At 72.5% G+C, this 57,033-nt stretch carries 51 protein-coding genes and 2 pseudogenes (2 of these 53 cut by a window edge); 19 read left to right on the top strand and 34 right to left on the bottom strand.

The genetic code is table 11. The annotated features are described in order from the left end of the window. Positions 1-573, top strand: the 3' portion of a protein-coding gene (locus H300_RS0101280) for a hypothetical protein (RefSeq protein WP_028425953.1). 333 nt of this gene lie to the left of the window's left edge; 573 of the gene's 906 nt are visible here — the last part of the coding sequence; its start codon lies off the left edge, out of view; its stop codon occupies positions 571-573. A 46-nt stretch (positions 574-619) separates the two neighbouring features. Continuing rightward, the gene (locus tag H300_RS0101275; RefSeq protein ID WP_028425952.1) at positions 620-1,084 is read left to right on the top strand and encodes a PPOX class F420-dependent oxidoreductase; all 465 of its coding nucleotides are present in this window, start codon (positions 620-622) and stop codon (positions 1,082-1,084) included. A 33-nt stretch (positions 1,085-1,117) separates the two neighbouring features. Here H300_RS0101275 and H300_RS0101270 read toward each other — a convergent pair whose 3' ends face one another. The 8 genes from H300_RS0101270 to H300_RS0101235 form a co-directional block, all read right to left on the bottom strand. Beyond that, positions 1,118-1,945 (bottom strand): carbohydrate ABC transporter permease, encoded by an 828-nt coding sequence (locus H300_RS0101270; RefSeq protein ID WP_028425951.1) that lies wholly within the window; start codon positions 1,943-1,945, stop codon positions 1,118-1,120. Then, positions 1,942-2,931, bottom strand: coding sequence for a carbohydrate ABC transporter permease (locus H300_RS0101265; protein WP_028425950.1), 990 nt, complete (start codon positions 2,929-2,931; stop codon positions 1,942-1,944). The genes H300_RS0101270 and H300_RS0101265 overlap by 4 nt, the downstream gene beginning before the upstream one ends. Next, positions 2,921-4,180: a sugar ABC transporter substrate-binding protein gene (locus tag H300_RS0101260; protein ID WP_028425949.1), complete on the bottom strand. Its 1,260-nt coding sequence runs from the start codon at positions 4,178-4,180 to the stop codon at positions 2,921-2,923. The genes H300_RS0101265 and H300_RS0101260 overlap by 11 nt, the downstream gene beginning before the upstream one ends. Before the next feature lie 129 nt (positions 4,181-4,309). Then, the gene (locus H300_RS24415) at positions 4,310-4,795 is read right to left on the bottom strand and encodes a hypothetical protein (protein WP_051269273.1); all 486 of its coding nucleotides are present in this window, start codon (positions 4,793-4,795) and stop codon (positions 4,310-4,312) included. A gap of 258 nt (positions 4,796-5,053) precedes the next feature. Further along, a complete protein-coding gene (locus tag H300_RS0101250) occupies positions 5,054-6,532 on the bottom strand; it encodes a glutamate synthase subunit beta (protein ID WP_028425948.1) in 1,479 nt (492 codons plus the stop codon). Continuing rightward, positions 6,525-11,111, bottom strand: coding sequence for a glutamate synthase large subunit (gene gltB / locus H300_RS0101245; RefSeq protein ID WP_028425947.1), 4,587 nt, complete (start codon positions 11,109-11,111; stop codon positions 6,525-6,527). The genes H300_RS0101250 and gltB overlap by 8 nt, the downstream gene beginning before the upstream one ends. 507 nt (positions 11,112-11,618) lie before the next feature. Next, positions 11,619-12,632, bottom strand: a complete 1,014-nt coding sequence (lgt, locus tag H300_RS24410) for a prolipoprotein diacylglyceryl transferase (RefSeq protein WP_051269270.1) — start codon at positions 12,630-12,632, stop codon at positions 11,619-11,621. A 49-nt stretch (positions 12,633-12,681) separates the two neighbouring features. Next, complete coding sequence (locus H300_RS0101235; RefSeq protein WP_028425946.1) at positions 12,682-13,431, bottom strand: thioredoxin domain-containing protein; 750 nt, start codon at positions 13,429-13,431, stop codon at positions 12,682-12,684. A gap of 294 nt (positions 13,432-13,725) precedes the next feature. Here H300_RS0101235 and H300_RS24405 point away from each other — a divergent pair, with 294 nt between their 5' ends. The 6 genes from H300_RS24405 (at position 13,726) to H300_RS0101205 (ending at position 19,812) form a co-directional block, all read left to right on the top strand. After that, positions 13,726-14,154, top strand: coding sequence for a DUF485 domain-containing protein (locus tag H300_RS24405; protein ID WP_078515622.1), 429 nt, complete (start codon positions 13,726-13,728; stop codon positions 14,152-14,154). Then, a complete protein-coding gene (locus tag H300_RS0101225; RefSeq protein WP_028425945.1) occupies positions 14,151-15,836 on the top strand; it encodes a sodium/solute symporter in 1,686 nt (561 codons plus the stop codon). The genes H300_RS24405 and H300_RS0101225 overlap by 4 nt, the downstream gene beginning before the upstream one ends. Positions 15,837-16,125: 289 nt before the next feature. Continuing rightward, positions 16,126-17,241, top strand: a complete 1,116-nt coding sequence (locus H300_RS0101220) for a sensor histidine kinase (protein WP_486583432.1) — start codon at positions 16,126-16,128, stop codon at positions 17,239-17,241. Then, positions 17,238-18,008: a LytR/AlgR family response regulator transcription factor gene (locus H300_RS0101215; protein ID WP_199779110.1), complete on the top strand. Its 771-nt coding sequence runs from the start codon at positions 17,238-17,240 to the stop codon at positions 18,006-18,008. Before H300_RS0101220 ends, H300_RS0101215 begins: the two co-directional genes overlap by 4 nt. A 20-nt stretch (positions 18,009-18,028) precedes the next feature. After that, positions 18,029-18,355 carry a hypothetical protein gene (locus H300_RS24400; RefSeq protein WP_486583430.1) on the top strand — a complete coding sequence of 109 codons (327 nt, stop codon included), beginning with the start codon at positions 18,029-18,031 and terminating at the stop codon, positions 18,353-18,355. Beyond that, a complete protein-coding gene (locus tag H300_RS0101205; RefSeq protein WP_028425942.1) occupies positions 18,352-19,812 on the top strand; it encodes a sodium/solute symporter in 1,461 nt (486 codons plus the stop codon). The genes H300_RS24400 and H300_RS0101205 overlap by 4 nt, the downstream gene beginning before the upstream one ends. 21 nt (positions 19,813-19,833) lie before the next feature. Here the strand turns inward: H300_RS0101205 and trpA are convergent, their stop codons facing one another. From trpA to hisI, 8 genes and pseudogenes are all read right to left on the bottom strand, one after another. After that, positions 19,834-20,685, bottom strand: coding sequence for a tryptophan synthase subunit alpha (trpA, locus tag H300_RS0101200; RefSeq protein ID WP_051269268.1), 852 nt, complete (start codon positions 20,683-20,685; stop codon positions 19,834-19,836). Continuing rightward, on the bottom strand, positions 20,682-21,920 hold the full coding sequence (gene trpB, locus H300_RS0101195) for a tryptophan synthase subunit beta (RefSeq protein WP_028425940.1): 1,239 nt from the start codon (positions 21,918-21,920) through the stop codon (positions 20,682-20,684). Before trpB ends, trpA begins: the two co-directional genes overlap by 4 nt. A 304-nt stretch (positions 21,921-22,224) precedes the next feature. Further along, positions 22,225-22,299 carry a hypothetical protein gene (locus tag H300_RS32055; protein WP_486583465.1) on the bottom strand — a complete coding sequence of 25 codons (75 nt, stop codon included), beginning with the start codon at positions 22,297-22,299 and terminating at the stop codon, positions 22,225-22,227. 139 nt (positions 22,300-22,438) lie between these two features. Continuing rightward, positions 22,439-23,245 (bottom strand): indole-3-glycerol phosphate synthase TrpC, encoded by an 807-nt coding sequence (trpC, locus tag H300_RS0101190; protein ID WP_028425939.1) that lies wholly within the window; start codon positions 23,243-23,245, stop codon positions 22,439-22,441. A 177-nt stretch (positions 23,246-23,422) separates the two neighbouring features. After that, positions 23,423-23,665: an HGxxPAAW family protein gene (locus H300_RS24395; RefSeq protein WP_037978797.1), complete on the bottom strand. Its 243-nt coding sequence runs from the start codon at positions 23,663-23,665 to the stop codon at positions 23,423-23,425. Between the two features lie 193 nt (positions 23,666-23,858). After that, positions 23,859-24,479: pseudogene (locus H300_RS24390) on the bottom strand (TIGR02234 family membrane protein); the annotation flags it as partial. Next, a complete protein-coding gene (locus H300_RS0101175) occupies positions 24,476-26,017 on the bottom strand; it encodes an anthranilate synthase component I (protein ID WP_028425938.1) in 1,542 nt (513 codons plus the stop codon). The gene H300_RS0101175 and the pseudogene H300_RS24390, both read right to left, overlap by 4 nt. Beyond that, positions 26,014-26,406, bottom strand: a complete 393-nt coding sequence (hisI, locus tag H300_RS24385; protein ID WP_051269266.1) for a phosphoribosyl-AMP cyclohydrolase — start codon at positions 26,404-26,406, stop codon at positions 26,014-26,016. The genes H300_RS0101175 and hisI overlap by 4 nt, the downstream gene beginning before the upstream one ends. Before the next feature lie 151 nt (positions 26,407-26,557). On the opposite strand from hisI, the gene H300_RS31345 reads away from it, so the two are divergent. Further along, positions 26,558-27,409 (top strand): hypothetical protein, encoded by an 852-nt coding sequence (locus H300_RS31345; RefSeq protein ID WP_028425937.1) that lies wholly within the window; start codon positions 26,558-26,560, stop codon positions 27,407-27,409. Between the two features lie 47 nt (positions 27,410-27,456). Then, a complete protein-coding gene (locus H300_RS0101160; protein ID WP_028425936.1) occupies positions 27,457-28,089 on the top strand; it encodes a TIGR03085 family metal-binding protein in 633 nt (210 codons plus the stop codon). A gap of 122 nt (positions 28,090-28,211) precedes the next feature. On the opposite strand, the gene hisF is transcribed toward H300_RS0101160, so the two are convergent. From hisF to hisD, 8 genes are all read right to left on the bottom strand, one after another. Continuing rightward, the gene (gene hisF, locus H300_RS0101155) at positions 28,212-28,982 is read right to left on the bottom strand and encodes an imidazole glycerol phosphate synthase subunit HisF (RefSeq protein ID WP_028425935.1); all 771 of its coding nucleotides are present in this window, start codon (positions 28,980-28,982) and stop codon (positions 28,212-28,214) included. Continuing rightward, a complete protein-coding gene (locus H300_RS24380) occupies positions 28,979-29,410 on the bottom strand; it encodes a RidA family protein (RefSeq protein ID WP_051269264.1) in 432 nt (143 codons plus the stop codon). The genes hisF and H300_RS24380 overlap by 4 nt, the downstream gene beginning before the upstream one ends. After that, positions 29,407-30,123 carry a bifunctional 1-(5-phosphoribosyl)-5-((5-phosphoribosylamino)methylideneamino)imidazole-4-carboxamide isomerase/phosphoribosylanthranilate isomerase PriA gene (priA, locus tag H300_RS0101145; RefSeq protein ID WP_028425934.1) on the bottom strand — a complete coding sequence of 239 codons (717 nt, stop codon included), beginning with the start codon at positions 30,121-30,123 and terminating at the stop codon, positions 29,407-29,409. The genes H300_RS24380 and priA overlap by 4 nt, the downstream gene beginning before the upstream one ends. Before the next feature lie 89 nt (positions 30,124-30,212). After that, positions 30,213-30,857 (bottom strand): imidazole glycerol phosphate synthase subunit HisH, encoded by a 645-nt coding sequence (gene hisH / locus H300_RS0101140; protein ID WP_028425933.1) that lies wholly within the window; start codon positions 30,855-30,857, stop codon positions 30,213-30,215. Beyond that, entirely contained in the window at positions 30,854-31,018 is a 165-nt protein-coding gene (locus tag H300_RS31710) for a hypothetical protein (RefSeq protein WP_028425932.1), read from the bottom strand. The genes hisH and H300_RS31710 overlap by 4 nt, the downstream gene beginning before the upstream one ends. A gap of 37 nt (positions 31,019-31,055) precedes the next feature. Further along, positions 31,056-31,649 carry an imidazoleglycerol-phosphate dehydratase HisB gene (gene hisB / locus H300_RS0101130; protein ID WP_028425931.1) on the bottom strand — a complete coding sequence of 198 codons (594 nt, stop codon included), beginning with the start codon at positions 31,647-31,649 and terminating at the stop codon, positions 31,056-31,058. Beyond that, positions 31,646-32,779, bottom strand: a complete 1,134-nt coding sequence (locus H300_RS0101125; protein WP_028425930.1) for a histidinol-phosphate transaminase — start codon at positions 32,777-32,779, stop codon at positions 31,646-31,648. The genes hisB and H300_RS0101125 overlap by 4 nt, the downstream gene beginning before the upstream one ends. Next, a complete protein-coding gene (gene hisD, locus H300_RS0101120) occupies positions 32,776-34,095 on the bottom strand; it encodes a histidinol dehydrogenase (protein ID WP_028425929.1) in 1,320 nt (439 codons plus the stop codon). Before hisD ends, H300_RS0101125 begins: the two co-directional genes overlap by 4 nt. A gap of 189 nt (positions 34,096-34,284) precedes the next feature. On the opposite strand from hisD, the gene H300_RS0101115 reads away from it, so the two are divergent. The 3 genes from H300_RS0101115 (at position 34,285) to ybaK (ending at position 37,320) form a co-directional block, all read left to right on the top strand. Continuing rightward, a complete protein-coding gene (locus tag H300_RS0101115) occupies positions 34,285-35,913 on the top strand; it encodes a hypothetical protein (RefSeq protein ID WP_028425928.1) in 1,629 nt (542 codons plus the stop codon). Between the two features lie 137 nt (positions 35,914-36,050). After that, entirely contained in the window at positions 36,051-36,800 is a 750-nt protein-coding gene (locus tag H300_RS0101110) for an LON peptidase substrate-binding domain-containing protein (RefSeq protein WP_028425927.1), read from the top strand. A gap of 13 nt (positions 36,801-36,813) precedes the next feature. Further along, positions 36,814-37,320 (top strand): Cys-tRNA(Pro) deacylase, encoded by a 507-nt coding sequence (gene ybaK / locus H300_RS0101105; RefSeq protein WP_028425926.1) that lies wholly within the window; start codon positions 36,814-36,816, stop codon positions 37,318-37,320. 193 nt (positions 37,321-37,513) lie between these two features. Here the strand turns inward: ybaK and H300_RS24375 are convergent, their stop codons facing one another. The 5 genes from H300_RS24375 to dnaE form a co-directional block, all read right to left on the bottom strand. Beyond that, a complete protein-coding gene (locus H300_RS24375; RefSeq protein WP_078515620.1) occupies positions 37,514-38,179 on the bottom strand; it encodes a hypothetical protein in 666 nt (221 codons plus the stop codon). A gap of 77 nt (positions 38,180-38,256) precedes the next feature. Next, the gene (locus tag H300_RS0101095) at positions 38,257-39,048 is read right to left on the bottom strand and encodes an ABC transporter permease (RefSeq protein ID WP_028425925.1); all 792 of its coding nucleotides are present in this window, start codon (positions 39,046-39,048) and stop codon (positions 38,257-38,259) included. 32 nt (positions 39,049-39,080) lie between these two features. Further along, a complete protein-coding gene (locus H300_RS0101090; protein ID WP_028425924.1) occupies positions 39,081-40,103 on the bottom strand; it encodes an ABC transporter ATP-binding protein in 1,023 nt (340 codons plus the stop codon). A gap of 80 nt (positions 40,104-40,183) precedes the next feature. Then, entirely contained in the window at positions 40,184-41,467 is a 1,284-nt protein-coding gene (locus tag H300_RS0101085; RefSeq protein ID WP_028425923.1) for an NYN domain-containing protein, read from the bottom strand. 539 nt (positions 41,468-42,006) lie between these two features. Then, a complete protein-coding gene (dnaE, locus tag H300_RS0101080) occupies positions 42,007-45,549 on the bottom strand; it encodes a DNA polymerase III subunit alpha (RefSeq protein ID WP_028425922.1) in 3,543 nt (1,180 codons plus the stop codon). A 235-nt stretch (positions 45,550-45,784) separates the two neighbouring features. On the opposite strand from dnaE, the gene H300_RS0101075 reads away from it, so the two are divergent. Together H300_RS0101075 and H300_RS0101070 are read left to right on the top strand one after the other, a co-directional pair. Then, positions 45,785-46,471 (top strand): hypothetical protein, encoded by a 687-nt coding sequence (locus H300_RS0101075; protein WP_028425921.1) that lies wholly within the window; start codon positions 45,785-45,787, stop codon positions 46,469-46,471. Between the two features lie 39 nt (positions 46,472-46,510). Beyond that, positions 46,511-47,338 carry a thioredoxin domain-containing protein gene (locus H300_RS0101070; protein WP_028425920.1) on the top strand — a complete coding sequence of 276 codons (828 nt, stop codon included), beginning with the start codon at positions 46,511-46,513 and terminating at the stop codon, positions 47,336-47,338. Positions 47,339-47,411: 73 nt separating this feature from the next. On the opposite strand, the gene H300_RS0101065 is transcribed toward H300_RS0101070, so the two are convergent. Next, positions 47,412-48,536: a CopD family protein gene (locus tag H300_RS0101065; RefSeq protein WP_486583425.1), complete on the bottom strand. Its 1,125-nt coding sequence runs from the start codon at positions 48,534-48,536 to the stop codon at positions 47,412-47,414. A 200-nt stretch (positions 48,537-48,736) separates the two neighbouring features. On the opposite strand from H300_RS0101065, the pseudogene H300_RS32050 reads away from it, so the two are divergent. After that, positions 48,737-48,979 (top strand): annotated as a pseudogene (locus tag H300_RS32050) (serine/threonine-protein kinase); the annotation flags it as partial. A 160-nt stretch (positions 48,980-49,139) separates the two neighbouring features. Here H300_RS32050 and H300_RS0101060 read toward each other — a convergent pair. Continuing rightward, positions 49,140-49,715 carry a dienelactone hydrolase family protein gene (locus tag H300_RS0101060; protein WP_037978795.1) on the bottom strand — a complete coding sequence of 192 codons (576 nt, stop codon included), beginning with the start codon at positions 49,713-49,715 and terminating at the stop codon, positions 49,140-49,142. 113 nt (positions 49,716-49,828) lie between these two features. On the opposite strand from H300_RS0101060, the gene H300_RS24370 reads away from it, so the two are divergent. Next, on the top strand, positions 49,829-50,887 hold the full coding sequence (locus H300_RS24370) for a mechanosensitive ion channel domain-containing protein (RefSeq protein ID WP_037978794.1): 1,059 nt from the start codon (positions 49,829-49,831) through the stop codon (positions 50,885-50,887). A gap of 53 nt (positions 50,888-50,940) precedes the next feature. Here the strand turns inward: H300_RS24370 and H300_RS0101050 are convergent, their stop codons facing one another. Continuing rightward, positions 50,941-51,888, bottom strand: a complete 948-nt coding sequence (locus H300_RS0101050) for an RluA family pseudouridine synthase (RefSeq protein ID WP_028425917.1) — start codon at positions 51,886-51,888, stop codon at positions 50,941-50,943. Between the two features lie 176 nt (positions 51,889-52,064). Here H300_RS0101050 and H300_RS24365 point away from each other — a divergent pair, with 176 nt between their 5' ends. Further along, positions 52,065-53,318 (top strand): metallopeptidase domain-containing protein, encoded by a 1,254-nt coding sequence (locus H300_RS24365; RefSeq protein WP_158678302.1) that lies wholly within the window; start codon positions 52,065-52,067, stop codon positions 53,316-53,318. A gap of 10 nt (positions 53,319-53,328) precedes the next feature. Here H300_RS24365 and lspA read toward each other — a convergent pair whose 3' ends face one another. Both lspA and H300_RS29060 read right to left on the bottom strand, forming a co-directional pair. Beyond that, complete coding sequence (gene lspA / locus H300_RS24360; RefSeq protein ID WP_078515650.1) at positions 53,329-53,889, bottom strand: signal peptidase II; 561 nt, start codon at positions 53,887-53,889, stop codon at positions 53,329-53,331. Positions 53,890-53,950: 61 nt separating this feature from the next. Continuing rightward, entirely contained in the window at positions 53,951-54,496 is a 546-nt protein-coding gene (locus H300_RS29060; protein ID WP_078515618.1) for a TraR/DksA family transcriptional regulator, read from the bottom strand. A gap of 671 nt (positions 54,497-55,167) precedes the next feature. On the opposite strand from H300_RS29060, the gene ileS reads away from it, so the two are divergent. Beyond that, positions 55,168-57,033 carry the 5' portion of an isoleucine--tRNA ligase gene (gene ileS, locus H300_RS0101030; protein WP_028425916.1) on the top strand. It continues 1,278 nt past the right edge of the window, so only the first 1,866 of its 3,144 coding nucleotides appear in the window; it begins with the start codon at positions 55,168-55,170; its stop codon lies off the right edge, out of view.

Genomic DNA, 57,033 nt, shown 5'->3' with positions numbered 1-57,033 from the left:
GGGGCGGCACTCGCCCACGAGGTGACGCACGTCCAGTTGCACCGGTGGGATCTGCGGTTCGGGGACGAGGGCGCGAACGAGATCCTGACCGACACGGCGGCGGCCTATCTGGGCAGCGGCTGGCTGCTGCTGGACGCGTTCCGGCAGGACCCGCTGACCTCGCAGAAGCTGGGTTATCTCACGCCGGAGGAGTTCGGTTACGTGCTGGCCAAGCGGGCGGAGGTGTTCGGCGAGGATCCCGAGGCATGGTTCACCAGCCCGCAGGCCCGGGAGGCGTACCGCGCGGGGCGGGCGCTGGCGCGGAGGGACGGGAGACAGCCGCCGCTGCTGTCCGCGGGGCGCTTGGACCGGGCCCGATACGTACGCGACCGGGAGCTGGCGAGGGTGCGCGGAGCAGGGGCCGCGGCTGCGCCGGGCGGTGGGTCCTACGCGTTCGAGGGGCCGGTGGGCTCCCGGCCGTCCCGGGTGTCGTTCGCTTGCCCGGTCTGCTTCCAGCGGCTCGCGCTGCCGGTGCGCGGCCGGGTGCGGGCCCGCTGCGGGCTGTGCCGGACGGTGCTGGAGTGCGACACGTGAGGGGTGCGCCGTCCTGCAGCGGCCCCGACGGCCTACGCTCGGCGGCATGAGCCCCAGCATCGCCACGAACACCCGGGTCGGTCTCGACGAGTTGCTGGACTTCGTCCGGCCGCGGCACCGCGCCCTGCTCCTGACCCGCAGGTCGGACGGTTCCCCGCAGGCTTCACCGCTGACGTGCGGCGTGGACGGCGCCGGGCGGATCGTGGTCTCGACGTACCCGGAGCGGGCGAAGACCCGCAACGCCCGGCGCGACTCGCAGGTGAGCGTGGTGGTGCTGTCGGGCGAGTGGGACGGCCCGTGGGTGCAGGTGGACGGCGACGCCGAGGTGGTCGACGCGCCGGATTCGGTGGAGCCGCTGGTGGAGTACTACCGGGTGATCTCCGGTGAGCACCCGGACTGGGACGGATACCGGGCGGCGATGGTGAGGCAGGGGAAGTCGGTCATCCGGGTGACTCCGCGGCGCTGGGGGCCGGTGGCGACCGGCGGCTTCCCCGCCTCGGTGGCGGGCTGACCGCGAAACAGCCCACCGGCTGACGGCGGCGGCTCAGCCCTTCACCGCTCCCGCCGCGAGGCCGGAGGACATCCGGCGCTGGACCAGGACGAAGAACACCAGGACCGGCAGGGTGATGAGGGTGGAGCCGGCCATGATCGGCCCCCAGTCGTTGGTGTGCTGTCCGAAGAAGCGGTGCAGCCCGACGGCGGCGGTGAAGCGGCTCTCGTCCTGGAGGAACGTGAAGGCGAAGATGAACTCGTTCCAGGCGACGATGAACGAGAAGACGCTGGTGGCCACGAGGCCGGGGGCGACGAGCGGCAGCAGGACGGAGCGGAACATCCGGGGCCAGCCGCAGCCGTCGAGGTAGGCGGCCTCCTCCACCTCGCGGGGAACGGCGGCGACGAAGCCGCGCAGCATCCAGATCGCGAACGGCAGCGAGAAGGCCAGGTAGACCACGGTCAGGCCGAGCAGACTGTTGAGCATGTCGAGGTGCCGCATCTGGACGAAGAGCGGGATGACGAGGGCCTCCAGCGGGACCATCTGCACGATGAGCACCATCACCAGCACCGCGGTGCGGAGCCGGAAGGTGAACCGGGCGACGGCCACGGCGGCCAGCAGCGAGAGCAGCGCGGTGAGCAGCACGGTGCCGAGGCCGAGAAGAGCGGAGTTGACGAGGTAGCGGCCGAAGCCGCCCTCGTCGAGGACGAACCGGAAGTGGTCGAGAGTGAGGGCCTCCGGGACGAGGTCGGCGCCGCGGGCGCCGGCGCGCGGGTCGAGCGCAGTGGTGACCATCCAGGAGACGGGCAGGAGGGTGAAGGCGAGCAGGGCGGCCACGGCGAGGCCGGTGCCGGCTCGTGCAGCAGGGGTGGGGACAGTCACAGCTCCTCGCTCTCCTTGAAGAGGGTGCGCAGGTGGACGAGGGTGATCCCGAGCAGCAGCACGGTGAGGAGGACGGCGATGGCGGCGCCGGTCCCGTACTGGCGCTGGGCGAAGGACTCGACGTAACTCCACACGCCGAGGTTGAGCACCTCGGGGTTCGCGCCGTTGCCGCCGGGCATCAGGTAGAGCTGGACGAAGACCTTGAAGTCCCAGATGGTGCTGAGGGTGATCACCACGGTGAAGACCGGCCGGAGGCAGGGCACGGTGACAGCCCAGAAGCGCTGCCAGGCGTTCGCGCCGTCCACGACGGCGGCTTCGTGGAGTTCGCGGGGCACGGTCAGCAGGCCGGCGAGGACGGTGACGGCGACGAACGGGAAGCTGTGGTGGACGACGTTGAGGGTGGCGATGGCGTAGAAGCCCAGACGGCCGGTGAACCAGTTGGTGTCGGCCGGGTCGACGAGACCGGCTGCGCCAAGCGCTTGGACGGCGGCGCCGCCCAGCGGGTCGAAGAGCCAGATCCAGACATAGGTACCGGTGACGGCGGGCATGGCCCAGGCCGTCATGACGGCGCCGGCGCACAGGCCGCGTGCCACGGGTCCGAGCCGGTGGAGCAGCAGGGCGACGAGGGTGCCGAGGACGACGGTGAGGGTGACGCAGGCGAGGGCGAACAGGACGGTGTTGGGGAGGACGGTGGTCCACAGGTAGGGCCGGCCGAGGATGTCCCGGTAGTTGGCCAGACCGTTGTAGTCGGTCCCGCCGCTGACGATCTCGCGCAGGCCGTAGTCCTGGAAGGACATCCACACCACGCGGGCCAGGGGCCACAGCAGCAGGGCGGCGACGGTGAGCAGCGCGGGCGCGAGGAGCAGCCAGGGACGTGCGGCGCGGCGGCGCAGGGCGCGGCGGCGGGCGGGACCGGGTGCGATGGCCGGGGGTGCGGGGCGCGGCCGGTGGGGGCGGCCCGCCGGGGGGCGGGTGTCAGTTGCCAAAGGACTCGTCCATGTCGGCGGCGGCCAGGTCGGCGGCGCGTCGGGGGTCGGCTCTGCCGGTGAGGACGGACTGCACCATCCGGGCGAGGGTCTTCTTGCCCTGGATCTCGCCGTAGGCGGGGGTGGTGGGGACGGTGCGGCCGGCTTCGGCGAGCTGCCGGGCGAAGGGGGCGACGAGGGGGTCGCCCTGCTGCCGGACCTTCTCGACGAGGGAGCGATGCCCGGCGAAGTAGCCGGACTGGCGGGCCCATTGCCCGGCGTTCTCGGCGGAGCTCATGAGGGCGACGAACGTCCAGGCCAGGTCCTGTTTGCCGCTGTCCTCGAAGATGCCGAGGTGCGAGCCGCCGAGGAACGAGGGGCTGGTGCCGCCGTCGGGGCCGGGGATGGGGGCGGCGGCGAGCCGGCCCTCCAGTTCGGGGTGGTCGGCGAGGATGGCGGCGGGGGTCCAGTTGCCGCAGACGGCCATGGCCACCCGGCCGTCGGCGAAGTTGTCGACGAGGTCCGCCTCGTCCCAGGTGGTGGCGGCTTTCGGGGAGGTGCCGTGCTCGGTGGCGAGTGAGGTGTAGAACGTCAGGCCGCGGAGTGCGGCAGGGCTGTTGACGGCGGATTTCCAGGTGCCGTCGCGCTCGACCGCGAGGTCACCGCCGGCGCCCCAGATGAACGCGTCGAGGGCGTACTCGTTGTCGCCGACGACGGGGAAGGGGATCGTGCCGGGTTCCTTGCGCTTGAGCGCGGTGGCGGTGTCGCGGAGTTCGTCCCAACTGGTGGGGGCGGTGAGGCCGTGCTCGTCGAAGAGGTCCTTGCGGTAGAGCAGGGCGCGCACTCCGGCGTACCAGGGCATCCCGTAGAGCTCGCCGTCCAGGGTGCCGGCCTGCCGGAGTCCTTCGACGAGGTCGCCGTCGAGGCCGGCGTCGCGGACCCGGTCGCCGAGAGGGGCGAGAGCGCCCGCCTCGGCGAACTCGGTGGTCCAGGTGGTGCCGATCTCGGCGACGTCCGGGGTGGTGCCGCCGGCCATGGCCTTGGTGAACTTGTCGTGGGCGTCGGGCCAGGGCACGTACTGGACCGTGAGGGCGGCGTCGGTGCGCTTCTCGAACTCCGCTCCCAGCTCGTCGAAGAAGGGATCGGAGTCCGGGTTGGTGCCCTCCATGATCCACACGGTGAGCGTGTCCTCGTCGGCGGCGGTTCCGCTGCCGCAGGCGGCGAGGCCGAGGGACAGGACCGCTCCGACGGCGATGGCGCGCTTCCGCATGGCCGCACTCCTCATGGACGACGCACGGTGCCCGGCCGGGCACCGGAGGTGACGATGTCCACCTTGCGTCATCGGGGTACGGGGATCACGGATCGGCGCCGCCGATCGGCCGATCAATGACGGATCGGGCTACTTCCCGATCAGCTGCTCCCCGGTCGCGGCGTCCACGACGACCCGGTCGCCGAGTTCCGCGTCCAGTTCGATCTCGGCCTTGTCGAGGACGAGTTCGTCGGTGCAGAAGTCGACGTCCTCGTTCTCGGCCCAGCCGGAGACGATGACCAGGTCGTCGGTCTCCTCCAGGTGGGTGCCGTAGTCCTCGATGCAGGCGCCGTGGCCGACGGTGACGGTGAGGGTCCGGGCGTCGTCGCCGGCCTGTTCGGCGTCCTCCAGCGGCAGCATGACGTTCGGACGGCCCTCGACGGGCTGCACCTCGGGCCATTCCTCCGCGAGGGCGGCGGCCCGCTTCTCGAACGTGGACTGCTCCTGCGTGGGGGTCGGTGTGGGCTGCGGCCGGGGTGAGCCGTCGCCGGTGACGGTCTGCTCGCCGCAGCCGCCGAGGGCGAGGACGGCAGTCACTGCCGCGAGCGCGGTCGGGACGGTGTGGTGTCGTCGCATCGTTGCCTCCTGTCGGGGGTGCCGATGGGACGTGCCGGGGCGGCTCCCGGTTCCGGGCGCCGCCCCGGAGCGGGCCGGCGGGGCCGGAGCGTCCCGCGAGGGCGGCGTGCCCGGCGGGCGGGAGGCGGTGCTACGCCGTGGGGACGGACCGCGGCGCCCGCCCCCGGTCGGGGATGAGGGCGAGCGCCACGGCGGTGTCCGCACCCCGTTGTGCGGCACATCGGGGGCCGACCGGTCCGCGCGGGACCGGCCGGGCGGTCAGACGGTCAGCGACCGGTCGGTGGGCTTGATCGGCGCGTGGAGCGCGCTGACGCCGGTGAGGTAGCGGTCCACGCCGCGGGCGGCCGAGCGTCCCTCGGCGATGGCCCAGACGATCAGCGACTGGCCGCGGCCCGCGTCGCCCGCGACGAACACGCCGTCGACGCTGGTGGCGTAGTCGGCGTTCCTGGCGACGTTGCCGCGCTCGTCGAGGTCCACCCCGAACTGCTCGACGAGGCCGTTCTCGCGGTCGATGCCGGTGAAGCCCATGGCCAGGGTGACCAGTTGGGCGGGGATGCGCCGCTCGGTGCCGGGCTTCTGCCGGAGCTTGCCCTCGACGAACTCCACCTCGGCGAGGTGCAGTGCCGCGACGTCGCCGACGGTCTGCCCCTCGGCCGGTTCGAGTCCTTCGAAGTGGGTGGTCGAGACGGAGTAGACCCGCTCGCCGCCCTCCTCGTGCGCGGAGGTGACCTTGTAGAGCATCGGGAAGGTCGGCCAGGGCTGCTGGGGGCTGCGCTCCTCGTCCGGCCGCGGCATGATCTCCAGTTGGGTGACGGAGCGCGCGCCCTGGCGGTGCGCGGTGCCGACGCAGTCGGCCCCGGTGTCGCCGCCGCCGATGACGACGACGTCCTTGCCCTCGGCGGTGATCGGGGGTGCGACGAAGTCGCCCTCCTGCACCTTGTTGGCGAGCGGCAGGTACTCCATGGCCTGGTGGATGCCGTTGAGTTCCCGGCCGGGAACGGGCAGATCGCGGGCCGTGGTGGAGCCGGCGGCGATCACCACGGCGTCGTAGCGGCGGCGCAGGTCGCCGGCGTCCAGGTCCTGGCCGATCTCGACTCCGGTGCGGAACTTGGTGCCTTCCGCGCGCATCTGCTCGACGCGGCGGTTGATGTGGCGCTTCTCCATCTTGAACTCGGGGATGCCGTAGCGCAGGAGCCCGCCGATCCGGTCGGCGCGCTCGAAGACCGCCACGGTGTGCCCGGCACGGGTGAGCTGCTGGGCGGCGGCGAGACCGGCCGGCCCGGAGCCGATCACGGCGACGGTCTTGCCGGAGAGCCGCTCGGGGGGCTGCGGGGTGACGTCGCCGTTGTCCCACGCCTTGTCGATGATGGTGACCTCGACGTTCTTGATGGTCACCGCGGGCTGGTTGATGCCCAGCACGCACGCCGACTCGCAGGGAGCCGGGCACAGCCGCCCGGTGAACTCCGGGAAGTTGTTGGTGGCGTGCAACCGCTCGATGGCGGCGGACCAGTCGTCGCGGTAGGCGTAGTCGTTCCACTCCGGGATGAGGTTCCCGAGCGGGCAGCCGTTGTGGCAGAACGGGATGCCGCAGTCCATGCAGCGCCCGGCCTGCTTGCTGATGATCGGCAGCAGGGAGCCGGGGGCGTAGACCTCGTTCCAGTCCTTGACCCGCTCCTCGACCGGGCGGGTCGGCGCGACCTCGCGGTCGGTGTTCAGGAAGCCCTTGGGGTCAGCCACGGGTCGCCGCCTCCATCATCTTCTCGTGGGTCTCGGTCTCGCTGAGTCCCGCTCGCTCGGCGGCGTCCTTGGCGGCGAGCACGGCCTTGTAGGTGGCGGGCAGCACCTTGCTGAAGTGGGGCAGGGCGCTGTCCCAGTCGGCGAGGAGCGCCTCGGCGACGGTGGACCCGGTCTCCTCGTGGTGGCGTTGCACGACGTCGTGCAGCCACCGCCGGTCGTCGTCGTCCAGCGGTTCGACGGCGGAGGACAGCTCGGGGTTGACGTGGTCCGGGTCGAGGTCGATGACGTAGGCGGAGCCGCCGGACATGCCGGCGGCGAAGTTCCGCCCGGTCTCCCCCAGCACGACGGCCCGGCCGCCCGTCATGTACTCGCAGCCGTGGTCGCCCACGCCCTCCGAGACCACGGTGGCCCCGGAGTTGCGGACGCAGAACCGCTCGCCGACCCGGCCGCGAAGGAACATCTCGCCGCCAGTGGCGCCGTAGGCGAGGGTGTTGCCCGCGATGGTCGAGAACTCCGCGAGGTGCTCGGCGGCGCGGTCCGGCCGGACGACGACACGTCCGCCGGAAAGGCCCTTGCCGACGTAGTCGTTGGCGTCGCCCTCCAGCCGCAGTGTCACGCCGCGCGGGAGGAAGGCGCCGAAGGACTGGCCGGCGGAACCGGTGAAGGTGAGGTCGATGGTGTTCTCCGGCAGCCCGGCGCCGCCGAACTTCTTCGTCACCTCGTGGCCGAGCATGGTGCCGACGGTCCGGTTGATGTTGCGGATCGCGACCTGGGCACGCACCGGCCTGGCGTCCTCGACGCTGTCCGCGGCGAGGGCGTCGGCGGCCAGTTTGATCAACTGGTTGTCGAGTGCCTTCGCCAGCCCGTGGTCCTGCTCGTTGACCTGGTGGCGGACGGCACCCTCGGGCAGCTCCGGCACGTGCAGCAGCGGCGCCAGGTCCAGGCCCTGCGCCTTCCAGTGGTCGACGGCGCGGCTGGTGTCCAGCAGTTCGGCGTGGCCGACGGCCTCGTCGAGTGTGCGGAAGCCGAGCTGGGCGAGGAGCTCCCTGACCTCCTCCGCGATGAACTCGAAGAAGTTCACCACGAACTCGGCCTTGCCGTCGTACCGCCCGCGGAGCACCGGGTTCTGCGTGGCGATGCCGACCGGGCAGGTGTCCAGGTGGCAGACGCGCATCATCACGCAGCCGGAGACGACCAGCGGCGCGGTGGCGAAGCCGAACTCCTCGGCGCCCAGCAGCGCGGCGACGAGGACGTCTCGGCCGGTCTTGAGCTGGCCGTCGGTCTGCACCACGATGCGGTCCCGCAGCCCGTTGAGCAGCAGGGTCTGCTGGGTCTCGGCGAGGCCGAGCTCCCAGGGGCCGCCGGCGTGCTTGAGCGAGGTCAGCGGGGAGGCGCCGGTGCCGCCGTCGTGGCCGGAGATCAGCACCACGTCGGCGTGCGCCTTCGAGACGCCGGCGGCGACGGTGCCGACGCCGACCTCGGAGACCAGCTTGACGTGGATCCGCGCCCGGGGATTGGCGTTCTTCAGGTCGTGGATGAGCTGGGCGAGGTCCTCGATGGAGTAGATGTCGTGGTGCGGAGGGGGCGAGATCAGCCCGACGCCCGGTGTGGAGTGCCGGGTCCGCGCCACCCAGGGGTAGACCTTGTGCCCGGGCAGCTGGCCGCCCTCGCCGGGCTTGGCGCCCTGGGCCATCTTGATCTGGATGTCGTCGGAGTTGACGAGGTACTCGCTGGTGACGCCGAAGCGGCCGGAGGCGACCTGCTTGATGGACGACCGGCGGGCCGGGTCGTAGAGGCGCTCGGGGTCCTCGCCGCCCTCACCGGTGTTGGACTTGCCGCCCAACTGGTTCATCGCGATCGCAAGGGTCTCGTGCGCCTCCCGGGAGATCGAGCCGTAGCTCATCGCCCCGGTGGAGAACCGCTTGACGATCTCCGAGACCGGTTCCACCTCCTCCAGGGGGATCGGCTCGCGGTCGCCCTCCTTGAGGCGAAAGAGGCCGCGCAGCGTCATCAGCCGCTCGGACTGCTCGTCCACCCGGCTGGTGTACTGCTTGAAGACGTCGTAGCGGCGCTCGCGGGTGGAGTGCTGGAGCCGGAAGACGGTGTCCGGGTCGAACAGGTGCGGTTCGCCCTCGCGCCGCCACTGGTACTCGCCGCCGATCTCCAGGTCCCGGTGCGCGGAGGCGATCCCGGAGGCCGGGTAGGCCTTGGCGTGCCGGGCGGCGACCTCCTTGGCGACGATGTGCAGGTCGACGCCGCCGATCTTGGTGGTCGTGCCGTGGAAGTAGGTGTCCACGAAGGACTCGTCCAGGCCGACGGCCTCGAAGACCTGGGCGCCACGGTAGGAGGCCACGGTGGAGATGCCCATTTTGGACATCACCTTGAGCACGCCCTTGCCGAGTGCCTTGATCAGGTTCTTGATCGCGGCGTCCGGGTCGGCGTCGCCGGGCAGGAAGGTCCCGGCCCGGACCAGGTCCTCGACGGACTCCATCGCCAGGTAGGGGTTCACCGCGGCGGCGCCGTAGCTGATCAGCAGGGCGACGTGGTGCACCTCGCGGACGTCGCCGGCCTCGACGAGGAGGCCGACCTGGGCGCGCTGCTTGGTGCGGATCAGGTGGTGGTGCACCGCCGAGGTCAGCAGCAGCGAGGGGATCGGGGCGTGCTCGGCGTCCGAGTGCCGGTCGGACAGCACGATGATCCGGGCTCCGCCGGCGATGGCGGCGTCCGTCTCCTCGCGGATCTCCGCGATCCGGGCCGCCAGTTCGTCGCCGCCGCCATTGACCCGGTAGAGGCCGGAGAGGGTGGCGGCGGTCATCCCGGGGCGGTCGCCGTCGGCGTTCACGTGGATGAGCTTGGCGAGCTCGTCGTTGTCGATCACCGGGAACGGCAGCGTCACGCTGCGGCAGGAGGCCGGTCCGGGCTGGAGCAGGTTGCCCTGCGGTCCGAGCGCGGAGTGCAGGGAGGTGACGAGCTCCTCCCGGATGGCGTCCAGCGGCGGGTTGGTGACCTGCGCGAACAGCTGGGTGAAGTAGTCGAACAGCAGCCGCGGCCGGTCGGAGAGCGCGGCGATGGGCGAGTCGGTGCCCATCGAGCCGATCGGCTCGGCACCCGTCCTGGCCATCGGGGCGAGCAGGACGCGCAGCTCCTCCTCGGTGTAGCCGAAGGTCTGCTGGCGGCGGGTGACCGAAGCGTGGGTGTGCACGATGTGCTCGCGCTCGGGCAGGTCGGCCAGCTTGGTGAAGCCGGCCGTCAGCCACTCCTGGTAGGGCTGCTCCGCGGCGAGCTGCGACTTGATCTCGTCGTCCTCGACGATGCGGTGCTCGGCGGTGTCGACGAGGAACATCCGGCCCGGCTGGAGGCGGCCCTTGCGGACCACCTTGGCAGGGTCGATGTCGAGCACGCCGACCTCGGAGCCCAGCACGACCAGGCCGTCGTCGGTCACCCAGTAGCGGCCGGGACGCAGGCCGTTGCGGTCGAGGACCGCGCCGACCTGGGTGCCGTCGGTGAAGGTGACGCAGGCGGGGCCGTCCCAGGGCTCCATCATCGTGGAGTGGAACTGGTAGAAGGCCCGCCGGGCAGGGTCCATCGAGTCGTGGTTCTCCCACGCCTCGGGGACCATCATCAGCACCGAGTGCGGCAGCGAGCGGCCGCCGAGGTGGAGGAGTTCCAGCACCTCGTCGAAGGTCGCGGAGTCGGAGGCACCGGGTGTGCACACCGGGAAGATCCGCTCCAGCTCCTTGTCGCCGAAGAGGTCGCTGGCGAGCTGCGACTCCCGGGCCCGCATCCAGTTGCGGTTGCCCTGGACGGTGTTGATCTCGCCGTTGTGCGCAACGAACCGGAACGGGTGCGCCAGCGGCCAGCTGGGGAAGGTGTTGGTGGAGAAACGGGAGTGCACCAGGGCGATCGCGCTGGCGAACCGCCGGTCCGAGAGATCCGGAAAGAAGGGCTCGAGCTGGCCCGTGGTGAGCATGCCCTTGTAGACCAGGGTACGGCCGGAGAGCGAGGGGAAGTAGACGCCGGCCTCGCGCTCGGCCCGCTTGCGCAGCACGAACGCCATGCGATCCAGCTCGATGCCGGTGCGCGCCTCGGCGCCGGGTTCCGGCTCGTCGGCCACGAACAGCTGCCGGAAGGACGGCATGGTCGCGCGGGCGCCGCTGCCGAGCAGGTCGGGGGCGACCGGGACCTCGCGCCAGCCGAGGACCCGCAGGCCCTCCTCGGCCGCGATCGTCTCGACGTGGGCCACGGCCTCGTTCAGGGAGCCCTGCGCCCCGTCGGCGGGGAGGAAGGCGATACCGACTGCGTAGTCAGCTGCCTTCGGGAGTTCGAAGGCGACCGAGTCCCGCAGGAACGCGTCCGGGACCTGCAGCAGGATGCCCGCGCCGTCGCCGGAGTCGGGCTCCGAGCCGGTGGCGCCGCGGTGCTCCAGGTTGCGCAGTACGGTCAGCGACTGCTCGACGAGGAGGTGGCTCGCCTCGCCGGTGAGGGTGGCCACAAAACCGACACCGCAGGCGTCGTGCTCGTTGCGGGGGTCGTACAACCCCTGTTTGGCAGGGTGGGCCGCCAGAGACGCTGCACGCATCGGCTCTCCCGTCGTCGTCATGGCAAAGGTGCTGGCTGCCGAGGGACGACGTTGGCCCTCTGCGGAACAAATTTTCGTGCAGGTTACATGATGGTCAGCGTCCCGGGAACTGGATACTTGAGTCCATCATGCGGACGCCGTGTGCCGGTCTCGGCAGCGCGTCGGGCCGTACCGGGCACGGGGGTGGGGGCTGCGACCGGAAGGTGGGGTGGCTCGGTGAAACCGCGGGCTTCGTTGCCCAGCGCTTTCGGCTTCTGCCCCGCGGCAATCGAACTGAAACCGCCTGGTAACAGTTTTCACCCAACGCGTTCAGCCGGTAGCAGGCTTGCGCACGTGCCGCACGGGACGGCGGGGGCCGTGTCCGGCACCCCGCGGCGGGGGCGTGCGGCGGACCGGGGCCGCCGCGGTGCCTCCCGCCGGAACGCCCGGCGAACGCGCCGACGGCCGCCGAACGGAGCGCGGCGGCCGTCGGGCCGGAAACGGTGCGGCAGGGGGCGGACGACGCTCTCAGGTCTGCGAGGGCCTGCCGGCATCCGGGGACGCAGACTCCCCACCGGTGGGGGAGCCCGCGTCGGGGTGTGGCTCCGGGGCTGCGCCGGCGCCGGTCTTCGTACCGCGCCCGGCCGTGCGGTCCGCGGCCCCGGTCCCGCTGTCGGGGGCGGGGGGGTCGGAGGCGTCGGCGGGTGCGTCCTTGTCCGAACCCTCGTCCTCGGCACCCGGCTCGACGACCTCCTCGCGCCCGGGAACCCTGCGGGCGGAGAGCACCAGGTACACCAGGGCGGCCAGGAAGACCGCGACCGCGGTCCAGTTGTTCAGCCGCAGCCCGAGGAACTCGTGGGCCTCGTCGATGCGCAGGTACTCGATCCAGAACCGCCCCGCCGTGTACGCCGCGACGTAGAGGGCGAACGCCCGGCCGTGGCCGAGCCGGAAGCGGCGGTCCGCCCAGATGACCAGGGCCGCGACCCCCAGGCACCAGAGCGACTCGTAGAGGAAGGTCGGGTGGAAGGTGCCGTCGTTGATGCCGTTGTCGATCTCCAGCGCCCACGGCACGTCGGTGGCGCGGCCGTACAGCTCCTGGTTGAACCAGTTGCCCCAGCGGCCGAGGGCCTGGGCCACGGCGATGCCGGGAGCGATCGCGTCGGCGTAGGCGGGCAGCGGGACGCCGCGCAGGCGGCAGGCGATCCAGGCGCCGACCGCGCCGAACGCGATCGCCCCCCAGATGCCGAGGCCGCCCTCCCAGATCTTGAAGGCGTCGACCCAGTTCCGACCCTCGCCGAAGTAGAGCTGGTAGTCGGTGACGACGTGGTAGATCCGGCCGCCGATCAGGCCGAAGGGCACCGCCCAGGTGGCGATGTCGGCGACGGTCCCGGCCTGGCCGCCCCGGGCCATCCAGCGCCGGTTACCGATCCAGACGGCGGCGAAGACACCGAGGATGATGCAGAAGGCGTAGCCGCGCAGCGGGATCGGACCGAGCATGATCTCGCCGGACGACGGGCTTGGAATGAAGGCAAGGGAGTCCATGGCGAGTCAGACGCTACCCTGCCGGGCCCGGCTCCCGGCACCCGCGTCGTCACTTGGCGGCGGCGTCCTCGACCATTTCCCGGAGTTTCTCCGGTGTGAGCGGGTTGTTCGGGTCCCCGTAGAGGTTCTCGCCGTCCAGCAGCACGGTCGGGGTGGCGTTCAGCCCGGAGCCGAGGAAGTCCTCGTTGGCCCGCGCGACCCAGTCGTCGTGCGTGCCCTCGCGCACGCATCCGCGGAACGCGGCGCTGTCGAGTCCGGGGACCTCGCCGGCCAGCTCGATCAGGTGGCCCTTGTCCGCGAACGGGTCCGACGACTCCTCCGGCTGGTTGCGGAAGAGCAGGTCGTGGTACTCCGTGAAGCTGCCGGCGTCGCGGGCGCAGGCGGCGGCGTTCGCGGCGTTCTGCGAGCCGTTGCCCCCCAGGTTGCCGTCGATGATCGAGACCAGGTGGTAGTCCGTGCGGAGCGTGCCGTCGGCGCGCAGTTCCTCGATGGTCTCCGCGAAGCCCCGCTCGAAGTGGCCGCATCCCGGACAGCGGAAGTCCTCGTAGATCGAGAGGGTGACGGGGGCGCGGCCCTTCCCCTCCGAGATCGGCTCGGCCGCCGGGCCGGAGGCCGGGGCGGGCTCCTTGCCACTCTGACTCACCGCCACCCCGACGGCACCGACGGTGGCGACGACGGCGACGGCCACCAGGCCGGCCTTCAGGGCGCGCTTGCGCTTCTCGGCCGCCTTCTCCCGCTCACGCTGCCGTGCCAGCCGCTCACGGGCCGACGGCCTTCCCTCGCTGTTCCTCTGACTCATCACACCCGGGGCCAACGAGCCGGCGGGGGGCGGCGTCCCGTCCGGCGCCGCAATCCATCCCAAAGAGGCTGAGCGACGGCAAGGGTTGACGAACGGTGCTGGCCACCGCGCAGGTCCTACCGTCCGGCGCGCAAACGAACCGGCCACCGCACGGAGAACTGCCGTTCGCCGCGCACTCCGCACGTTCGCCGCACGTCGGGGACGGTTGCTTTCCCGCAGGTGTGACGCTGCTTACTTTGCGACCCAGTCCCAAGCACCGACGGGGGAGCACGTTCCCCCGATCAGGAGGCGTCAATGTCGACAGAACTCCCACCGCAGTCACGCTCCCCCGAGGAGGCTGTGGACCGCCGCTCAGCGGACATGCACACCGATCCGCGCTTCCTGGAACTCAAACGCCGCCTGGTCGTCTTCGCGTTCCCGATGAGCCTGGCCTTCCTCGTCTGGTACCTCCTCTACGTGCTGATGTCCGCCTACGCCCGCGACGCCATGGCCACCGTGCTGTTCGGCCAGGTCAACGTGGCGCTGGTGTTCGGCCTGCTGCAGTTCGTCAGCACCTTCGCCATCGCCGTCCTCTACTCCCGGTACGCCAACCGGCGCCTGGACCCGCTCGCAGAGGAACTCTGCACGGAGCTGACCCGACCCGCTCCGGCGGCGGCCGCCGCGACGGCCGCCGGCCCGGTGACGGGGCCCGACAGCACCGACTCCCGGAGGGCCACCTCATGACGACGACGTTCCTCGCGCAGGAGGCCGGCTCCAGCGGCCGCACCCTCACTGTGCTGCTCTTCCTCGCCATGATCGCGGTGACGCTCGGCGTCACCGTGTGGGCGAGCAGACAGACCAAATCCGCTGCCGACTTCCACTCGGGCGGCCGCGAGTTCACCGGGATGCAGAACGGCTTCGCGATCGGCAGCGACTACATGTCGGCCGCGTCCTTCCTCGGTATCGCCGGCATGATCGCCCTCTTCGGCTACGACGGCTTCCTCTACTCGATCGGGTTCCTCGTCGCCTGGCTGGTGGCACTGCTGCTCGTCGCGGAGCTGCTACGCAACTCCGGCCGGTTCACGATGGCCGACGTGCTCTCGTACCGCATGCGGCAGCGTCCGGTGCGGACCGCGGCCGCCGTGTCCACCATCACCGTCTCGATCTTCTACCTGCTCGCGCAGATGGTCGGCGCCGGCGCGCTGATCGCGCTGCTGCTGGGCATCAAGCCCGGGGAGACCTACCTCGGCATGAGCGCCGAGGCCGCGAAGATCGTGGGCATCGTCATCGTCGGCATCCTGATGATCGTCTACGTGACCTTCGGCGGGATGAAGGGCACCACCTGGGTGCAGATCATCAAGGCCGGCATGCTGATGGGCGGGGCGTTCCTGCTCACGGTGCTGGTGCTGGCGGTGTACAACTTCGACGTCGGCTCCCTGATGGGCGACGCAGCCAGTGCCAGCGGCGCCGGCCAGGCCTTCCTCGAACCGGGGCTGAACTTCGGCAAGGAAGTGCCCGGTGACGCCTGGCAGACGCTGTGGAACAAGCTCGACCTGATCAGCCTCGGCCTCGCACTGGTGCTGGGCACCGCGGGCCTGCCGCACATCCTGATCCGCTTCTACACGGTGCCGAACTCCAAGGCGGCCAGGAAGTCCGTCAACTGGGGCATCGGCCTGATCGGCACCTTCTACCTGATGACCCTGGTGCTGGGCTTCGGCGCCGCGGCGATGGTGGGCCGGGAGGCGATCACCGAGCAGAACGCCGCCGGCAACACGGCGGCGCCGCAGCTGGCGGAGGCCGTCGGCGCGCACTTCGGCGGCTCGGCCTTCGCCGCGATCATGCTGGCCATCATCGCGGCCGTCGCCTTCGCGGCGATCCTCTCGACGGTGGCCGGTCTGACCATCGCCTCCTCGTCCTCGCTTGCGCACGACTTCTTCAACAGCGTGCTGCGCAAGGGGAAGGCGTCGGAGCAGGAGGAGATCAAGGTCGCCAAGCTGTCCGCCTTCGGCGTCGGCGCGGCCGCCATCGTGCTGGCGATCTTCGCGCAGAGCCTGAACGTGGCCTTCCTGGTCGCCCTGGCCTTCGCGATCGCGGCCTCGGCCAACCTGCCGACCCTGCTGCTCAGCCTGTTCTGGAAGCGGTTCAACACCCGGGGCGCGGTGACCGGCATCTACGGCGGCCTGATCGGCGCGGTGGGCCTGGTGATCTTCTCGCCGGTGGTCTCCGGTTCGGAGACGGCGCTGATCAGCGGAGTCGACTTCGCCTGGTTCCCGCTCGCCAACCCCGGGCTGGTCTCCATCCCGCTCGGCCTGCTCTGCGCCGTCGTCGGCGCCCTGAGTTCCTCGGAGAACGACCCCGAGCGGTTCGCCACCCTCCAGGTCAGGGCACTGACCGGCGCCGGCGCGGAAGGGGCTGCCAAGCACTGACCGCGCCGCGGCGGTCCGACCGCCGCGCGCGCACGGACCGGGGATTCGTACCGCGGGCCCCCGGTGCCCCCCCACGCTCCCTTTCCGCCCCGTTCCCCGAGACCGCGTACCGGTCCCCCACCCGGGCGCCCCGGGGCCGGCCACCGCTCCCTCGCGGCCGGCCCGGGGCCGGGCCGCGCCCTGCCCGCGCGGCCCGGCCCTCCTTCACCCGGAGGCCGTCCGTCCCGGCCGCCGCGGACCGGACCGACGGAACGGCTCCCGTTCGGCGGGCCTGCGCTACGGTCGCCTCGTGGAGAGCTCCCCCGATGCGCAGCGGACACCGCCGGCCCCGCGCAAGCGCTGGTCGCTGCGGTCCGTGACGGGCCGCAGGCGCCCGCCGCGGTTCGAGCCCGCCGCCGTCCCCGTGCTGCGGGAGGCACGGCTGCTGAGTGACGAGCTGCGCACCGGCCTGCGGGGCAGCGGGGACACCGCCGCCCGCCGCATCCGTCGGCTGCTGGGGGCGGACGCGGTGATCCTCGCGGACCTCGACGGTCCGGTCGGCCGGCACGGGACGATGCCCCCGGGCAGCGACCCGGCGGCCCTGCTGTCCCAGATCTACGAGCGGGGCGCCGCCCGGCGGCAGCCGCCGCTGTGCGCGGTGCCGCTGATCGTGGCGGACGAGCTGGCGGGCTGCCTGGTCGCGGCCGGCGAGGTCGCCGTGGAGGACCTGGCGGAGGTGGCGGGGCTGATCGCCGAGTTCCTGGACCACGCCGAGCTGCGCACCGCCCGCACCCGGATCGCGGCGGCCGACCTGCGGACCCTGCGGGCGCAGATATCCCCGCACTTCCTGCACAACGCACTGGCCGTGATCGCCGCGCACATCCGCACCGACCCGGCTCGGGCCCGGGGTCTGCTGACGGACTTCGCCGACTACCTGCGCTACAGCTTCTCCACCAAGGGCGACTACGCGACCGTCGCTGCCGAGCTCCAGGCCACCCAGACCTACCTGGAACTCCAGCGGGCGCGCTTCGACGACCGGCTGGACATCACGGTGCGGATGGCACCGGAGATCCTCCCGGTCGCCATCCCCTTCCTGGTGGTGCAGCCCCTCGTGGAGAATGCCGTCCGGCACGGGCTGGAGAAGAAGACGGAGAACGGGCACATCAGCGTCTCCGGTTTCGGCGAGGGGCCGCTGTGCGTGATCGAGATCGAGGACGACGGTGTCGGCATGGACCCGGAACTGGCGCGCGCCGTGCTCGCCGGTTCGGGGCCACCGGCGAAGGGCGTGGGTCTCGCCAACGTGGACCAGCGGCTGCGCGCCGTGTACGGGCCGGAGCACGGCCTGCTGATCGAGACCGCCCCGGGCAGCGGCACCAAGGTCGTCATCCGGGTGCCCCGATTCATGCGAGGAGTGGTTGCCGAGTGACGCCTACCGGGCAGACGCTGCAGGTCCTCGTGGTGGAGGACGAGCCGCACACCCGCGCGGAACTCACCGAGTTCCTCGGCGACATCCCGGAGATCTCCGAGGTCCGGTCGGCCGAGAGCGGGGAGGCCGCCGTCAAGCTGCTCGGGAACACCTGGTTCGACGCGGTGTTCCTGGACATCTCGATGCCGGGACTGAACGGGATGGACGTGGCGCGCGTGATCAGCATGCTGTCCGTGCCGCCCGCCATCGTGTTCGTCACGGCCTCCGAGTCGCACGCCATCGAGGCCTTCGGTATCGGCGCGGTGGACTACCTGCTCAAACCGATCCGGCCGGAGCGGCTCGCCGAGTCGGTGTCCCGGATCGCCGGGCTGCGGCGCTCGGGCGGCGGGTCCGGACCGGCCGACGAGCTGGCCGTGGTGCAGATCGAGCACAGCCGACGCACGGTGTTCGTCCGCCGCGACGACATCCAGTTCGCCGAGGCGCACGGCGACTACGTGCGGCTGCACACGGCCGAGGACACCCACCTGATCCGGTTGTCGCTGTCGTATCTGGAGGACGTCTGGGCGCCGGCCGGGTTCGTGCGGGTGCACCGCGGATACCTCGTCGCCGTCGGCTGGGTGCACGACCTGCGGGTGACGAGTTCGGCCGGGCTCGTGGCGTGCACACCGGCGGGTGACGTACCCGTCAGCCGGCGGCACGCCCGGGGGCTGAAGGAGCAGTTGATCGAGGCCGCCCGCAGCGGCAGACTCGGCCGGGCCGCCAGATGAGCGGCACCCGGCGGGAGAAGGTGACGAGCCCGCAGACCAGGATCGCGCTGGCGCGCCGGCACCGGCCGCACCCGCGTCCGCTGCCCCTGCCGGGGCCGGCCGATCCCGAACGGGCCCGCCGGGTCTTCGTCGCGCAGCGCCGGACGGCGCTGCGGACCATGGCGATGCTGGCGGCGGTGCTGTTCGGCACCAGCGGGACCATCGCCCTCTTCCCGGTCCTGGACCGGATGACGGTGGCGGGAGTGCCGGTGTCCTGGCTGGTGCTGGCGACGTCGACGTACCCCCTGCTGCTGCTGATCGCCGCCGTGCACGTGCGCGCCGCCGAGCGGACGGACGACCGGGCGTGACGGGCCTGCTGGCGATCGGCTTCCTGCTCGCCGCGAGTCTGGCCATCGGCCTGTACGGGGTGCGGGCGGCCCGCACCACGCCCGACTTCCTGGTGGCCTCGCGCCGGGTGGCGCCGGGCTGGAACGCGATGGCCATCGCGGGCGAGTACGTGTCGGCGGCCTCGGTGATCGGGCTGGCCGGGCTGCTGCTGAAGAACGGCATCGGCACGCTGTGGTTCGCGGTCGGGTTCACGGCGGGCTACGTCGCGGTGGCCGCCCTGGTGGCCGGCCCGATGCGCCGCTCGGGCGCGTTCACGGTGCCGGACTTCGCCGAGTACCGGCTGGGCTCGGTGGCGATCCGAAAGCTGTGCGGGCTGATCGTGCTGGTGATCATGTGGCTGTACCTGGTGCCGCAGTTCAAGGGCGCGGGGGTGGTGCTGCAACTGGTCAGCGGCACCCCGTACTGGGTGGGGGTGGTGCTGGCCGGGCTGGTGGTCAGCGGGTCGATAGCAGTCGGCGGCATGCGCTCGGCCACCTATGTGCAAGCGTTCCACTACCTGGTGAAGCTGGCCTTCGTCGCGGTGCCCGCGGTCTACCTGGTCGTGCACGTCGGGGCGGAGACCCGGGCGCAGGCGCTGACACCGGTCACCGTTCCGGACAGCTGGAGCCGCCCGCTGCTGGACATCGACGACGCCGGGTACCCGCTGCTCGCGACCTGGTCGGTGCTCATGGCCACGACGCTCGGGGCGATCGGGCTGCCGCACGTCATCATGCGTTTCCACACCAGCACCAGTGCCCGCAACGCGCGCCGGGTGGCGGTCCTGGTGATCGCGCTGCTGGGCGTGTTCTATCTCTTCCCCGCGGTGTACGGGCTGCTGGGACGAGTGCTGACCCCGCACCTGGTCCACAACAACGCGACGGACACCGTGACGGTCGTCCTGCCGGGACACGTGGTTCCGGGCGCGCTGGGCAGCGTGCTGACGGCGCTGGTGGCCGCGGGGGCGTTCGCGGCGTTCCTGTCCACCTCGTCGGGGCTGCTTCTGGCGCTGGCCGGGGGTCTCTCGCACGACCTGTTCGGCAGCGGGCTGAGCAGTCTGCGGGCCGCGGTGGCGGCGGGCGCGTTCGTGGCGGTGCTGCTGTCGCTGCCGGCCGCGCACCTGGACATCAACGTCCTGGTGGGCTGGGCGTTCGCGGTGGCCGCCTCGACGTTCTGCCCGCTGCTGGTACTCGGCATCTGGTGGTCCCGGCTCACGGTGGCGGGTGCGGCGAGCGGGCTCGGGGTCGGGGTGGTCTCGGCGACCGGCGCCGCGGTGCTGTCCGCCACCGGGTCGTGGAGTTCGGGGCTGGTCACGGTGCTGCTGGCGCAGCCGGCCTCGTGGACGGTGCCGCTGGCCTTCCTCACGATGGTCGCGGTGTCCTGGTTCGGCCGACCGCCGGAGGGGGCGGAGCGCGCGGTCCTGCGGCTGCACGCTCCGTGAGCCCCTCCGGCGGCTTCCGGCTCAGGCCCGGGTGACGCCCGCGGCCAGCTCCGCGGCGAGGCCCCGGACCGCCTCCAGCCCGGCGCCGAGGTCCTCGCCGTGCTCCAGCAGCAGTTTGACGAAGGCCGAGCCCACGATCACGCCGTCGGCGAAGGCGGCCACCTCCGCGGCCTGGGTCGCGTCGGAGACGCCCAGGCCGACGCAGACCGGCAGCCCGGTGGTGCCGCGGGTGCGCTCGACCAGGTCCTTGGCCTGCTCCCCCACCGAGGTGCGAGTGCCGGTCACCCCCATCAGCGAGGCGGCGTAGACGAATCCGCTGCCGGCTGCGGTGATGGTGCGCAGCCGGTCCTCGCGGCTGCTGGGCGCAACCACGAAGACGGTGGCGAGCCGGTGCCGTTCGGCGGCCTCGCGCCAGGCCGCGGACTCCTCCACGGGCAGGTCCGGCAGGATGCAGCCGGCTCCGCCCGCCGCGGCGAGGTCGGCGGCGAACCGCTCCGGCCCGTAGCGGTCGACCGGGTTCCAGTAGGTCATCACCAGGACCGGCGCGCCGGTGGCGGCGTGGGCCTCGCGCACGGTGCGCAGCACGTCGGCGATGCGGACCCCGCCGCGGAGCGCGATGTCGTCGGCGGTCTGGATGACCGGTCCGTCCAGCACCGGGTCGCTGTGCGGCAGTCCGACCTCGACGACGTCGCAGCCGCTCTCCAGCAGGGCGGTGCAGGCGCTGATGCCGCCGTCGACGGTGGGGAACCCGGCCGGCAGGTAGCCGATCAGGGCGGCCCGGTTCTGCGCGCGGATGCGGGCGAGCACCGAGGTCAGCAGGTCGAGGTTCCCGGCGCCAGTGGACGGTGCGGTGTGCGCTGCGGTCTCCGTCATCGCTGTGACTCCTCGTCGTAGAGCCCGAAGTACCGAGCCGCGGTGTCCATGTCCTTGTCGCCCCGGCCGGAGAGGTTCACCAGGACGGTGCCCTCGGGGCCCAGCTCGCGGCCGAGGTCGAGGGCGCCGGCGAGGGCGTGCGCGCTCTCGATGGCCGGGATGATGCCCTCGGTTCGGGAGAGCAGGCGCAGTGCCTGCATGGCGGCGTCGTCGGTGACCGGCCGGTACTCGGCACGGCCGGCGTCCTTGAGGTAGGCGTGTTCGGGTCCGATGCCGGGGTAGTCGAGGCCGGCCGAGATGGAGTAGGGCTCGGTGATCTGGCCCTCGTCGTCCTGGAGGACGTAGGAGCGGGAGCCGTGCAGGATGCCGGGTTCGCCGAGGGTCAGGGTGGCCGCGTGCTCGGCGGTCCCGACGCCGTGGCCCGCCGCCTCCAGTCCGACGAGCCTGACGTCCGCGTCGGGCAGGAAGGCGTGGAAGAGGCCGATGGCGTTCGAGCCACCGCCGACGCAGGCCGCGACGGCGTCCGGCAGCCGGCCGGTCCGTTCCAGGATCTGGCGGCGTGCCTCGACCCCGATCACCCGGTGGAAGTCGCGGACCATCGCCGGGAAGGGGTGCGGCCCCGCGACGGTGCCGAAGAGGTAGTGGGTGCGGTCGACATTGGCGACCCAGTCGCGGAACGCCTCGTTGATGGCGTCCTTGAGGGTGCGGCTGCCGGAGGACACCGGGACGACCTCGGCGCCCAGCATCCGCATCCGGGCGACGTTGAGCGCCTGCCGCTGAGTGTCGATCTCGCCCATGTAGACCGTGCATTCCAGGCCGAAGAGCGCACAGGCGGTGGCGGTGGCCACGCCGTGCTGGCCCGCGCCGGTCTCGGCGATGACCCGGGTCTTGCCCATCCGCCGGGTGAGCAGGGCCTGGCCCAGCACGTTGTTGATCTTGTGGCTGCCGGTGTGGTTCAGGTCCTCCCGCTTGAGGAAGATCCGGGCACCGTCGGCCTCCCGGGCGAAGCGGGGCACCTCGGTGAGCGGGCTGGGGCGGCCGGTGTAGTCGACGAGCAGGTCGTTGAGTTCCGCGCCGAAGGCGGGGTCCGCCTTGGCCTTGTCGTACTCGGCGGCGACCTCCTCCACGGCGGCGACGAGCGCCTCCGGGATGAAGCGGCCCCCGAAGGCTCCGAAGTAGCCCTCGGCGCTGGGGACGAGTCCCTCGGGGTCGGGGATGAAGAAGTCGGCGGTCACCGTTGGCTCCTTGCCGGGGCACTGCCCCGAGAGTGGTGGGATGGGCGGTCGTCGGGAGTGCCGCACGGCGGTGTCGGGCCGGTGGCGGCGCTCGGCGCGAGGGGATCGGGCCGGCGGGCCGGGAGCCCGTGCCGTCACCGGTGCCCCGCCGGTACGGGCAGCGGTGGGGCGCGCCTCGGCGGCGCGGCCGGGACATCGCCCCCGCCGCGAGGGACGGTTTCCAGCCGGTGAGAGCGTCACGGGCGCACCCCGGCCTCCTTCGGCGTCCTGCGGTGCGGTGCGGCGTGAGCGGGCAGCGGCCTGCTCAGCCGCGCCATCGACGACCGTTGATCTGTCCCGGCTCCGCCCCGATGTGGTAGCGCACCCGCCGGCCGCGCACCCGCCGGGCCGGGGCGCGGCAGCCGCGCGGGCGGCAGCCGCGGGCGAGGCGGGCGAAGGCGGGGATCACGAGGTGCTCGGCTTCCGGGGGTCGGGGCGGTCGCGGACGGGACCGCGGCGTGCGGGGAGGGGTGCGCGGGTCAGCGCCCGTGCCGCAGGGCCGGGTGGGCGCCGGCCGCGACGAGGTCGGCGACCGCGCTCCTGGGGTCCTTGCCGGTCACCAGCGACTCGCCGACGAGCACCGCGTCGGCGCCCTCGTTGGCGTAGGCGATGAGGTCGTGCGGACCGCGCACCCCGGACTCGGCGATCTTGACGATGCCGTCCGGGATCTGCGGGGCGACCCGGGCGAAGTTGCCCCGGTCGACCTCCAGTGTCTTGAGGTTGCGGGCGTTGATGCCGATGATCCTCGCCCCCGCGTCGACCGCGCGGGCGGTCTCCTCCTCGTCGTGGGCCTCCACGATCGGGGTGAGCCCGAGCGACTCGGCCCGCTCGACCAGCGAGACCAGCGCTGACTGCTCCAGCGCGGCCACGATGAGCAGCACCAGGTCGGCGCCGTACGCTCTCGCCTCCCACAGCTGGTAGGCGGTGACGACGAAGTCCTTGCGCAGGACGGGGATGTCCACCTTGCCGCGGACGGCTTCCAGGTCCGCGAGCGAACCGCCGAAGCGGCGCTGCTCGGTCAGCACGGAGATGACCGAGGCGCCGCCGGCCTCGTAGTCGGCAGCCAGGGCGGCAGGGTCGGCGATGGCGGCCAGCGCCCCCTTGGAGGGGCTGGACCGCTTGACCTCGCAGATGACCTTGATGCTGTCGCCCTTGAGGGCGGCCACGCCGTCCTTCGGCTGCGGGGTCTGCGCGACGCGCTCCTTGAGGCCGTCGAGACCGACCCGCTCCTGCCGCTCGGCGAGGTCGGCGCGGACTCCGTCGATGATCTCGTCGAGCACACTCACGCGAGCGGCCCCCTTTCTGCCGGGTGCGGATGGTCGTCGGGGCGGCGGACCGCGCCCTGCGAGCGATGGTATCCGGCCAGACACGGAGGACTCGCATCCGGTTGCCCCGGGTCTCACAATTCGGTCATTTACTGCCCGACGTGCGCAGCCCCGGCCGACCGTCCTCCCCGGGACCGGTCAGGCCGTGGCGCCCGCGTGCGGGGGAACGGGTTCGGCCTGCTGCTCCTCCTTGGGCGTGCCCAGGCCCATGGAGCGCATGACCATGCCGACCACGCCGCCGAGGACGACCACGACGAGGCCTGCCACGACGCCCAGCGGCTGCGCCATCACCATGAAGACCGCGCCCACCATGAAGCCGATGAACGCGATGAAGACGCCGGTCCAGGCCGCCGGGGTGTGTCCGTGGCTGCTTTCCGCCATGACTGAGCTCCTCGTGTATCCGATCGGGTCGTCTCACCGACCACGGTTTCCGCCGGACATTCTCTCAGGCGGGTCCGCGGCCCCCGCCGTCGGCTTCGCTCTCGCCGGACGCGTCCCGCTCTCCGGGGCTCCCCGGGCCGGTGGCGTCGGGGCCGGTGGGGCCCGCTCCTGCGGCGTCGGGGCCGGTGGCGTCGGCACGGGTGGGGTCCTCGCCGCGGTCGAGGGCCTTCCACATCTCCTCCGGGCGCTCCGGGTCCGCCGGACGGGCCGGACGGCGCACGGGGACGCCGGGACGCTCGTAGCGCCCGCCCATCGCGGGCCAGCCGCGGCCGTACCGCAGAGCGAGCGCACCCGCCGCCAGCAGCAGCAGCCCGCCGAACGCCGCCACCCAGGGCCAGGCGCTGTGCGTCACCTGGGCCACGCCGCTGCCCGTCAGACCGGTCGCCTCGGCGGCCTCCTCGCGCAGGGCGGAGGTGTTCGCCGCCCCGGCCAGCGAGGCGGCGAGCGTACCTGCCCCGCTGAGGGCCAGCAGGGCGGCGACCAGGTGGCGCGTCCGGCGGCGCACGGCGAACACCGCGACCATGGCGGCGAGACCGACCAGGGCCAGGGCACTGGGCAGACCGGTGACGTCGCTGCCGCTGACCGAAACCTCCAGGGTGCCGCTCCCGAGGGACGCGACGCCCTCCGCCCAGGTCTGGCCTGCGGCGACGAGGGCGAGCGCGGCACCCAGCGCACCGCTGACCAGGGCGGTGACGAGAGCGCGACGGGAGGCTCGGAAGGCTGCTGCGGTGCGATCGGACGGTAGGGGGGTCACCCTTCCACGCTACCGCCGAGCCGCTCCGCACCGCGTACCGCCCTGAGCACCGCCGCGGCCTTGTTGCGGCACTCGGTGTCCTCCGCCGCCGGGTCGGAGTCCGCCACCACCCCGGCACCGGCCTGCACGTAGGCGGTGCCGTCCCGCAGTACCGCGGTGCGGATCGCGATGGCGGTGTCGGAGTCACCGGCGAAGTCCAGGTAGCCGACGCACCCGCCGTACAGACCGCGCCGGGTGGGCTCCAGCTCCTCGATGATCTGCAGCGCCCGCGGCTTCGGCGCGCCGGAGAGCGTCCCGGCAGGGAAGCAGGCGGTGAGGGCGTCGAAGGCGGTCCGGTCCGCGGCCAGCCGGCCGGTGACGGTGGAGACGATGTGCATCACGTGGCTGTAGCGCTCGACCGACATGAAGTCGACGACCTCGACGCTGCCGGGTTCGCAGACCCGCCCGAGGTCGTTGCGGCCCAGGTCGACCAGCATCAGGTGCTCCGCGCGTTCCTTGGGGTCGGCGAGCAGTTCCTCGCCGAGCGCGGTGTCCTCCTGCGGGGTGGCGCCGCGGGGCCGGGTACCCGCGAGGGGGTGCAGCATCGCACGCCCGTCCGCGACCTTGACCAGCGCCTCGGGGCTGGACCCGACGACGTCGAACCCGCCGCTCCCGTCGGCGGCCTCCGGCGCGGCACCATCGGGGGCACCGAACCGGAAGAGGTACATGTACGGGCTCGGGTTGGTGGTGCGCAGCACCCGGTAGACGTCGAGCGCGCCGGCGCGGCACGGCGTCTCGAAGCGCTGCGAGGGGACGACCTGGAAGGCGTCGCCGGCCCTGATCCGCTCCTTGATGTCGGCCACCGCCTCCCGGTACGCCCCGCCGCCCCACTGCTCGTGGTACTCGGGGACCTCGGAGGGCGGCAGCGCGGCTGCGGGCACCGGCGCGGGCCGGGCGAGATCGGCCGCCATCGCGTCCAGCCGGCCGAGCGCGTCCGCGTACGCCTCGTCGACCCCGCTGCCCAGGTCGTTGTGGTTGATCGCGTTGGCGATCAGCAGCACGGTCCCGTCCCGGTGGTCGAGCACCGCGAGGTCGGAGGCGAGCAGCATGGTGAGTTCGGGCAGCCGCAGGTCGTCCCGGGTCTGCTCCTCGATCCGCTCCAGCCTGCGGACGATGTCGTAGCCGAGGTAGCCGACCATGCCGCCGGTGAAGGGCGGCAGTTCGGGGTCGCGGGGGGTGTGCAGCAGCTCCACCGTGGCGCGCAACGCGGCAAGCGGGTCGCCGCCGGTGGGAACGCCCACCGGCGGGCGGCCGAGCCAGTGGGCCTGCCCGTCCCTGACCGTGAGTGCCGCGTCGCTGCGGACGCCGACGAACGAGTAGCGCGACCAGGTCCGGTCGTTCTCGGCGGACTCCAGCAGGAAGGTGCCGGGCCGTTCGCCGGTGAGCTTGCGGTAGAGGCCGATGGGGGTGTCGCCGTCGGCGAGGAGGCGTCGGGTGACCGGGATGACCCGGCGGTCCTTCGCGAGGGTGCGGAAGGTCTCGGGATCCGGCGTCGTCATGGCTGCTGGCCCTCCTGTTCGGTGGTGTCCGCGGCGGCCTGCCGCAGCGGGAGCCGCCCGGCGTCGAAGCAGGTCCGGTCGCCGGTGTGGCAGGCGGCGCCGGTCTGGTCGACACGGACCAGCAGGGTGTCGCCGTCGCAGTCCAGCGCGACCGACTTCACGTGCTGGACGTGGCCCGAGGTGTCGCCCTTGACCCAGTACTCGCGACGGCTGCGGCTCCAGTAGGTGCAGCGGCCGGTGGTGAGGGTGCGGTGCAGGGCCTCGTCGTCCATCCAGCCGAGCATGAGCACCTCACCGGTGTCGTGCTGCTGGGCGACGGCGGGGAGCAACCCCTGGGCGTCCCGCTTGAGTCGGGCGGCGACGGCGGGGTCGAGCGGCGATTCGGGCATGGGGCCATTGTGCCGCTCCGGTCCGGCTGCCGACGCACTGACCTGCCCGGTGTCCCCGGTACGGGTGCGGGCTCTGCTGTTGCCTTCCTGTTCCACTGTTGTGACCGATTCCCCGGATCGCATACCAGTCCCGTGGGGCATTCTTTCGTGCATGAGCTATCCGCCGCCGAACGGTCCCCAGTCCCCCGGTCCCGGCGGCGGTTTCGGTCCGCCGCAGGGATTCGGTCCGCCCGAGCAGGCCGGCCCGCCCGCCGGGGGCTACGGCTACCCCGGTCCGCCCGCCCAGCCGCCCGGCGGCTACGGCCAGAACCCGCCGGGCGGTTACGGCGGTTACGGGCAGGGCGGTGGCCCCGGCGACTACGGTCCCGGCGGTCCCGGACCCTACCCGCCGCCGCCCGGCGGCGGGACGAACAAGGTCGCCGTCCTCGTGATCGCGGTGGTCCTGGGCGTCGCACTGGCGATCACCGCGGTGCTGCTCATCGCCGGCGGGGGCGACGACGACAAGGAACCCGTAGCGGGCTCGTCCTCCGAGGCGCAGGCCACCGACGCCCCCGCGCCGGAGCCCGAGCCCAGCACCGGACCACCCTCCACCCTGCCGGCCGAGCCGGCCACGCCGTCCGCCGAGCCGACCTCGCTCATCCCCTACGTGGAACTCGAACCCGGCACCTGCTTCGACCACCCGGTGCTGAACAGCGGGGTCAGTGACATCGAGGAACGCGAGTGCGACGGCGCGCACGACGGCGAGGTCGTATCCAACCGCAAGGTGACCGGCGAGTTCGCCTCCAGCGCCGAGATCCAGGAGTACGCGCTCGACCTGTGCGAGAAGGACGCCAAGACGCGGCTGCAGAAGGTCCCGCAGAGCACCGCCCTCTACTACCCCTTCGCGCTGTACCCGCTCAAGTCGACCTACGACATCCAGAGGAAGGACACCGTCTCCTGTGCGATGACCCTGAGCAACGGCAAAGACGGCAAGCAGTTGACCGGGCCGATACCGGGCGGCTGACCGCGCGCCGCTTCGCACCGCCGAGCGACCCACCGTAGGCTGGCGGCATGACGACCCATGCCAAGCGCGAACGTCTGCTCCTTGCCGATCTGTTGGAAAGCTCCGGCCCCGACGCCCCGACCCTGTGCGAGGGCTGGAACACCCGGGACCTCGCCGCGCACGTCGTGGTGCGCGAGCGGCGGATGGACGCCGCGGGCGGCGTGCTCATCAAGCCGCTCAAGGCCCGGCTGGAGCGGGTGCACACCGAGTTCTCGGCGAAGCCCTACGCGGAGCTGGTGCAGCTCATCCGCACCGGCCCGCCGCGGGTCTCGCCGTTCGCCCTCAAGCAGGTCGACGAGGCGTCCAACACGGTCGAGTTCTTCATCCACACCGAGGACATCCGGCGCGCACAGCCGGACTGGACCCCGCGGGAACTCGACCCGGTCTTCTCCGACGTCCTGTGGAGGCGGCTGGAGGGCGCCGCCCGGCTCTACGGCCGCAAGGCACCCACCGGCCTGGTGCTGCGCCGTCCGAACGGGCAGACGGCCGTGGCCCACAAGGGCACTCCGGTGGTCACCGTCACCGGCGAGCCCGCCGAGCTGCTGCTGTTCGCCTCCGGACGACAGTCCTCGGCGAACGTCGAGCTGGAGGGCGACAAGGACGCCGTCGCACGGACAGCGGAAGCCCGCCTCGGCATCTGAGCCACCCGTGGCACCGGCACCCCACCACCCCCGGGACCCCCGCCTTCGGGGCGGTGGTCCGTACGCGCGGGAGGCGGCCCGTCTCCTCGCACGTCCCGCGGGAGGGGGCGGGCCGCCGGGTCTCAGCGCACCGGCCGTCCGGCCTCCTTCAGGGTCCCCTTGACCTGGCCGATCCGCAGCTCCCCGAAGTGGAAGACGGAAGCGGCGAGCACCGCGTCCGCACCGGCCTCCACGGCGGGCGGGAAGTCCGCGAGCCGTCCGGCGCCTCCGGAGGCGATGACCGGTACGGAGACACGCGCCCGGACGGCACCGATCAGCTCCGTGTCGTAGCCGTCCTTGGTACCGTCGGCGTCCATCGAGTTGAGCAGGATCTCCCCCGCGCCCAGTTCCGCCGCCCGGTGCGCCCACGCGACGGCGTCCACGCCCGTCCCGCGGCGGCCCCCGTGTGTGGTGACCTCGAAGCGGGACGGCGCCCCGTCCTCCGCGGCGCTCCGGCGGGCGTCCACGGAGAGCACCAGCACCTGCCTGCCGAAGCGTTCGGCGATCTCCCGGATCAGCTCCGGGCGGGCGAGGGCTGCCGTGTTCACACCGACCTTGTCGGCCCCGGCCCGCAGCAGGCGGTCGACGTCGTCGGTGGTACGGACGCCGCCGCCCACCGTGAGCGGGATGAACACCTGCTCGGCCGTGCGGCGCACCACGTCGTACGTGGTCTCCCGGTTGCCGGAGGAGGCCGTGATGTCGAGGAAGGTCAGCTCGTCGGCCCCCTCGGTGTCGTAGACCTTCGCCATCTCGACCGGGTCCCCGGCATCGCGCAGGTTCTGGAAGTTGACGCCCTTCACCACCCGCCCGGCGTCCACGTCCAGGCAGGGGATGACTCGCACGGCCAGGGTCACGAACTCGCTCCTTCGGGGGTGGCGGGCCCCTCCCCGGTGCGGTCGGGGCCACGGAATGCTTCGACCTCCACCTCGACCAGCACCCGGGAGTCGAGGAATCCGGACACCACCACGAGGGTCGTCGCGGGACGCACCGCGGAGAAGAGCTCGCGATGCGCCCGGCCCGCCGCCTCGACGTCGCGGGCGTGGGCGAGGTACATCCTGGTCCGGACGACCGCGCGGCGGTCCAGGCCGAACCGCTCCAGAGCGGCGAGCGTGTTGCCGAACGCCGCCCGCGTCTGCTCGTAGGGGTCTCCCTCGCCCTGCACCGCGCCGCCGAGGAGCGGCATCGTGCCGGAGACGAGGACCCGGTCGCCCGCCGCCACCGCGCGTGCGGAACCCAGCGTCTCTTCCCAGGGGTTGTCGGTCTGCACGCGTTCGACGGTCATCGGGACACTGCCTCCAGGGCCTCTTCCAGGGTGAATGCCTCGGCATAGAGGGCCTTGCCCACGATGGCGCCCTCGACACCTTGCGGCACCAGGCCGGCGATGGCCCGCAGGTCGTCCAGCGAGGACACCCCGCCGGAAGCGACGACGGGGCGGTCGGTGGCCGCGCAGACGTCCGCGAGAAGCTGGAGGTTGGGGCCCTGGAGGGTGCCGTCCTTGTTGATGTCGGTGACGACGTAGCGGGCGCAGCCCTCGGAGTCCAGGCGCTCCAGCGTGCGGTAGAGGTCGCCGCCGTCCCTCGTCCAGCCGCGTCCGCGCAGCGTGGTGCCGCGGACGTCCAGCCCCACGGCGATCCGCTCGCCGTGCTCGGCGATCACCTTGGCCACCCACTCCGGGCTCTCCAGCGCGGCGGTGCCGAGGTTGACCCGGGTACAGCCCGTGGCGAGCGCCGCGGCGAGCGAGTCGTCGTCGCGGATGCCGCCGGACAGCTCCACCTTGAGGTCCATGGCCCGGGCCACCTCGGTAATCCGGTCACGGTTGTCGCCGGTGCCGAAGGCCGCGTCCAGATCGACCAGGTGGAGCCACTCGGCACCGCCGCGCTGCCAGCCCAGGGCGGCCTGGAGCGGGTCGCCGTAGGAGGTCTCGGAGCCGGACTCGCCGTGCACCAGGCGCACCGCGAGGCCGTCGCGGACGTCGACGGCGGGGAGCAGCTCCAGCGTGTGCGCACTGCGGTGCGCACCGGGACCGGCGGGTGCCGGGCCCGTGGTGGCGTCGGTGGTGGGGAAGCCGGTGGCGGGGTCGGTGGTCACAGCGTCTCGATCCAGTTCTTCAGCAGCAGGGCCCCGGCGTCGCCGGATTTCTCGGGGTGGAACTGGGTGGCCCACAGCGGGCCGTTCTCGACCGCGGCGACGAAGGGGCGGCCGTGGGTGGCCCAGGTGACCTTCGGCGGTGCGATCAGCGGGTTGGTCTCTTCCAGTTCCCAGTCGTGCACGGCGTAGGAGTGGACGAAGTAGTAGTGGGATCCGGCCTCGGTGCCGGCGAACAGCCGCGAGTCGGCAGGCGGCCGCACGGTGTTCCAGCCCATGTGCGGGACGACGTCCGCCTTGAGCGGGCCGACGGTGCCCGGCCACTCGTCGAGGCCGTCGGCGGGTTCGCCGTGCTCGACCCCGCGGGCGAAGAGGATCTGCATGCCGACGCAGATGCCCATCACGGGCCGGCCGCCGGCGAGCCGGCGGCCGACCACCCAGTCTCCCCGGGCGCGGCGCAGCCCCGCCATGCAGGCGGCGAACGCCCCGACTCCGGGGACGAGGAGGCCGTCCGCGGACATCGCGCGGTCGAAGTCCCCGGTGATCTCCACCTCGGCGCCGGCTCGGGCCAGGGCCCGCTCGGCGGAGCGGACGTTCCCGAAGCCGTAGTCGAACACCACGACCGACTTGCCCGGCTTGCTCATGACCACACCTCCAGTCGCGTGACCCCCGCAGCCAGCGCCAGTGCGGCGGCCAGGCCGAGGAGCGTGACGACCCCCTTGGGCATCCGCTGCCTCCAGAAGGAGACGGCTCCGCCCAGCAGGAACAGGCCGACGAAGATCAGCAGCGTGCTGGTGCCGTTCATCCGGTCCGCTCCGGGGCCGGGCGGGCGGGTCCGCGGGTCACAGCGCGCCCTTGGTCGAGGGGATGCCCGTCTGCCGCGGGTCGATCTCGGACGCGTAGCGCAACGCCCTGGCCAGCGCCTTGAACTGGCACTCCACGATGTGGTGGGCGTTGCGGCCGTAGGGCACGTGCACGTGCAGCGCGACCTGGGCCTGGGCCACGAAGGACTCCAGAATGTGGCGCGTCATGGTGGTGTCGTAGTCGGCGCCGATCATCGGTGCCATGCCCTCGGGCTCGCGGTGCACCAGATAGGGGCGGCCGGACAGGTCGACGGTCACCTGGGCGAGCGACTCGTCGAGCGGCACCGAGGCGTCGGCGAAGCGGACGATGCCCCGCTTGTCCCCCAGCGCCTGCCGGAACGCGGCGCCGAGTGCCAGCGCAGTGTCCTCGATGGTGTGGTGACTGTCGATGTGCAGGTCGCCGTCGGTCTTCACGCTCAGGTCGAAGAGGCCGTGGCGGCCGAGTTGGTCGAGCATGTGGTCGAAGAATCCGACCCCGGTCGACACGTCGACCTTGCCGGTGCCGTCGAGACCGATCTCGACGGCGACGGAGGTCTCCTTGGTCGTGCGCTCCACGCGGCCCACGCGGCTCATCGTCTGTTCTCCTTCGTCACTGCGCGTACCGCGTCCAGGAACGCGTCGTTCTCCGCCGGGGTCCCCGCGGTGACCCGCAGGCGGCCCGGCACTCCGTTGTCCCTCACGAGCACCCCGTGGTCGAGCAGGGCCTGCCAGACGGCGTGTGCGCCGCCCTCACCGTCGAAGCGGCCGAACTGCACGAAGTTGGCGTCCGACTCGGTCACCTCGCAGCCGATCGCCCGCAGTTCGCCGACCAGACGGTCGCGCTCGGCCTTCAGCCGGGCCACGTACCCCAGCAGGGTGTCCGTGTACTCCAGGGCGGCCAGCGCCGTGGCCTGGGTCACCGCGGAGAGGTGGTAGGGCAGCCGGACCAGTTGCACCGCGTCCACGACCGCCGGATCCGCGGCCAGGTATCCCAGGCGCAGTCCGGCCGCGCCGAAGGCCTTCGACATCGTCCGGGAGAGCACCAGCATGGGCCGGCCCTCGATCAGCGGCAGCAGCGAGGGCCGGTGGCTGAACTCGCCGTAGGCCTCGTCGATCACCACCAGCGCGCCCGGAGCGCCACGTCCGGCGGCGGCCTGCTGAGCGGCGTCGTGCAGCGCCAGCACGGTGCCGGCGTCGACCGCCGTCCCGGTGGGGTTGTTCGGCGAGCAGACGAACACCACGTCGGGGCGGTGCTCGGCGATGGCGCGGCGCGCCGCCTCCACGTCGATGGTGAAATCCTCCCGCCGCGGCCCGGCCAGCCAGCCGGTGCCGGTGCCGCGGGAGATCAGCGCGTGCATGGAGTACGAGGGCTCGAATCCGAGCGCCGTGCGGCCGGGCCCGCCGAAGGTCTGGAGCAGCTGCTGGAGGATCTCGTTGGAGCCGTTGGCGGCCCAGACGTTCGCGGTGCCGACCCGGTGCCCCGCGGTGCGCGTGAGGTAGTCGGCCAGGCCGGTGCGCAGCTCCACCGCGTCCCGGTCAGGGTAGCGGTTGAGCCCGCGAGCGGCCTCGGCCACCCGCTCGGCGATCCTGGCGACCAGCGCTTTCGGCAGCGGGTACGGGTTCTCGTTCGTGTTCAGCCGGACGGGCACGTCGAGCTGCGGGGCCCCGTACGGGGTCTTCCCGCGGAGCTCGTCGCGGAGGGGGAGCCGGTCGAGTGCGGTCATGCGCCGGGCACCTCCCCGCCGAACCGGGCCGTCAGTGCGGCACCGTGGGCGGGCAGGTCCTCCGCCTCGGCCAGGGTCACCACGTGTCCGGTGACCTCGGCGAGCGCGTCGCGGTCGTAGTCGACGACGTGGATGCCGCGCAGGAAGGACTGGACGGACAGCCCGGAGGAGTGGCAGGCGCAGCCGCCCGTGGGCAGTACGTGGTTGGAGCCGGCGCAGTAGTCGCCGAGCGAGACCGGGGAGTGCGGGCCGACGAAGACGGCGCCCGCGTTGCGGACCCGGGCGGCGACCGCGGCGGCGTCGGCGGTCTGAATCTCCAGGTGCTCGGCGGCGTAGGCGTCGACCACGGCCAGGCCCTGCTCCAGGTCGTCGACCAGGACGATGCCGGACTGCCGGCCGGCCAGCGCCGTACTGATCCGCTCGGCGTGCCGGGTGGCGGGCACCCGGCTCTTCAGCTCGGCCTCGACCGCCTCGGCGAGGGTCACCGAGGGGGTGACGAGGACGGCGGCGGCGAGGGTGTCGTGCTCGGCCTGGCTGATCAGGTCGGCGGCGACGTGGGCCGGATCGGCGGTGTCGTCGGCCAGGACGGCGATCTCGGTCGGCCCGGCTTCGGCGTCGATGCCGATGCGGCCCTTCAGGAGCCGCTTGGCGGCGGCCACCCAGACGTTGCCGGGGCCGGTGACCAGCTGGGCGGGCGGGCACTCGTCGGTGCCGTAGGCGAACATCGCGATCGCCTGGGCACCGCCGGCCGCGTACACCTCGTCCACGCCGAGCAGCGCGCAGGCGGCGAGGATCGTGGGGTGCGGCAGCCCGCCGAAGGCGGCCTGCGGCGGCGAGGTGACGGCGAGCGACTCGACGCCGGCCTCCTGCGCGGGCACCACGTTCATCACCACGGATGACGGGTAGACCGCGTTACCACCGGGTACATACAGTCCGACACGTTCCACCGGCACCCAGCGTTCGGTCACGGTCCCACCGGGCACGACGTTCACCCGCGTATCGGTGCGCCGCTGCTCGCGGTGGACGATCCGTGCACGGCGGACCGACTCGTCCAGAGCCGCTCTGATCGCCGGGTCCAGCTCACGCAGTGCAGTGGCCAGTGCCTCGGCGGGCACCCGGATGCGCTCCAGGCGCACGCCCTCGAAGCGCTGGGCGAGATCGATCATCGCCGCGGTGCCACGATGCCTCACGTCCTCGCACAGGGGCCGCACCTTTTCCAGGGCGGCCTCGACGTCGAGTTCGGCACGGGGCAACAGGTCGCGATCGATTCCGCCCCCGGAGGGGGCGGAACCGCGCAGATCGATTCGGGAGATCACGTCTCCCAGTCTCTCAGACCGGTCGAAGGGCAGGTCCCCCGTATCGAAGCGTGATACGGGGGCCGGGTGTCGCACCTGACCGATAGCGTGGTGTCCGTCACTCAGCGGGACCGGCTGGGCGCACGGGCGGGAAGCGGCGGAGAAGTGGAAGAAGAGGAGTGGGCACACCTTGGAAGCGGGGGAACAGCGGTGAGCGAACCGTTCGCGGACGGCGAACCACCCACGGGCATGCGGCTGACCACCGCGGAGTGGGGACTGTGGCAGGCGTACCGGATCGGCACCCGGCACGACCTCAGGACGGGCGATCCGGCGAGGGACGACCCGAACGGGGACCAGGTCTGGGGCGCCACCCGGACGGTCCGCGCCCGGGTGATCGCGCTCCTGCTGCTGCACGGCCCGCCGCCGCTGCTGGGCAGGGTCGCGGCGCTCCACCTGTCCGGTGCGCTGATCACCGGTCGGCTGGATCTCTCCGGCGGGCAGATCGGGGCGTACTTCGAGTTCAAGCACTGCCGCTTCGAGCGGGAGGTGCTGCTGCCGGAGGCCAGGATGTCCACCGGCCGCCTGGTCGACTGCCACATCCCCCGCCTGGAAGCGGCACGGGTCAGCACCGACGGGGACCTGCACCTCGCCCGGTGCGTCATTCCCGGCGGCGTCCGGCTCACCGACGCCACCATCGGCACGGACCTCATGCTGAACGAGGCCACCATCGGCAGCGGGCACCGCATCCGCGCGATCTCCGCGGACGGCCTGACGGTGAGCCAGGACCTCCAGGCGAGCCTGCTGCTCGTCACCGGTGAGACGAGTCTGCGCGGGGCCGAGATCGGCGGCTCGCTGTTCATGTACGGCAGCGTGCTCCGCAACCGCAACGGCCGGTGGGCGCTCCACGCCCCCGAGATGCGGGTCTCCCGGTTCGCCCACCTGGCGTCCTCCGGGCCGGGCACGGTGCTGTACTCCCAGGGCACCACACCGCCGACCGGCACCGACTACCCCGCCCCGGGACGGGACGACCACGGCCGCTCCGCGGCTCTGCGCACCCGGCGCTTCCAATGCACCGGCGGGGTGAAGCTCGACGACGGGCGGTTCGGCGACTCCCTGGTGCTCGACGGCGCCCGCTTCCAGATGGAACGGACCCAGGAGCTCTCGCTGCGACGGGTGCAGACTCCCGAACTGTGCTTCACCCCGGAGCGCCCGCACCGCGGACGGGTGGTGCTGTCCGGGGCGACGGTCGGCAACCTGGTCGACAAGATGAGCAGTTGGCCGATGCACGAGGGCCTGTGGATGGCCGGCTTCACCTACGAGCATCTGATCCCGGTCGGTCCGTTCCCGCTGGCCCGCCGGCTCCTCTGGGTCGCGACGGCCACCCCCGAGTACTCCCCCGAGCCGTACGAGCAACTGGCGACGGTGCTGCGCAACGGCGGCGAGGACGCGGAGGCCCGGAGCGTGCTGCTGGCCAAGCAGCGCAGGCGCCGCGAGACCCTGCCGCTGGCCGGGAAGCTGTGGGGCCACCTCCAGGACTGGACGGTGGCCTACGGCTACCGCCCGGGCCAGGCGGCGATCTGGATGGCGCTGCTGTGGGCCTCCGGAGCCCTCTACTTCGCCGAGTTCCCGCCCGAGGCGCGCAAGCCGGACGAGGCACCGCACTGGAGCGCCGCGATCTACGCGCTGGACCTCCTGCTGCCGGTGATCAACCTCGGTCATGACACGGCGTGGAACCCGGCCGGGGCCCTGCAGTGGGTGGCCGTGGGCATGGTGCTGTCCGGTTGGGTGCTGGCGACCACCGTCGCGGCGGGAGCCACCCGGCTGCTGCGCCGCCAGTGAGCGGGCGGCGGCGCCCCTCCTCCGGGTTGCCGGGAGGCGCGGGGAGTCGCGGGGAGTCGCCGCCGGGGGCGCCCGGACGACCGCCACGCGTCGGTCGCCTGGGGACTCGCCGCCGGGAGCACTTAGGCTGGCCGACTGTGACCACCTCGCGTCTGCCGCTCTTTCCGCTCAACTCGGTGCTCTTCCCGGGTCTGGTGATGCCCCTGCACGTCTTCGAAAAGCGCTACCGCGCCCTGGTGGAGGCGCTGTTGGAGGTTCCGGAGGGCGAGCCGCGGATCTTCGGCGTGGTGGCCATCCGCGACGGCCGCGAAGTCGCCCCCACCGGCGCGGGCATTCCCGAGGACGGCACGCCGCCGCCCTCCGACGCCTCGGCGGCCGCCGGGTTCGGCTCCGATCCGCTCGGTTCCTTCCACACGGTCGGGTGTGTGGCGGACGCCTCGGCGATCAGCGAGCGGGAGGACGGCAGCGGGTACGAGCTGCTGGCGACCGGAACGGCCCGCTTCCGGCTGACCTCGGTGGACGCGTCCGGTCCCTACCTGGTCGGGGAGACCGAGGAGCTGCCCGAGGACTCCGGCGAGGGTGCGGGAGCGCTCGCGGAGGGCGTCCTGCGGGCCTTCCGCACTTACCAGAAGCGGCTGGCGGGGGCAAGGGAGCGGTCGCTCGCCGCGGACCAGGAGCTGCCCGACGAGCCCTCCGTCCTCTCCTACCTGGTGGCAGCCGCGACCGTGCTGGAGACGCCGGTGAAGCAACTGCTGCTGGAGGCGCCGGACCACGCGACCAGGCTCGCCCGCGAACTGGAAATGCTGAGGCGGGAGAGCGCGGTGATCGGTAAGCTCCCGTCGCTGCCGGCGGCGGACCTCACCCGCCGCCCCACGAGTCCCAACTGATCGCGAGGCGTCCGTGGCGAAGACCGGCAAGAGCAAGCCGTCCGGGGGCACCCCGGCCACCGTGGCACTGCACCGAACGGGCACCGCGTACACCCTGCACACCTACCGGCACGACCCGGCGGTCGCGTCCTACGGCACCGAGGCGGCCGACGCGCTGGGTGTCGCGGCCGAGCGGGTGTTCAAGACCCTGGTGGCGGAGGTGGACGGCGCCCTGACGGTGGCCGTGGTGCCGGTCACCGGCTCGCTGGACCTGAAAGCGCTGGCGGGCGCGGTCGGCGGGAAGCGGGCCACGATGGCCGACCCGGCGCTGGCGGAACGCGCCACGGGGTACGTGCGCGGCGGCATCTCACCGCTGGGCCAGCGCAGGCGGCTCACCACCGTGGTGGACGAGTCCGCGGCCGGGCACCGCGCCGTCTGCGTGTCGGCGGGCCGCCGGGGGCTGGAGATCGAGCTGGCCCCGGCCGATCTGGTGGCGCTGACCGGGGCGAGGACGGCCCCGATCGGGCGCCCCGGAAGCTGAGCGTCCGATTCCCCCCCCGGGGGCGGCGGCTCTCACGAGGAGGATGCGCCGCCCCCACTGCGCGCGGTGGTGCCCTGGACGCCGTCGCGGAGCAGCGCGCGGCGCCGGTCATGGCACCTGCTCGGGTTCTTCGCTGCCGGGTGCCGGCCCCGGCGCACCGCCCCGGCGGTAGCGGTACGCGTACAGGGCCGTGTCAGAGCGCGGAGGGCGGGCCCCACTGCGGACCGGGGACGGGCAGCGGTTCCGGTTCCCGGGGGCCGAAGAAGGCCGTGACCAGCAACTGGGTGGCCACGGCCGCCAGCGGCCAGGCCAGCAGCGCGACGGACGCCTCCAGCTCCAGCGGTCCGTACAGGGTGGCGCCGCGGCCCGCCTCGGCCGCCCGGGCCGCGAGGTCCCGCCCGGGGCCGAGCAGCCCGCCCAGTTCCCGTCCGACCAGCGCGGCCAGCAGCGAGCCGCAGGCCAGTCCGAGCACCGTGCCCACACCGCCCGAGCGCCGGAACAGGAAGACCAGCAGCCCGCAGACCACGCCCAGCGCGAGCGCCAGCAGGGCGAAACCGCCGTCCACAGCGAAGGCGTCCTCGCTCTCGGAGTTCGCGGGCAGCGCCCGGGACCCGTCCGAGACGTAGGGCACGTCCGGGGCCAGCCACCACCAGAGCAGGCCGAGGAAAGCCCCGGAGACGGCAACCGGAAGGGCGACGAGCAGCAGGTCGCGCACCTCCTGCCGCAGCACGGCGGAGCCGCCGGGCTGCTCCGGGGACGCGTGGCTCGCAGGTCCCCCGGTTCCGGATGGCGTCGCCCACGGGTCGCTCTGCGACTGCGCGGGTCCGTGCTGGGGCGAGGAGGGAGTCGGTACCGTCACCCTGCCATCGTGCCAGGCCCGGTCCGGCGTCCCCCGGCAGGTCGCCCCGGCGCGGCCCACCGGGTCCCGCGGGGCGGTCAGCGGACCGCAGCCCGGCGATAGGCCCAGGTGGCGAGGGCGAGGGCGGCGACACCCACCGCCGCGCACACCCCGAGGTCCACGGCGATCGCGGCCCAGTCGGGGGCCGGCACCAACGCCGCCGCCAGGGCTTCTACACCGTAGGTGGACGGCAGCAGGTCGCGCGCCCACAGCAGCGGCTGCGGCATCGAGCCGGTCGGCAGGACGCCCAGCAGGAGCGCCGCCGACATGCCCAACTGGCCGCACAGGGTCGCCAGCTCCTGCCGGGGGGCCAGCAGTCCCAGCGCCGCGCCCAGCCCGGCCAGCGCGGCTCCGGCAAGCGGCACCACGGCGGCGAGGACCCACAGCCCTCCCATGGGCAACTGGAAGAGCACGCTGCCCACGACCGCGGTGACGAGGACACCGGGCACGGTGAAGGAGGCGTAGGCGCCCGCCGCGCCCAGCACCACCGCCGCGGGCGGGACCGGAAGGGTCGCGTAGTGGTCCAGGCCGCCGGAGGCGCGGAGCTGGCCGAAGTACTGGGCGAGCAGATTCAGCGCCACGAAGGCGACCACCAGCACGCTCGATCCGGCGACGACCGCCCGGGCCTCCTCCCCCGGCCCGGTCGCCACCACGCCGCGCATCAGCACCATGATCCCGACGGACTGGAAGGTGGCCACGAACAGCAGCGGGATGCGCGACACGCGGGCGCGGGACAGCTGCGCCCGGTAGACGGCGGCGAGCGCGGGGCGCAGCCGGGCCCGGGGCGCCAGCTCGGCCGCACCGGCTTCCGCAGCGCCGACCGGGCGGATCGCGGTGGGCGGGGGGCCCACCCGGAGCGTGCTCACACCTTCACCAGACCTTCCGTGCGGCCGCCGAGAGCCAGGTAGACGTCCTCCAGGCTCGGGGTGGCCAGGGTGAAATCGTCGAGGGCCGCGAACGCCGCGCCGCCGGTGACGGCCGCGACCGCGGCCCGGGCGGCGTCCGGGGGGAGCCGAAGCGTCCAACGGCGACCGCTCGTGGCGACCGCCCCCGGCGAGGCGCGCAGCGCGGCGATCTCGGGCAGCTCCAGCGGCGGCAGTTCCCGCCACACCAGCTCCAGCCGTACCTCGTCGCCCACCACCGTCCGCAGACCGGCGGGCGTGTCGCAGGCGATGAGCCGGCCGCGGTCCAGCACGGCGACCCGGTCGAGGACCGTCTCGGCCTCGATCACGTTGTGGGTGACCAGGACAACCGTCGCGCCGTACTCGGCCCGGCGGCGGTCCACGGCGGCCCAGACGGCACGGCGAGCCACCGGGTCCATACCGGTGGTCGGCTCGTCCAGCACCAGCAGCGGGCGCCGTCCGACGAGGGCCGTGGCGACGCAGGCGAGCCGGCGCTGTCCGCCGGAGAGCTTCTTCAGGGCCTTCCCCGCGAGAGGGGTGAGGCCCAGCTCGGCCAGCACCGCGTCGCGCTCGGCGCGGGCGTCCGCCAGGCTCAGCCCGCGCAGCCGGGCGGTGGTCTCGGCGGCCAGGGAGACGGTCAGTTCGTCGAGAGCGGTGGACTCCTGGCCGAGGAAGGCGAGCAGCCGGGCGGCTCGTTCCGGGTGCCGGACCAGGTCGTGCCCGAGCACCTCGACAGTGCCGGCGTCGGGACGGAGCAGCCCGGTGAGTTGGCGTACCAGGGTCGTCTTGCCGGCGCCGTTCGGGCCGAGCAGGCCGAAGACCTCGCCGCGCCGGACGTCGAGGGTGATGCCGTCGTTCGCGGTGACCGCGGGGGTCTCGGGGGCGCGCCGCCGGGCCCGCTGGGCCGGGTAGGTCTTCACCAGCCCCGCCACGGCGCACACGGTGCCGGTGCCGGGGGAATGCCGCTGGGTGCCCGTGTCCACGAGCTACGAGGGTACGCGGTCGCCGGCGGTGCTCCCGCACCCGGGAGGCGCGCGGCCCGGTGGGGGCAGGGCGCGGCCGGTCAGGCCGGCGGCCGCGGCTCGCCGCCGCTCGGCGGCGGCTCGACGGAGACATGCGGCTCCACCTCGCGCCAGAAGCCGGCCCGGATGGCGTAGCGGTCGTGCTCGTCGATCTGGTCGTCCTTGTGGGCGAGCAGGCCGAAGCGGGCGGCGTACCGCAACAGCTCGCCGTCGATGCGGTGCGGGATGCGCGGGTACTGCGCGGTGAGCTGGTGGAGCCGTTCGGCGGCACCGAGCCGGACCGTCCAGCGGCGGGCGAACACCTGGCCCACCTCGAAGGGGTCGCCGCTGACGGTGGTGATGTCCTCCTCGCGGTCCGCCCACCGCTGCTCGGCCGTGGTGAGCTGGGCGAGGGTGGGGAGTCCGGCGACCTCGGGCGGTTCCGCGGGGACGCCGCCGCGGTCCACCCAGCCCTTGTCCGAGGACCAGCGCAGGGTGGCGCTCGGTGGCCCGGGGTGGGCGGGCTGCCCGGCGGGCGGGCGGGCGAGGCCGGCGAGGTCCTTGGGGGTGGGGACGCCGCGGCCGGTGGAAGCGGGGTCGTCCGCCGGTTGGGGCCGCGCCGGCGGGCCCTCCTCGGGCCGGTCGGGATTCGGGGGTGAAGAACCGTTCTTGCCCGCCGCCGGGGCCTCCGGCGGCGGGGACGGCCGCCGCGCGTCACCCGCGGACTCCGGCAGCGGCGCGGAGAGGATGGCGGCGATGTCGGGACGCGGGGACTGCGGGCCGCAGCCACCGGGCTGCTCCCTGGCCCGGACGGCGCGGGTGATCCAGGCGCGGTCCAGGACCCGCCGCTCGTCCGCCTCGGCCACCAGGTCCTCGGACTGGTTGTAGTCGCCGTCGGCGGCCTGGACGGCCCACAGATGGACGGCGACGCCGTGCTCCTTCGCGGACATCAGCCCGGGAAGCAGGTCCCCGTCCCCGGTCACGAGCACGATGTCGGCACAGGCCCGGTTGCGGGCGAGTTCGGTGAGCTCGGCGTGCATGGCCGCGTCCACGCCCTTCTGCGCCCAGCGGCCGTCGCTGCGGGTCAGCGCACCCAGCCGGACGGTCACCCTGGGCATCACCCGCAGGCGGCGGTGCTCGGGTTGCGGGACGCGGTCGGGGGCGCCGTCGAACCAGTAGATCCGCAGCAGTTTGCAGCCGGTCTCCGCCTCGGCCCGTTCGCGCAGCCCCTGGATGAGCAGGGTGTGATCCACCGCGATCCCGGCGCGGGAAGGTTCCCCGGCCAGCAGACTCGCGGCGGCTCCCAGCAGGTAACCGGCGTCCACCAGGACGACGCAGCGGTCCACGGTCCACCCACTCTCGTCGTTCGGCATCGGTACGGATTCACGGCAGGACGTCTCCTGAGTCTGCCCGACCCCGCGGGGGTTATCAGCCCGAACTCGATCTTCGGCGTGGCGGAACCCGGTGGGACGGGCCGCGGACCCCCTGCGGCGGCCCCTCCCGGCCCGCACGACGCCACCCGTTTCCTGCCGGTATGCGGGCGGTGCCCGACCGTGCGAGTCTGAGTTTCGATCCGCGGTGCCCCGCACCCCACGAGGTCGGCAGGGCAGGGCAGGAACAGGAACCGGGACCAGCTCACCCGGCCGGACCGCTCGACGGCGGCCGAGCCCGGGGGTCAGCGGCGCGGCACGGCCGAGCAGTCCGGCCGTCCGGCGACGGAGCGGCGGCCGAGCGCAAGCAGCGGACGAAGAAGTTCGGCCACAACTGAGCCGCCGGACGGCACGGGGGCCACGGGGGCCACGGGGGCCACGGCGCGACGAGGCGGCGGAGCCGCGCGAGGGAGGGGCGGGGGCTGCCGGGCGTTCCGCCCGGCAGCCCCCGCTGCTCACCCGGCCAGGCAGGCCGGGCCGAGCAGCGCCTTGAGGTCGCCGAAGAGCGCCGGGTCGGCCGTCACCCGGTGCCGGTCGAGCCGCAGCACCGTGGTCTTCCGCGACCCCTGGAGTCTGACCCGCACCTCGGTAGCGCCGCGGTGGTGGGTGAGGACCTCCCCCAGCCGTTCGACCAGAGGGGGAGTGATCTTCACCGAGGGGATGGTGATCGTCACCGGGGCGTTGGCCGAGGCCTCGCTGAGGTCCGGGATCATCAGCTCCATGGCGACCAGCCGGGGCACGTCCTCCCGCTTGTCCAGCCGTCCCTTCACGAACACCACCGCGTCCTCCGTCAACTGGGTGGAGACCAACTGGTAGGTGGCGGGGAAGAACATGCAGTCCAGCGAGCCCGCCAGGTCCTCCACTGTGGCAATGGCCCAGGCGTTGCCCTGTTTGGTCATCTTGCGCTGCAGGCCGGAGATGATCCCGCCGATGGTGACGATCGCCCCGTCCGAGTAGTCCCCACCGGTCAGCTGGGCGATGGCCGCGTCGGCCTTGTCGTTGAGCACGTGCTCGATGCCGAACAGCGGGTGGTCCGAGACGTAGAGCCCGAGCATCTCCCGCTCCTGGGCGAGCAGGTAGGACTTGTCCCACTCGACGTCCGAGAACTCGACGTCGAGCCCGAAGCCGGGGGTGTCGCCGCCGTCGTCCCCGCCGAGGTCGCCGAAGAGGTCGAACTGCCCCTCGGCCTCCTTGCGCTTGACCTGCACGACGTTGTCGATCATCGGCTCGAACTGGCCGGTCAGCCCCTTGCGGGTGTGGCCCAGCTCGTCGAAGGCACCGGCCTTGATCAGCGACTCGACGGTGCGCTTGTTGCAGACCACCGACTCGACCTTGTCGAGGAAGTCCGGGAAGGAGCTGTACTTGCCCTTGGCCTTCCGGCAGCGGACGATCGAGTCGACCACGTTCTGGCCCACGTTGCGGACGGCGGTGAGCCCGAAGACGATCGTGTCGTCACCGCGCGGGGTGAAGTTGGCGTCCGACTCGTTCACGTCCGGTGGGAGCACCTTGATGCCCATCCGGCGGCACTCGTTGAGGTAGACCGCCGACTTGTCCTTGTCGTCGCGCACCGAGGTGAGCAGCGCCGACATGTACTCGGCCGGGTAGTTCGCCTTGAGATAGGCCGTCCAGTAGGTCACGAGGCCGTACGCGGAGGAGTGCGCCTTGTTGAAGGCGTAGCCGGCGAACGGGACGAGGACGTCCCAGACGGCCTTCACCGCCTCGTCGGAGTACCCGCGCTCGCGCATGCCGGCCTGGAAGGGCACGAACTCCTTGTCCAGGACCTCCTGTTTCTTCTTGCCCATCGCCCGGCGCAGCAGGTCGGCCTGGCCGAGCGAGTAGCCGGCGAGCACCTGCGCGGCCTTCTGCACCTGCTCCTGGTAGACGATCAGACCGTGGGTGATGTCCAGGACCTCGCGGAGCGGCTCCTCCAGCTCCGGGTGGATCGGGGTGATCTCCTGCTGCTTGTTCTTGCGCAGTGCGTAGTTGATGTGCGAGTTCATGCCCATCGGGCCGGGCCGGTAGAGGGCGGAGACGGCGGAGATGTCCTCGAAGTTGTCCGGCTTCATCATCCGCAGCAGCGAGCGCATCGGGCCGCCGTCGAACTGGAAGACGCCGAGGGTGTCGCCGCGCTGGAGCAGTTCGTACGTCTTCGGGTCGTCCAGGGGCAGGTCGAGCAGCGAGATGTCGATGCCCTTGTTCTTCTTGATGGCCTTCTGCGCGTCGTCCATGATCGTGAGGTTGCGCAGCCCCAGGAAGTCCATCTTCAGCAGGCCGAGCGACTCGCAGCTCGGGTAGTCCCACTGGGTGACGACCACTCCGTCGTTCTTCGGCGAGAAGACCGGGACATGGTCGATCAGCGGCTCGCTGGACATGATCACACCGGCCGCGTGCACCCCCATCTGCCGCACGAGGCCCTCGATGCCGCGCGCCGCGTCGATGACCTTGGTGACGTCCGGCTCGTTCTCGTACATCGACCGGATCTCGCCGGCCTCGCTGTAGCGGGGGTGGTCCTTGTCCGTGATGCCAGCCAGCGGCAGTCCCTTGCCGAGGACGTCGGCCGGCATCGCCTTGGTGATGCGGTCCCCGACCGCGTACGGGTAGCCCAGTACCCGGGCGGAGTCCTTGATCGCGTTCTTCGCCTTGATGGTGCCGTAGGTGCCGATCATGGCGACCTTGTCGGCGCCGTACTTCTCGGTGACGTACCGGATCACCTCACCGCGCCTGCGCTCGTCGAAGTCGATGTCGACATCGGGCATGGAGACACGTTCCGGGTTGAGGAACCGCTCGAAGATCAGACCGTGGTCGATCGGGTCGAGGTCGGTGATGCCCATCGCGTAGGCGACGATCGAGCCGGCCGCCGAGCCGCGCCCCGGGCCGACCGCGATCCCGTTGTTCTTGGCCCACATGATGAAGTCCGCGACGACCAGGAAGTAACCGGGGAAGCCCATCTCGATGATGATGCCCATCTCGTAGGCGGCCTGCCGGTTGCGGTCCTCCGGCACCCCGTTCGGGTAGCGGCGCGCCATGCCGCGCTTGACCTCCTCCTGGAACCAGCTCACCTCGTCGAAGCCCTCGGGCACCTCGAAGCGCGGCATCAGGTTCCTGGTTTGGAACATGCCCGCGGTGTCGACGCGGTCCGCGATCAGGCGCTGGGTGTTCAGGCAGCCCTGCTGCCAGGCGTCCGAGTTGTCGATGGCGTACATCGCGGCGGCGGACTTCAGGTAGTAGCCACTGCCGTCGAAGCTGAAACGGTCGGGGTCGGAGAGGTTGCTGCCGGTCTGGATGCACAGCAGCGTGTCGTGGGCCTGCGACTCGTGCTCGTAGGTGTAGTGCGAGTCGTTGGTCACCACGAAGGGGGCGGCGATGCGCTTGGACACCTCCTCCAGACCCGCGCGCGCCCGCCGGTCGATGTCGATGTCGTGGTCCATCAGCTCGACGAAGAAGTTCTCCTTGCCGAAGATGTCCTGGTACTCGCCGGCGGCCTTGACGGCCTCGTCCATCAGGCCGAGGCGGATCTTCGTGGAGACCTCGCCGGAGGGGCAGCCGGTGGTGGCCATCATGCCCTCGGCGTACTCCGCCAGCAGCTCGCGGTCCATGCGCGGTTTACGGAAGAAACCTTCCAGGCTGGCCCTGGACTGGGCCCGGAAGAGGTTGTGCAGCCCGGTGCGGTTGCGCGCCCACATGGTCATGTGGGTGTAGGCGCCGTTGCCGGAGACGTCGTCCCGCTTCTGGTGCGGCGCCCCCCACTTCACCGGGCGGGTGAACCTCCGCGACTCCGGTGCCAGGTAGGCCTCGATACCCATGACCGGGACCACGCCGGCCGACTCGGCCTGGTGGAAGAAGTCGTACGCCCCGTGCAGGTTGCCGTGGTCCGTCATGGCGATGTGCGACATGTTCATCTCGCCGCACGCCTTGAACATGTCCTTGAGTCGGGCGGCACCGTCCAGCAGCGAATACTGAGTGTGCACGTGCAAATGCGTGAACGGCTTGTCGGTCACGGGGTGGGCCACCTCCGGCGCGGATCTTTCAGGGGCAGCCCCGAAGTCTACGGCGGCACACCCACACCACACGGACATCCCGGCTCCTCCGCCACGCGTCCTCCCCCGAGTCCTCGCCCCAACCTCCCCGGACGACCGGCGCGGCACCTCCCGGCGGGCGGCCCCGGGCCGGTCCCGCAGCGGCCCCGGTCCGCTTCACCTGACGTTTAACCGGGTCCATGGCACACTCTGCGCGATGGCAGTCACAGCGCTCGGCGTCCGCACGGCTCGCGCCGCGGTCTTCACCGCGGTGTGTGTCACGCTGTCCGCGGGCACCCACGTGCTGCTCTCCGCGAACCCGCTGCCCCTGCTCCCGCTGGCCGGTGTGACGCTGGCCGTCTTCGCGATCGCCTTCGCCCTCGCCGGCAGGGAACGCGGCTTCTGGCGCATCGCCGCACTGCTGGCACCGCTGGAACTGGCTGCCGACACCGTGTTCACCGCCGGGCAGCAGACCTGCTACGGCCCCTCGGGCGGCCCAGTGACCGGACCGCTGCGCGCGGTGGGGTTCGACCTCATCTGCGCCGGCGGCGACTTCGGCACCCCGCTGGCACGGATGGCGGCCGACACCTCGGGCACCTCCTCGGCGCACCCGGCCGGGCCGTGGCTGCTGCTCGCCGCGCACCTCGGCCTCGGCCTCGCCGCCGCCGGCTGGCTGCAGCGCGGCGAGACGGCGCTGGGCCGGCTGCTGCGGGCGGCCGCCGCCGAGGCGGTCGCTCCGTTCCGGCTGCTCCTGCGCGCTCTGACCGGGCTGCGCCCGACGGGCGCCCGGGACCGCGGGCCGCTGCGTCCCGTCAGCCACCCGGCGCCGGTGCGCCGGATTCCGCTGCTCACCCACTCCGTCGTCCGACGAGGGCCCCCGGGCGGGCTGACCACCGCAGCTTGAGCCCCCCGTCACCACGTCCTCACACGGAGAACCCACACCATGAGCAAGCGCAACAGCCAGGAAGCGAAGCGGACCGCCCGGGAGCGGCTGCGGGTGGAGCGCGAGAAGCAGGCGAAGAAGGAGAAGGTCCGCCGCCAGCTCGGCGTGGCCGGCGCCGTCGTCGCCGTGCTCGCCGTCGCCGCGGGCATCGGCTTCGCCGTCACCAACCTGAACAGCGGCGACGACGGCAGCGACTGGGACGCCGCGCAGGACGCGGAACTCGTCAAGCCCGCCAACGCCTCCGGGGACACGGGCCTGAACGTCGTCATCGGCGAGACGGACGCAGAGAAGACGCTGGAGATCTACGAGGACATGCGCTGCCCGACCTGCGCCGCCTTCGAGCAGGCGAGCGGCGAGGTCGTCAAGAAGGACCTGGAGGAGGGCAAGTACAAGGCCTCGTTCACCATGGCCACCTTCATCGACAACATGGCGCCCGGCACCGGCTCCAAGAACTCGCTGAGCGCGCTCGGCGCGGCGCTGGACGTCAGCCAGCAGGCCTTCCTCGACTACAAGGGCATGCTGTACTCCGCCGAGTACCACCCGGAGGAGAGCGCGGACGACTTCGCCGACGACGACTACCTCCTCGACGTCGCCGAGGAGGTCGACGAGCTGAAGGGCAACGAGGAGTTCGCCGAGAACGTCACCAGCGGCACCTTCGACCGCTGGGCGCTGGAGATGTCGAAGAAGTTCGACGACAGCGACGTCTCGGGCACCCCCGCCTTCAAGATGGACGGCGAGAAGCTGACGGTCGAGGGCGCCCAGGAGGGCACTCCGATCATCACGCCGGAGCAGTTCAACACCGCTGTGGACAAGGCCCTCAAGGGCTGACGCCCGGCGGAGCGGCGCCCCCGGGTCCGCGCGCACACCGCGCGGACTCGGGCGGCATGCGCCGGTGGGGACCTCACCAGAAGACGGGCACCGGGACGGCCGTCAACAGGGCGGAGAGCGCCACCACCACGACCAATACCAGGTTCTCCGTCCGCGCCGGCACCAGCGCGGACGCGGGATCGGACGCGGTGTGCAGCCGGCGGCGGGCGAGCAGCGCCAGTACGGCCACCACCCCCACCAGCAGCAGCTTCGCGGTCAGCGTCCGCCCGTACGCCGTGCTCGTCACCGCGTCCGGCGGCAGCCGCCGCAGCGTGCTGACGATGCCGGTGGCCGTGAGCACCGCGAACAGCCCCAGCGCCACCCGGGCGTAGCGGCCGAGGAGCGCCGCGGCGGCCCGGGGGGCGCGGCGGCGCCACTGCCGTACGGTCCGCACCACGTGCAGCAGACCTCCCGTCCACAGCGCCGCGCAGCTCAGGTGCAGCAGAGTCATCGCGCTGCCGACCAGCGGGCTGTGCATCTCCGGGTGGGCCCGCAGCGCCTCGGCCACGATCACCGCGGCCAGCGGCAGGGTCGCGCTCCCCGGCCGCCGGGTGGTGGCGCAGAGCGCCGCGGCGGCGAAGGCGTTGACCTCGATCAGGGCCAGCAGGCCGTCCCTGGTCCGGTACAAGCCGCCGAGGTCGAGATCGGCCCACTGCTGCGGCAGGAGGTTGCCGGTGGAGACGATGGAGGCGAGGCCGAAGGCCGCCGCCAGACCGGCGGCGGACGCGGCCACCGGCCAGGCGGCGGGCAGCGGCCCGTCCGGGGCGCCGGGGGTACGGCGGGCCCAGTGGGCGGTGGCCAGCCCCCCGAGGTGGACTGAGAGGGCGAGAAACATCACCGTGCGCAGCAGGGCCACCGTGCCGGCTCCCGGTCCGGACCCCTCCCCCGTGCCGTGCAGGGCCGTCCCGGGGCCCAGCAGCGGTACGAGCGCGGCAGCGAGGGTGACGGCCAGCATGGCGACGGCGCCGCCCGTACCCGGAGCCGCCGCGGCCCGTCGGCGGCCGGTCCGCGGCCGCTCCGAACGCGGCGGCTGCGACGGTGGCGGCACCGCGTGGGGCGGCAGCGGCTGCCGGGTCGGCGCGGGAACCGCAGCGGGGACGGGCGCCGCGGCGGGGACGGGCGGGTCGTCCGGCCGGGGGCCGGAGGCGGAGAAGGACACCCCAGGATGGTTGCCGCCACCACCGGACAAGGCAAGCCCGGGACCGGTTCTGCCCGGGATCCGAGCGAGGGGCAGCCGAAATCCGGACGCGGCGAACGAAGTTGGCCGCCCACCCGTAGTCTGGCCCGCTGGCCGGGGGTACTCAGGGACACATCGTCGGCGGGCGCTTCGAGCTGCTCGACCGCCTGGGCGCCTGCGGGATGGGCGCCGTGTGGCGAACGCGCGACCTCGCGCTCCAGCGCGAGGTCGCGCAGCAAGAGGTCAGACCATCCGACCCGCTGCTCGTTCCGGAGGACTCCGCGCCCTCCCGCATGCTGCGCGAGGCACGTGCCCTGGCCCGGCTGAGCCGTCCGCACGTGGTGACGATCCACCACATCGTCGACCAGCGGCCGCACCCGTGGCTCGTGAGGGAGCCGGTGCCCGGCGGCTCCCTCCAGGACCGGGGAGACGGAGGCGGACGACTGCGTCGGCCGCTACCTGAGCGACGACGCGGCCGACCGGGTCCATGTCTGCCACCGCGAGCCCGAGATGGCCGGAGGGGCGCCCTCCCGCGCGTCCCCGGGTGCGCGGCGGCCCGAGCGGCACGGCCGGACCGGAGCCCGCTCAGCCGATCTCGGCGAGGAAGCCGAGCGCCACCCGCCAGGTCCGCGCGGTCGCCTCCTCGTCCCAGTCGGGCAGCTCCGGGGCGGTGTAGAGGTGGCCGGCCCCCGGGTAGCGGTGGACCTCCACCTCGGCGCCGGCCCGCCGCATCCGCAGGTACCAGGCGTTCAGCCAGTCGTGCGGCTCGAAGGGGTCAGGATCGGCGACGTGGAGCTGCACGGGGAGTTCGTCCACCGCGGCGTCGTCGGCGAGGTCCGAGGTGCCGTGGAGCAGGAGCAGCCCGCGGGCGCGGCGGTCGGCAAGGGCGAGGTTCTGCGCCACCGAACCGCCCAGGGAGAGGCCGGCGTACACCAGCCCGCGTTCGCTCAGCGGACCCGTCGCGGTGACCGCGCGCATGAGGAGTTCGTCACGGCCGATCTCCTCCTTGACGGCCATTCCCTCCTCGACGGTCGAGGCCGTCCGGCCGCCGTACAGGTCCGGGGTGTGCACCTCGTGCCCGGCCTCGCGCATCCGCTGAGCAGCGGATGCGACCGCGGGCCCGGGGCCGTAGGCGGAATGGAACAGCACAACCGTCGCCACAGTGTCACTCTTTCGCTCGTCCTGACAGCAGCGTCTCACCTCGGTGCCGGACCTTCCATCCGGGCGGGTACGGTCGGCCCTGAACTCATTTCGCTCAAGGAGTCGAGATCAACATGGAAGACGTGCTGCGGCCCGTCATCGTATTCGGCGGCGCCCTCCTCCTCGCAGGCCTGTTGGGTTGGGGTGTCGATCTGCTGCTGGTCAGAATCGACCGCCGCCACCCGGAGACGCCCATGTGGGGCATGCTCCGCCGAGGCCGGTTCCCGTTGCAGGCGGTGCTGTTCGTGGCGCTCGTCAAGGGGTTCTTCGGCAGTGCCAAGCTGATCCGGGACGACAAGGAGCTGGCCGAGCTCTGGTTGACGATCATCATGATCGCCGCCTCCGCCTGGCTGGCCCTGCGGATCGTCACCGCGATAGCGGAGACCGCCGCCTCGCGCTACTCGGGCGTGGCCCAGGACCCGGCGCGGGCCCGGCGGGTACGCACCCAGCTCACCCTGATCCAGCGGCTGGTGACGGCCGTGGTGACAGTGATCGCGGTAGCGGCGATCATGCTCCAGTTCCCGGCGATGAAGACGGTCGGCACCTCGATGCTGGCCTCGGCGGGTGTGCTGGGCATCGTCGCCGGTATCGCCGCCCAGTCGACGCTCGGCAACCTCTTCGCCGGACTCTCCATCGCCTTCGGCGACATGGTGCGGATCGGCGACACCGTCGTGGTGGACGGCGAGTGGGGCACGGTCGACGAGATCACCGTCTCGTACCTGGTGGTGCTGACCTGGGACGAGCGCCGGATCACCATGCCGGTCTCGTACTTCACCAGCAAGCCGTTCGAGAACTGGTCCCGCGGCGGGCCGCAGATGACCGGCACCGTCTTCCTCCAGCTCGACCACACCACGCCGATCGCCGAACTGCGGGGGCGGACCGAGGAGGTCGTGCGAGCCAGCGACTCCTGGGACGGCCGCAACTGGAGCCTGGTGGTCACCGACACCACCCCCTCGACCATCGAGGTCCGGGCCTCGATGACGGCCAGGACGGCGGACGACATCTGGACGCTGCGCTGCGAGGTCCGCGAGGCACTGGTCACCTGGCTCCAGGAGAAGCACCCCCACGCGCTTCCCAAGGTGCGCACCTCCCCCGACGCGGCCCACGCCCCGCAGGGCCCCCGGCAGATCTGAACCGGAACACCCCGGCCGCGCTTCCGGGAGGCACGGCCGGGGCGTTCCGTGCCCTACGCGCTCTCCGCCGCGACCTTCTCCAGGGCGAGGCGGAGGTCGTCCGGGTAGCCGCTCTCGAACTCCACCCAGCGGCCGTCGGACGGGTGGCTGAACCCCAGCCGGACGGCGTGCAGCCACTGGCGGGTGAGGCCGAGTCGCTTGGCCAGCGTCGGGTCCGCTCCGTAGGTGAGGTCACCGACGCAAGGGTGGCGGTGCGCGGCCATGTGCACCCGGATCTGGTGGGTGCGCCCGGTCTCCAGCTTGACGCCCAGGAGGCTGGCCGCCCGGAAGGCCTCGATCAGGTCGTAGTGGGTGACGGAGTCCTTGCCCTCCGCGGTGACGGCCCACTTGTAGTCGTGCTGCGGGTGGCGTCCGATCGGCGCGTCGATGGTGCCGCTCATCGGATCCGGGTGACCCTGGACCAGCGCGTGGTAACGCTTGTCCACCGTCCGCTCCCGGAACTGCTGCTTGAGCAGGGTGTAGGCGCGCTCCGACTTGGCCACGGCCATCAGCCCCGAGGTGCCGACGTCGAGCCGGTGGACGATGCCCTGGCGCTCGGCGGCACCGGAGGTCGTGATGGCGTAGCCGGCGGCGGCCAGGCCGCCGATGACGGTGGTGCCGGCCCACCCGGGACTGGGGTGCGCGGCGACACCGACCGGCTTCATCACGACCACGAGGTCCTCGTCGTCGTGCACGATCTCCATGCCCTCGACCGGCTCCGCGACGATCCGCACCGGCGAGGGCGGCTCCGGCATCTCGACCTCCAGCCAGGCGCCGCCGTACACACGGTCCGACTTGGCCGCGTCCCTCCCGTCCAGCCGGACCCTGCCGGCCGCGGCCAGTTCGGCCGCCTTGGTGCGGGAGAAGCCGAACAGCCTGGCCAGGGCGGCGTCGAGACGCTCGCCCTCCAGACCGTCGGGCACGGGCAGGGTTCGGACCTCGGAAGGCAGTGGGGTACTCACCCGTCCGAGTATGCCGGAGGAGGGCCACCCCTTCGGACCGGCCCGGAGTGCGGAGCGGGCCGGTCCCGGTGACGGTGTGGACACGGAACGTCGCCGCGGTCCGACGCGGCCTCCGCCACCGGCCGACGGCGCCGGCGCGTCCACCGTCCTCCGCCCGGCCCCGCAGGAGTCGCCCGATGCCGTCCCGCTCCCCCGCTCACCGCGCTCGCCCGCGCACCGTCCCCTCCGTACCCGCCGTGGCCCGGGCGCGGCTGCCCCGGAGCCTTCCGGTGCTGGCGGTGGTCGGCGCGGTGCTGCTGGGCGCGGCGCCGGCGCCCTCGCGGGCCGCCCCGGCGGCGGACATCGAGGGGCCGTGCGCGATCGCGCCGCATCCGGGCGGCGGCGTCGGCGAGGGTCCGCACGGAGACCGGTACATCCGGCCGGTGGGCACCCGGAAGGCCACCCTCGTCATGGTCGACTTCCCCGGCCTTCCGGCCCGTTCGGCGGCGGCGGAGCGGGCGGCGTTCTTCGCGGACTACGCCGAAGACTACCTGCGGCAAGCGTCGTACGGCAGGTACCGGCTGGAGCACGAGGCCACCGCCTGGGTGCGGATGCCCGAGGCCTGGCCCGCGTACGGGATCGCCCGCGGCAGCTCGGCGGCTGCGATGCGGCGGTATGTGCAGGACGCCGTGGACGCGGCGATCGCCTCGGGCACCGGCTTCGGGTCCACCGACCTGGTCTACGTGGTGGCCGACGACAACGTGCCGGCGAGCCCGATGGTGTCCCAGGCGTACACCTTCCGCGGCCTGACGGCCGGGGACCGTGCGCTGAACGCGGCGGCCCTGGTGTTCGGCAGGAGGTCGGACAGCGCGGCGTGGCAGCGCGGCAACTTCGTCCACGAGGCGAACCACCTCTACGGGCTGCCCGACCTCTACAACGCGCGCGAGGGCGCCTCGGTGGAGTTCGCCGGCGGCTGGGACACCATGAGCATCGCCGGCCGGAGCGATCTGATCGGCTGGCACAAGTGGAAGCTGGGCTGGCTCACCACCGGTGAGGTGCACTGCGCGGGCCGCGGCACGGCCGCGTACCGGCTGAAGCCGATCGGTTCCCCGGACGGCGCCCGAATCGCGGTGGTGAAGACCGGCCCCGGCACCGTACTGGTGGCGGAGGCGCGCACCCGCAGCGGCCTCGACGCCGGGGTGTGCACCGAGGGCGTACTGCTGTACTCGGTGGACTCCCGGGTGCGCTCCGGGCGCGGGCCGGTGCGGGTGGTGGACGCGGAGCCGCGCAGCGGCGGCGGCGTCTGCCGGGGCGGTGGCCGGAGCGAACAGCTCGCCGAGCTGGCCGACGCGCCGTTCCAGCCCGGTGGGGTCCACCGGGCCGACGGGACGACGTTCGAGGTGCTCCGGTCGGAGGGCGGCGCGTGGTCGGTGCGGATCACCCGCCGTTGACCGCGGCGGCTCAGTCGCGGTGGACGGTGCCGTCCGGGTCGAGGCCGCGGAAGGACAGCACGACGATCAGGACGCCGCCGCAGACGATGGCGGAGTCCGCCAGGTTGAACACGGCGAAGTGGGCCGGCGCGATGAAGTCCACCACGGCGCCGTGCAGCGGCCCGGGCGAGCGGAAGACCCGGTCGGTGAGGTTGCCGAGCGCACCGCCCAGCAGCAGGCCGAGCGCGAGGGCCCAGGGCGTGCTGTAGAGCTTGCGGGCGATCCGGAAGATCACCACCACGACCGCGGCCGCGATGGCGGTGAAGACGATCGTCAGCGCCTCGCCCATGCCGAACGCGGCACCGGAGTTGCGCACCACGTGGAACTGCAACCAGGTGCCGAGGACCTCGATCGTCCCCTGGTTCTCCAGTTCGGCGACCACGATCAGCTTGGTGACCAGGTCAAGGAGGTAGGCCAGCGCGGCGACGCCGAGGAGCACCGCGATCCTGCGCCTGCCCCTGGGTCGCTCCGCCGTTTCGTCCGCGGTGTGTTCCGGCGCTTCGTCGATGGCCTGCTCCGCCTCTGCTGTCACGGGATGAGAGTACGACACGCGCGCCCGGAGGGGCCCGCTGCCTCTCCGGGCTGCATTCCGCTCAGCGGCGTTCCTGCTTCTGCTTGCACTCGACGCAGAGCGTGGCCCGCGGGAAGGCCTGCATCCTGGCCTTGCCGATCGCCTTGCCGCAGCTCTCGCAGAGGCCGTAGGTCCCGGCCTCCAGCCGCTCCAGGGCGCGCTCGCTCTGGTAGACCATCTCCCGGGCGTTCTCGGTGACGGCCATCTCGTGCTCGCGGGTGACGTTCTTCGTCCCGGTGTCGGCCTGGTCGTCGCCCGCGCCGTCGCCCGAGTCCCGCATCAGGCCGTTGAGCGCCTTCTCCGAGGCGTCGATCTCCTCCCGGAGCCGCTGGGCCTCCGTCTGGAGGCCGACCCGGGCCTCCTCCACCTCCTCGGGAGTCCACGGGTCCTCGCCGGCCCGTACCGCCAGGTCCGAGGCGGCAGCCGCCGCGGAGGCGCGGGCCGATGGCACCGCCGAGGGCTTCTCGGTCGTCGTCTTCTTCGCAGCCACCGTCTTGGCTCCCGTCTGCTGTGTGCCCGCCTCGGCGGACACCGTCCTGGCGGCAGGTCTACCCGCCGCCTCGATCATGCTGCCTCACCGGGCGTGCCGCGCACGCCCGCACCCCGGCGATTCCGCGCCGTGGCCTTCGTCAACGATTCGAGGGCCTGCCCGGGTTCCGCCCGCCGATGCCTTCCTCGTCCGCTCCTTCCGGCCCCGGCGCCCGGGACGGGTCGCCTCGGGTCGTGCCCTGCGTGTGCTCCGTGCTGTCGGAGGGCGGCTCGCGTCGACTGTACGAGCGAGCGTCCGCACATACTGTGATCTTGCTCGCAAATCGTCCCGGAACGATAAATCGACTCCCCGCGCACGGCAACGTGGCACGCCGGTCTGGAAGCGTTGTGCCCCGCTCGGCGGCGGGAAAACGCTCCGCACCGCTCACGGGCGGCCCGTACACTGGTCGGCAGCGAAAGGCGTGGAAGGGGACGAGTAGCGTCCGTGTGCAGCCCGCAGCGACCCGGGGACGGTGTGAGCCCGGGGGCCGGCGCGACGCGAAGATCACCCCCGAGCCGCCGGAGGAAAGCTCGACAGAGCGAGTAGAACCGGCACGCAGGGCCGGCCCCCTCGGGGCGGCCCGACCTCGACGAGAGGGTTCCGCGGCCGGTCCGCGGCGCCAAGGAGGGTGGTACCGCGGGTGCCCCGCCGATCAGGCGGAGCGCTCGTCCCTCCGACGGAAGAAGCCGTGTCCGCCGGAGGAACGCCCGATGAGTCCGACCCCGCAATACCGCCAGGTGCCCGCCCAGGTCGACCTGCCCGCGCTGGAGCACGAGACGCTCCGTTTCTGGCAGGACCAGAAGATCTTCGCCCGCACTCTGGAGCAGTCCGAGGGCCGCCCCGAGTGGGTGTTCTACGAGGGCCCGCCCACCGGGAACGGCATGCCGGGCGCCCACCACATCGAGGCCAGGGTCTTCAAGGACGTCTTCCCCCGCTTCCGCACCATGCGCGGCTACCATGTGGCCCGCAAGGCCGGCTGGGACTGCCACGGCCTCCCGGTGGAGCTCGCGGTGGAGAAAGAGCTGGGCTTCAACGGCAAGAAGGACATCGAGAACTACGGCGTCGCGGAGTTCAACGCGAAATGCCGCGAGTCCGTCACCCGCCACACCGACGCCTTCGCCGACCTGACGCGCCGGATGGGCTACTGGGTCGACCTGGACGACGCCTACCGGACGATGGACCCGCAGTACATCGAGTCGGTGTGGTGGTCACTGAAGGAGATCTTCACCAAGGGCCTGCTGGTCCAGGACCACCGGGTGGCGCCCTGGTGCCCGCGGTGCGGCACCGGCCTGTCCGACCACGAGCTGGCCCAAGGGTACGAGACGGTCGTCGACCCCTCGGTGTACGTCCGCTTCCCGCTCACCTCCGGCCCCCTGGCGGGGGAGGCCTCACTGCTGGTCTGGACGACCACCCCCTGGACGCTGGTCTCCAACACCGCCGTGGCGACCCACCCGGACGTGGTCTACGCGGTGGCCACCGACGGGAACGAGAAGCTGGTGGTGGCCGAGCCGCTGCTGGAGTCGGCGCTCGGCGAGGGCTGGACGGCCACCGGGCAGACCTTCACCGGCGCCGAGACGGAGCGCTGGACCTACCGGCGCCCGTTCGACCTGGTGGACATTCCGGACGCGCACTACGTCGTGAACGCCGCGTACGTGACGACCGAGGACGGCACCGGACTGGTGCACCAGTCCCCCGCCTTCGGCGAGGACGACCTCGAGGTGTGCCGCGCGTACGGGCTCCCCGTGGTGAACCCGGTCCGTCCGGACGGGACCTTCGAGGCGGACCTCCCGCTGGTGGGCGGCGTGTTCTTCAAGAAGGCCGACGAGGCGCTCGTCGCCGATCTGGAGGCCGGGGGCGCGCTGTTCCGGCACGTGGCCTACGAGCACAGCTACCCGCACTGCTGGCGCTGCCACACCGCGCTGCTCTACTACGCGCAGCCGTCCTGGTACATCCGCACCACGCAGATCAAGGACGCTCTGCTGCGGGAGAACGAGGGGACCAACTGGTTCCCGGAATCGGTCAAGCACGGCCGGTTCGGCGACTGGCTGAGCAACAACGTCGACTGGGCGCTCTCCCGGAACCGCTACTGGGGCACCCCGCTGCCGGTGTGGCGGTGCGAGGAGCAGCACCTCACCTGCGTCGGTTCGCTCGCCGAACTGTCGGAGCTGACGGGGCGGGACCAGAGCGGCCTCGACCCGCACCGCCCGTACATCGACGAGGTCACCTTCCCCTGCACGGCCGAGGGATGCTCGCTCACCGCCGCCCGGGTGCCCGAGGTGATCGACGCCTGGTACGACTCGGGATCGATGCCCTTCGCGCAGTGGGGCTACCCGTACCGGAACAAGGAGCTGTTCGAACGCCGCTACCCGGCCCAGTTCATCTCCGAGGCGATCGACCAGACCCGCGGCTGGTTCTACACGCTGATGGCCGTCGGCACCCTGGTCTTCGACAAGTCCTCGTACCAGAACGTGGTCTGCCTCGGGCACATCCTGGCCGAGGACGGCAGGAAGATGTCCAAGCACCTGGGCAACATCCTGGAGCCGCTCCAGCTCATGGAGCAGCACGGCGCCGACGCG

The sequence above is a fragment of the Streptomyces sp. TAA040 genome (assembly GCF_000424845.1).
This window is presented reverse-complemented; position numbering and strand designations above follow the sequence as displayed.

Bases quoted from the DNA above. Each gene is read 5' to 3' on its own strand.
- H300_RS0101275 (WP_028425952.1), top strand. From the start codon at position 620: ATGAGCCCCAGCATCGCCACGAACACCCGGGTCGGTCTCGACGAGTTG.
- H300_RS0101260 (WP_028425949.1), bottom strand. From the start codon at position 4,180: ATGCGGAAGCGCGCCATCGCCGTCGGAGCGGTCCTGTCCCTCGGCCTC.
- H300_RS24415 (WP_051269273.1), bottom strand. From the start codon at position 4,795: ATGCGACGACACCACACCGTCCCGACCGCGCTCGCGGCAGTGACTGCC.
- gltB (WP_028425947.1), bottom strand. From the start codon at position 11,111: ATGCGTGCAGCGTCTCTGGCGGCCCACCCTGCCAAACAGGGGTTGTAC.
- lgt (WP_051269270.1), bottom strand. From the start codon at position 12,632: ATGGACTCCCTTGCCTTCATTCCAAGCCCGTCGTCCGGCGAGATCATG.
- H300_RS0101235 (WP_028425946.1), bottom strand. From the start codon at position 13,431: ATGAGTCAGAGGAACAGCGAGGGAAGGCCGTCGGCCCGTGAGCGGCTG.
- H300_RS24405 (WP_078515622.1), top strand. From the start codon at position 13,726: ATGTCGACAGAACTCCCACCGCAGTCACGCTCCCCCGAGGAGGCTGTG.
- H300_RS0101225 (WP_028425945.1), top strand. From the start codon at position 14,151: ATGACGACGACGTTCCTCGCGCAGGAGGCCGGCTCCAGCGGCCGCACC.
- trpA (WP_051269268.1), bottom strand. From the start codon at position 20,685: ATGACGGAGACCGCAGCGCACACCGCACCGTCCACTGGCGCCGGGAAC.
- H300_RS24395 (WP_037978797.1), bottom strand. From the start codon at position 23,665: ATGGCGGAAAGCAGCCACGGACACACCCCGGCGGCCTGGACCGGCGTC.
- H300_RS0101175 (WP_028425938.1), bottom strand. From the start codon at position 26,017: ATGACGACGCCGGATCCCGAGACCTTCCGCACCCTCGCGAAGGACCGC.
- hisI (WP_051269266.1), bottom strand. From the start codon at position 26,406: ATGCCCGAATCGCCGCTCGACCCCGCCGTCGCCGCCCGACTCAAGCGG.
- H300_RS31345 (WP_028425937.1), top strand. From the start codon at position 26,558: ATGAGCTATCCGCCGCCGAACGGTCCCCAGTCCCCCGGTCCCGGCGGC.
- H300_RS0101160 (WP_028425936.1), top strand. From the start codon at position 27,457: ATGACGACCCATGCCAAGCGCGAACGTCTGCTCCTTGCCGATCTGTTG.
- H300_RS24380 (WP_051269264.1), bottom strand. From the start codon at position 29,410: ATGACCGTCGAACGCGTGCAGACCGACAACCCCTGGGAAGAGACGCTG.
- hisH (WP_028425933.1), bottom strand. From the start codon at position 30,857: ATGAGCAAGCCGGGCAAGTCGGTCGTGGTGTTCGACTACGGCTTCGGG.
- H300_RS31710 (WP_028425932.1), bottom strand. From the start codon at position 31,018: ATGAACGGCACCAGCACGCTGCTGATCTTCGTCGGCCTGTTCCTGCTG.
- hisB (WP_028425931.1), bottom strand. From the start codon at position 31,649: ATGAGCCGCGTGGGCCGCGTGGAGCGCACGACCAAGGAGACCTCCGTC.
- H300_RS0101125 (WP_028425930.1), bottom strand. From the start codon at position 32,779: ATGACCGCACTCGACCGGCTCCCCCTCCGCGACGAGCTCCGCGGGAAG.
- H300_RS0101075 (WP_028425921.1), top strand. From the start codon at position 45,785: ATGGCAGTCACAGCGCTCGGCGTCCGCACGGCTCGCGCCGCGGTCTTC.
- H300_RS0101070 (WP_028425920.1), top strand. From the start codon at position 46,511: ATGAGCAAGCGCAACAGCCAGGAAGCGAAGCGGACCGCCCGGGAGCGG.
- H300_RS24370 (WP_037978794.1), top strand. From the start codon at position 49,829: ATGGAAGACGTGCTGCGGCCCGTCATCGTATTCGGCGGCGCCCTCCTC.
- H300_RS24365 (WP_158678302.1), top strand. From the start codon at position 52,065: ATGCCGTCCCGCTCCCCCGCTCACCGCGCTCGCCCGCGCACCGTCCCC.
- H300_RS29060 (WP_078515618.1), bottom strand. From the start codon at position 54,496: ATGATCGAGGCGGCGGGTAGACCTGCCGCCAGGACGGTGTCCGCCGAG.